The following is a 56,610-nucleotide window of genomic DNA, read 5'->3' as shown; positions in this document are numbered from 1 at the left end:
AAAGCAGGCCAAAAAACTCCTCGCAGCTCTGAGTAGTATAAGATGATGCTATTTAAGCAAGTGCTTTAATGGCTTCAAACAAAAGGATCTGATGGGTCGTCATGTTGATTTTGATAGAAAATACCGTTTGTTTGAACGCGGGTGATGCGGCGATCGCGCTGGCAATAATGCGGATCTTGCGACGCGCATTCGGTGAGAAAAGTGAATTTGTCGTTTTTGACAGTAACCCAGAGGTTGCAGCGCGATATTATCCTGACATCAGATTTCGACCGCTGACAACAACTCTGACAGCAACACCATCGATTTCGCTCCCATTCGTTGGGAAGCGCTTCGCGATACGGTTGCGCCGCAATATCGACCGTTTAAAAAAGCATGAGTTTCGGAGATTGCTGAGTTCGGCGCGAAATAATGGAAGCGTCGGCTGGAGTCCGCTTCTGAACAAGCAAGTTCGCGAAAATATCGAACTCTACGCCAAGGCAGACCTTATTGTATCCACAGGAGGGACATACCTCGTTGAGCACTACGATATTTCATCTCGCCTTGAAGAATTCGAAAAGGATTTAATGCTTGGAAAGCCGCTGGTATTGTTTACGCAGTCACTCGGCCCGTTCAACAAACGGGAAAACCAGAGCAGAATTAAATCTATCATCGATCAAGCCAGGTTTACCCTTTTGAGAGATGTAAAATCCGAAGGTAACTTGCGCGCTATCGGCGTGAAGCATGATCGTCTTAAAGTTGTGTCAGATAGCGTTTTCGCCTTTGCAGATATGGAACGTCTATCAGCGCGCCCGCAATCAGGGGGATCAAAAAAGCTCAAGGTCGCTATATCCGTCCGTGACTGGGCACATTTTGACGGACTTTCGCCACAGCAAGGTATGGCTCAATACAGAAATGCAATCTCTCAAGCAGTTGTAGCGCTGGTGAAGACAAAGAATGCAGAGGTCACGTTTCTGTCAACGTGCCAGGGCATTGCCGAGTACCACTATGATGACTCCATTGTCGCCCAGGGGATTGCTAACGAATTGGATGCAGAGACACAAAAATCGGTCTCCGTTGATTCAGGGTTTTATGGCCCCGATGCACTCCTCAAAAAAGTGGCCGATTTTGATTTCGTGATCTCCACACGCATGCACATGGCTATTTTATCATTGTGTGCCGGGGTGCCGGTGCTTCCAATCTCATATGAATTCAAGACCACAGAACTGTACAACGGTCTGTCTCAGAGCCAATGGGTAACAGACATATCGCACATCGAACCCGTGAGCTTTACCGAACGCGTACTCGAATTCACCGAGCATCTGGATGAATTCTTTCAAGCTGCCGCGCCAAAGATTCGTGAACAGTCTTTATCGGCTTGGTCGGCAGGCCCACTCATCCAGGCATCCTTGTCGTCGCAGTTGCATGACGCAAAAATTGACGCAAAATTTGTAGAGCAGGCATCATCATGACAAATGCACCCAAGCGGATAGGAGCGAAGACACTCCAAGCGTCGTTCTGGTTGATGACAGGTGTCTTCTATGGCCGCCTCGCAAATCTGGCGATGACGATAATCCTCGCACGTATCCTCGTGCCCGCAGATTTTGGTCTTGTGGCGCTGGGCACGACATTACTTATTATCCTGACATCAGTGACGGACTTGTCTCTGGCAAATGCCCTCATTCATCATCAGGATAACAAGGAGGCTGATTTCCATACTGCTTTTACGCTGAGTGCAATTCGCGGCTTTTTGCTGGCGATTGTTATGGTGATCAGTGGGTTTGTTATGGCTCACCTCTATAACGACCCTAGGCTTATTGGCGTTTGCACGGGCCTCGCAGTGCGCCCGCTTTTTAGCGGACTAGGAAGTCCCTACTACGTAACCTTCGCGAAGGAACTCGATTTCGGTACGGTCGCCAAAAACGAGGCGTTGAATTATACCGCGCAACTGGTCGTAGCCGTCGGTGTCGCCTGGTTTACCGAGAGTTACTGGGCAATCGTCGCAGGTGCGGTGGCCGCGTCCACTACCGGAATTGTCGCGACTTATATTAGGGCGCCTTATATTCCCCACTTCACATTGTCCTCGTGGCGAAAACTTACCAACTTTTCAGTTTGGGTTACGCTAAATCAATTCGTTACGATTATCGGGAATCGCTTCGATAACTTCCTTGCCGGCGGCCTGCTCGGAATTTCGAGCTTTGGCGCATATAATGTCGGCAACAATATCGCAGCTATGATTACGCAATCCGCGTTTCAGCCGCTGGAACGAGTCCTGTTTCCCAGTTTTGCAAAGTTGACTGGAGACAAGGCGAGATTAAATGAAGCTTTCCAGAAAAGTCAGGCTTCTCTTTTCGCGATCGGCTTTCCGATGGGTGTCGGCCTTGCGTTGGTGGCCGAGCCTTTCGTGTATCTGACGCTCGGACCCAAATGGTCTATTGCCGTCACTGTTATTCACTTTATCGCACCGGTACTTGGAATGCAGATCGTGTTCGGCCCCTCGAACGCTCTTGCCTATGCTCTGGGCGCCACCCGAACTCTTTTCAACAGAGGCATCGTACTCCTCATATTTAGAGTGCCGATCGTGCTGACTGGCCTCTATTTCTTTGGCCTCGTTGGTTTGCTCGTTGCTCGAGTGATATCCGGAGGCGTAGTGGTGTCGATTGTCAATTTCTATATCGTCAGATCCTTGACCGGGCTTAGTCCATGGCGGCAGTTGCTCGTGACCTGGCGGTCATGGGTCAGCGGCGGCGCCATGGTGTTAGCACTCCTGACGCTACGAGATTTTTCGGCGCCGATAGCGACCAATTTGGGCGCGGGCAAGATGCTTGTCGAAACCGTCCTGCTTGGGGGCGGCGTCTATTGCTGCGTTCACGCCTTGCTTTGGGTGATGAGTGGCCGATCGCAAGTTGGGATTGAGTCGGAGTTGGTCAAGATGGCTTCTGGTGTTTTAGGGCGTTTCAAGAAACTACACCGGCGATCGATATAAGGCGGCCCGCCAATGTAGATTCGAAAAGGAGTCCATGAGGCATGGCAGATCCTAAAATCAGTGTCGTCTTTTCATCTTATAATGGTGCAAGCCGCAGGTTGAAGCACACCTTGGAATCCCTCGTTCATCAGGATCTATCCCCTGATCAGTGGGAGTTGATTGCTGTCGATAACAACAGCGGAGACAACACAATGGATCTATTGGAGACGTATCGCGAGCGCCTGCCAATCTTGATCCTGAAACATTCGCAGCCGGGCAAATCAAGCGCGCTCAACGCCGCACTTGAGAAAGCCGGCGGGTCTCTTGTCGTATTTACCGACGATGATATACGCGCCGAACCTGATTGGCTTCGCGAAATTGCTGCTTGCGCGGATGCCAACCCGCACTATGGCATTTTTGGCGGCAGGATTGTTGCCGAATGGGAGCATCTTCCGACCGGAAATCCTCTGCTCGAATGGATTCCTATGGGATCGACCTTTGCGATTGTCGACGAGCAGATCAGCGGGCCCTGCGATCCGACGAAGGTGTGGGGACCGAACACTATCGTGCGACGGAGCGCTCTCGGTTCGGACGTTCGATATAGAGAAGATCTCGGACCCCTACCGGGAGGGTTGTTCGCAATGGGCGAAGACCAGGAGATTATCATGCGCCTCTCGGCGCGCGGGGTGCAAGCCTATCGTTGCGCCGAGGCCGTCGTCCATCACTGGATTCCCGCATCCAGCGTGAATGAACTTTGGGTTCAGAAGCGCGGTGAACGACTTGGATACGGCGTACCCGCGCTCTTTCCGCAGGATGTCCCAACTGGACCGCGGATCGCGGGTGTACCCGTGAAGACTTGGATCGAGAGCGCGCAATGGGCGTTGCGCGCCGCCCTGCTCTATCCCACGCCCTCTTCGAGGAAGCGGTTCTGGGCAATCTGGAAGAACTACTATATGCGCGGCTATAGAGCCGGCGTAAGGCGGTATGCACCGTCGATACCGGTTACGAATCGCTAGGGGATGGGCATGAAAATTTCCGTTCTGATCAACAACTACAACTACGCGACCTATCTACGCGCCTGCATCGATAGCGCACTCGAGCAGGATTATCCGGAGTTCGAAGTGGTGGTGGTCGACGACGGATCGACCGACGATTCCCGCCAGATCCTTGCCTCCTACGGGGAACGGATCCTGACGGTATTGAAGGAAAACGGTGGCCAGGCCTCGAGCTTCAACGCGGGTTTTGCGGCCGCAAGCGGCGATATCCTTTTTCTCCTCGATGCCGATGATGCGTTTCTACCCGGCAAACTTGCTCGTATCGCCGAGATCTACGATCGCAACGAGATCGACTGGTGCTTCGACCGGGTGACGACCGAGGAAAGCGACCAGCCTCCTGCAGCGCTGCAAGTGACACTGTTCGACAAGCGGGACACGCTTCGCAGGGGCGGCTTTCCCTCGCTTCCGGTTCCGACATCGGGTTTGAGCTTCCGCCGCCACCTGCTGTCCCAGATCCTGCCGATGTCCGTCGCGACAGACGTCGTCCTCAGTGACAATTATATCAAGTTTGCCGCTGCCTTTCTCGGCCGCGGCGCGATCGTCGAAACACCGCTGACGTTTCAGCGCATTCATGAGTCGAACCGCTACACGGGTACAAGCAGAGCAAAGACGCTGCGCCCGCGGATCATGATCGCGACTGGGCTGGAACTGGCACGCCGCTATGACGGGCTGCAAACACTCGGCAAGAGCCTGGTGGCCGGCGGCATTGCCGAAACGACATCGCTGCTGAAGCTCCGGGGCGAAGCTCGCAACACGGTAGCCGGCGGTCCGTTCGGCGATGCTGCCGCGACCGAAGTGGCCTTGATGGCGGCGCGCAAACGTTTGGGAAATATGCTGCGGAGAGGACAGTCATGAATCAGCAACAGACTTTTCCGCATTCATCCGTCGGCGCGGAAGCAGGCACCGCACCGTTGAATATCGCCGTCGGCGTATTGACCTATCGACGCCTCGACGGGATCGCCAAGCTGCTCGACGTGATGACCCGCCAGGTCAGGCATCCGGATCGCCCCTATCATCTCACTATGGTGATCGTGGATAATGATGCGGCCGGCAGCGCAAAGGCCACGGTGGAGGGTTTCGGCCAGACAGGTGCCTACGACCTGATCTACGTCATCGAACAAAACCAGGGCATACCCTTTGCGCGCAATCGCGCGCTGGATTCAGCACCCCTCGGCACCGACCTCTTCTGCTTTCTCGATGATGATGAATGGCCGGTCGACGGCTGGCTGGACGCGATGCTGGAGACAAGGAAGAAAAACCGCGCCGATTGCGTCTATGGTCCCGTCCAACCGGTCTATCCCGAAAACCCGCCGGAATATTTCATCAAGGCAAGGGTGTTCGAGCGCAAGAAGAACAAAGACGGCCAACGCATTTCTTATGCCGCCTCGAACAACGTCATGTTCGACTATCCCCTGATCCGCTCATGGAATCTGCGTTTTGAAGAGAAGATGCGCTTCACCGGGGGCACGGATTATCTGTTCTTCAATCAGGCCATTCGCCGTGGCATGCAGGTTTTCTGGGCTGATAAGGCGCTTGTCCATGATATCGTTCCTGCCAGCCGGATGACCTGGAAATGGGTATTGCAAAGACAATACCGGCTCGGCAATACCTTCGCAGTCAGCGAGGTCCTGCATGGCAACCTCAAGCGCCGGATCTATCGCGCGGCCTATGGCGCCACCAGAGTCGTGCTTGGACTGCTCATGCTGCCGGCGATCTTGATTTCGCCCTATTGGGGCATGCGAGCCCTCACCCATGTTCTGCGCGGTGCGGGCATGGTTAATGGAATTCTCGGACATGCATATCAGGAATACAAGCCCAATGCCGCTCTCTGATATTGTTTGCAAGAGCGCCCTTGGAAGAGTTCTGACCCTTATTATCTTGCAGATGAAAACTCATGAGTGATTGACTGTCCATGAACTTCAAGGCTTCAACCAACCGGACCAAAAATGCTACACTTCTACTGAACTATCGTGACACAGCCGCTATTCGAGTAGAATGGTTTTTCGCGCTTATCATCGGTCAAACATAGGAGACGCCTGTCTATGACTGAGAAAAAATTGAAGGTTCTCGCTGCCTCGTCAGGAGGCGGCCACTGGGAGCAGCTGATGGCGATGCGCGGTGCATTCGAGGGCTGCGATATCGTCTTTGCGACGACCATCCCAGGACTGCTTGCAAAATACGACATTCGGGACGGACTGGTCCTTCCCGATTGCAGCCGCGACTCGATTGCCATGTCGATCCGGTGCTTTTTCAGCGCCTTCTCCATCGTCATCAAGCAGAGGCCAGACGTCATTATCTCGACCGGTGCGGCGCCTGGGCTTTTTTGCCTGCTTGCCGGCAAATTGACGGGCAAGCGGACGATCTGGATCGATAGCGTCGCCAATGTCGAGAAGCTGTCCCTATCGGGTAAATTGGCCGGCCATATTGCGACGCTCTGGCTCACGCAATGGCAACATCTGTCGCGGCCGGATGGCCCCCATTACGCAGGAGCTGTCCTTTGATCCTTGTCACCGTCGGAACACAGCTGCCGTTTGATCGCCTCGTCAGGTCTGTCGACACCTTTGCAAAGGAACTGTCCAAACCGGTTCTGGCGCAGATCGGCAGAGGCAGTTACACGCCACAGAATATGAAATGGATCAAGAATATCGAGCCTAAGGACTTCGATAAGGTCTTTCGCGATGCAACGGTCATCGTCTCTCATGCGGGAATTGGTACAGTGCTCACGGCCAAGCGTTTTGGGAAGCCGATCATTCTCGTTCCCCGACAGGCGGCGCTCGGCGAGCACCGAAACGATCATCAGCTTGCCACGGTGGGTCAGCTCGCAGGCCGACCGGGTATCTACGTCGCACATACCGATGACGATCTCAGGAACTATCTGCTTGAAGAGCTGGATAGCCCGTCTCACGAAGATTCGTCGGAGGCCGGCCGGGCTTCGCTGGTCACCTACTTGAAAACCTATATTGCGGCCGTCTGACCTGGAAGCCGCCAAAATCTGTGACGGATTTGAGAAATCTTTTCACTCTCCGCAATTGTTGCCGGCGATACGTTTGACGAGTTCAGGCGCGATGATTTTGGAGGCCATGTCGGGCTGAGGATGCACGCCGTCGGGAATTGCCGTGGCCAGGTCATCCGGTGTAAGACGCTCCCAGTTGGGCCGGTGGTCGACAAACTCCAGACCACGTTTTTCCGCCTCCGCCTGATGTGCAGAGACATAGCTATTGACGAAGGGGCGGATCAGCCCACGCAATCCTGAAAACGGATTCATGGCCATGACAATGATCCGCGCTTGCGGCAGGCGCTGCTGGAGTTGGTCGAGAATGTCGCCGATATTCTTTCGGCTTTGCGCAAGCGACACGAATCGATGCAATGTTGCATCATTGGCGTAGAGTTCAATTAGGATGATATCCGGCTGCGCGGCAACCACGCGATCAACTTGGGTAAGGGCCCATAATGACGTCTCGCCGCTCTTTGCAACACTCTCGACTTTCACTGGCCTTTGCAGGCAGGCTGCAAGCCTTGTCTCAAGAGCGGGCTGCCATCCCCCGCGAGCCGTTAAGGATGTGCCGAAAGCCACTATTTTCAGCGGCTGAGCGCCATCGGCATGGCCGTTTTTGACCGCTGAAAACATTACCAGACACGCCAGAAACAGAACCAATCCATAAGCCGATCGCTTATCAGTCGGCGCCCCTCGCCAAGGCAGCAAACATATCATGGGGAGACCTTGCAGCAGGCTTGAGACAATTTCGTGAAATGGCCGCTTATGCCCCTTCGGGCAAGGCGAAACTATCCAACCTCAGCCTGGCGGATGATACCGGCTGCTTTGAGACGTTAAGGCTCCTAACGACCCGAAACAGCCGCCAATCACTCCTGGCGAAATACGTGTTGCATCTGATCGGTCAGCGGCTTCGTCAGATAGGATATCACGGTCCGGTCGCCGATCTTGATGAAGACCTCGGCCGGCATGCCGGGATAGAGCTTTATCGTCTTCAATTTGGCAATGCTTTCAGCTTTCGGCTTGACGCGCAGGGGATAGTAGCTAATGCCCGTGCGCTCATCCTTGACGATATCAGGGGCGATTGAGGTAATCTCACCGCTCACATCAGGTGTCGTGCGTTGATCGAAAGCGCTGAAACGCACATCGACTGACTGGCCGACGTGAACCTGGTCAATATCGCGGGTGGCGACTTTCGCCTCGACCGTAAGTTCGTTATTTTCGGGAACGACGAGCATCAACGTCTGTCCGGGATCGATAACACCATTGACGGTGTGAACCGAAAGTTCGTGAACTCGCCCAGTCAACGGTGCGGTAATGTCGAGACGATGCAGCTGATCGACTGCGGTTCCGCGGCGCTCTTCATATTCGGCGATCTGCGCCTCGACGTCGGTCAGGTCCTTTGCAATTTCCGAACGACGATCCTCATCCAACTGGATCGACTGGCGATCGATCTCGATTGCCTTACCTTCGGCCTCCGCCTTAGCTGCGATTTCCTGGCCGCTGTTGCCCTGGAGATCGGCGCGGGCGCGCTTGAGCGTATTCAAACGCTGAAGCGTGACGAGGCCTTTCTTGTAGAGCGTATCAATGCCTTCAAGCTCCTGTTCGATCAAGCCCAGGGAATCGTTGGTGGCGTTGATCTGAACGACCAACCCCTTTACCTGCTCGGCCAGTTGATCCTTGCGGGATGCCAGCTGGCTCTTCATTCCGATGAGCGCCGTCCTGCGACTGTCGAACAATTTCTGCTCGCCATCGAGAAGCTTCTGCGCGGAAGTGCTGGATGTCAGATCGCTGATGTTTTCCTCGACCTCGAACGATTCGGCGCCGATCCGTTCCGCCTTCAGACGGGCACGGCGCGCATAAAGCTGAGCGAGCGTGCTTTCGACAATCGAGAGGTTCGCTCTGGTCGTCGTTCCATCGAGCCGGATCAGGACCTGCCCTGCCGTCACATGGTCGTTTTCCGAGACCAGCAATTCCGACACGATACCACCTGTCAGGTGCTGGATCTTCTTTACATCGCCGTCGACGACGATTACGCCCTCGCCGATGACTGCGCTCGACAGCTCTGACGTCGCCGCCCAACCGCCAATGCCGCAAACGAGGGCTATCGACAACACACCGACGACGGCAACATGCCGATTGAGGGAGCGTTTCGATTCACTGATAACCTTGATCACAATCTTCCTTCTGGCCTATTCGGCCGCATTTATGCCGTCGACCACGACTTTAAGCTGAGCCACGCGCTCGGCAATCGGCGTACGCGCCGCTTCCGGCCGGCTGACCCTTGCCAGAACTTCCTCTTTGGGACCGAACGCGATCATACGGCCTTCCTGCATCATCAGCACGAAGTCGCAGACTGCCAGAACGCCTGACCGATGTGCGATGACAACGACAATGCCGCCGCGCGCCCGCACGCTCATGATCGCGGCACTCAGCGCCCGCTCGCCTTCTTCATCGAGATTGGAGTTCGGTTCGTCGAGCACGACGAGGAATGGTTCGCCGTAAAGCGCCCTTGCAAGCGCGATACGCTGCCTCTGGCCGGCCGAAAGCGCAGCACCGCCTTCGCCGATTTCGGTTTCGTAACCGTTCGGTAGACGAAGAATAAGATCGTGAACACGCGCCGCTCTCGCTGCGGCAACCACTGTCTCAGGCGACATCTCCTTCGCGAAACGGCAGATATTCTGCGCGACGGTCCCAGAGAAAAGCTCCACATCCTGCGGGAGATAACCGATATGCCGGCCAAGCGCGTCGCCATCCCACTGGTCGAGTGCTGCGCCATCGAGACGAATGGACCCTCTGACGGTCGGCCAGATGCCCATCATCGCCCGTGCCAGCGACGACTTACCCGAGGCGCTGTAACCAATGACACCAAGCGCGCTCCCTGCCCTTAAGCCGAAGCTGATATCGGAGATGACCAGGCGCTGACCCGCCGGCGGTCCACTCGCCAAGCCCTCGACCGTGACTTGCTTGGTAGGAGCCGCGAGCGCAAGGGGGGCTGGAATCTCAGGAATGGTTTTCAGCAGGCTCGAAAGCCGCGCCCAACTCTGCTGAGCAGAAACGAAACCACGCCAATTTCCAATCGCCGCTTCGACAGGCGCCAGGGCGCGCGAGGTCAATATCGAGCCCGCGATGATAATTCCCGAAGAGGCCTGCCCTTGAATGACCAGGATTGCGCCGGTCGCGAGCGTTCCCGATTGCAGAGCAATACGGAAAATCTTCGACAAGGTCGCATATCCGTTGCCGACATCCGATGCCTGCCGGGTGATCGTTCGATATTCACTGTTCTTGCGGTCCCAGATTTCGGCCATCGTGCCTGCCATGCCCATGGCGTGAATAACCTCGGAGTTGCGGATCGAGGTCTGCGCGAAGGCATTCCGCATATTGGCGGAGTCAGACTGCTTTTTGGAGAGCGTACGCGTTCCCTGATTGGTCATGAACGTCAGGATAGCGAGAACCAGCGATCCACCGATCGCGATATATCCGATCGCCGGATGAAAGAGGAAGCAGATCACGATATAGAACGGCAACCAGGGCAGATCGAACATCGCTGTCGGCCCCATACCGGACAGGAAGGTTCTGATCTGGTCGAAGTCGCGCAACGGCTGAAGCCCGTCGCCGCCGATTTTGACCTTCAACGGAGCCTTGATCAGCGCGCGGAACACACGTCCGTTCACCATCTCGTCAAGCGCACCGGCAACACGTACAAGCATCCTGCTTCGCAGAACCTCGAACGCTCCTTGAAAACAGTAAAGCATTAACGCAAGTATTGCCAGGACAACCAGCGATGGTATACTTTTACTAGGGATGACCCGGTCATACACCTCAAGCATAAAAAATGAACTTGTAAGGTATAGGATATTAATAAGCGCGCTTGCTATTCCGATGAAAACCAGCCCCCCCTTGCATTTCTTTAATGCTTTGGATGGCTCGCTGACATCAGCTGCTGAATTCTGAAACACGAAATAATCCCTCTCTTACCGCATCGCACGAAAGCAAATATGCCGGCGCAACTCCAGCTCCGGGTCCACGCCCGATCAATGACACGACTGCATTGGACCCCCGACACCGGCGCCGGACCCGCTTGCAAGCCCACGACCTATTACATGAATCCAACCAAAAAGTGGCCAAAAACTCCAATTTATAACGAGCGGTTTCAGGGATTCTGTCTTGACGCTACGCTAAATATACCAACCTAAGCAAGTGAAAATCGCAAATTGCCCAACAACGGCGCAGAGAGATGAACGTATCGCGCGCATATGTGCGACGATTACTCCGGCGTTAACTTTAAATTCAATCTATAGTTCATTTTTCCTTTGAACGGCGGAACTATTTTTTTATCCGCACCTTCGACCGCCGCGACACCCCTTCATCATCAAGCTTTCAGATGTTGAACAGCGGGCCGGCGCTCTTTTTGGCGTGATTCAAACCAGCAGGTGCGATGCTTGGCTGCTATGGAACGCGTCCACATCGATATAAACGCCGAGCGAGTCGGTATCGATGTGAGAAGCGCCGTCAGAAATCTTGTATTGGAAGGATTCGCTGACCTTTCCGCTGAGACCGGCGATTTTCACCGCATCGACCGTATACGTGTAATCACCATCGCTCTCCACATGGATGACTCCGTATTTCCCGGTCAGCGTCAGGCCATGCTTATCCACTGCACTGTCACCGAAGCGACGAAGCAGCACGGTTCCATTGATTGCGCTGTCGTTTTCGAGGAGGTTGCCATGATAGGCGCTGCCCGTATCCGTCGAGATTTTCAGGCTGTCATGGGCTGCGACGATCTTGGGAACGGCGACGGTGGGTGCGGTGGAAACCTGCGCTTCGGTCGCGGGCGCCGGAGTGCTTGTCTGCGTCGGTGTTGACGGTTCGACATGCGGCTCCACAACCGGCGTGGTAGGCGTCTCACTGTTGGACGGGGTGTTGCCAGTCGCAGCGTCGAGTTCGGCCTGCGCTTGCTCCAGCGTTTTATTATCGTTGATCAAAAAGGTGCTCTGGAGGGCAATTGCGACCGGCATTGTCAACGTCGACACCACGCTGTCGATGACATTATCATGAAAAGAGCCGGATGCAGGCCTGTCGACCTTCAGCGCTGAAGACGACAGGTCGTCAAAGACATTACCATGAATATCGATATCGATGCGTGTATAACTTGGGTAACCTGCAGCGCTGATCGACACGCCCCAGACGCCGTCATGAATATAGTTTCCACTGATATCGTAATTTGTCGCATTGCCCTGATCGCCAAGGCCGATACCGTAGGACCAACTATAGCCGCCGTATCCCGAGATGTCGTTGTTGTGGATGGCGATATTCGTGCCCGCGTTGGCACCTATCCCGAAACCGCCGCCGACCACGGTGTTGTCCTCGACCACTGCATTTACAGCCCGAACAAGCGCCAGAACGCCCTTTGCGCTATTGGTCTCCGTTTGCTCCAGATGGTTACCCTTGATCAGGATATTGCTGCTGTCGTTCAACTGAACGGCGTCCGCCGCAGCGCCTTGGCTGTTAACGACCAGGTTATTGACGATGGTAACGCCAATCACCCTATCCATCCAGATGCCGTCTCCATTCACCCCGGAAATCTTGCTGTTCTCGATGGTAATGTTCTGGCTGCTCTGGAAATTGACGGAACCGGGCTTGCCGGCAAGTCCGGTATTTTCGACCTCGACGTTGCGGACGATCCAGTTAGAGACATTTCCCGCATATATCGCCCCACCGCCGGTATCAGCAATCTTGATGTTCTCCACAATGATGTTTGACGCTTTCGATCCGTGGATGCCGTCATTGCTACTGTGAATGACCGGCGCATCGCCAACGCCGTAACTACCAATGGTAATCGGAGAGCTGACAGTGCCGGAGTATTTCAGGTCGAATTGTTCGTTAAACACGCTTCCGGCGGCAAGCAGCACGTTGTCTCCCGGCTTTAACCTCAAGGATTCGACTGCGGAAAGCGTCGCGAAAGCCGACTGCTCGCTCATCCCACTATTCTGATTGGATCCCGTTGCCGAATTTACATAGTAGATGGTCACGCCATGATCTCCCAAAGATACTGGAAAATCTTTTACCTGCGGACCCCTCTCTGCCTCCTGAAATGGAACACTAAAATGCGTTCTATCTCGCGATAATTCTTACATCCTCTACAAATTATCTTCGCTTCTCTCATATTTCGCATTGCAAAAAAAGTTGCGCTGCACAATTATGAATAAGTTGGCTGACATCAGCGGTGACATTAAGACTATCTTCCAGGACACGCATATTAATTTGCGAAACTTGCGCCTCGAAAGAAACGTTACCCGATAAACATATATGACAAGAGCACGACATCAGTCACTTCGCCGAAAATCATGAGATCGAGCGGGAAACGAAACAATACAGCGATGTCACGTCATAGCCCGTAGTGATTATATCAATATCTCATCTGCACACCTGAACCTCAGCGTCTTTTTTGTAAATTACCTTTGCATAAACATCCTTATCTCCTGAAGAAAAATGGATACGTATCTGTCATTCGACATTTTCTCTTATTTTAGACGTAACAATCCCCTGGCGTTTCATTGCCTTATGCGAGTTCAAGGTGTGTCATTATTGTACAATACACCCCAAAAACGTTCACTTGCTGTTAATTACACTCTTGACTCTCAGTATTAAGATATCCTTAATCGGGCGGCTCGCTAAAGGTCAGAATTGACCTAGCAAAGAACAATTCAAGGAGAGAACCGATGGCTGTTCACGCAACCGACGATAGTGCAACATTCCTGGAAACTGACGCCATTTCAGGAAATCTGCTTTCCAACGACTCATCCGATAACGGACATCTGTTCCTGCGCGCCTTCGACGGTGCGAGCGTTGGCGCCAAGAGCGGCAACAGCCAGGTCACAGAGATCCAGGGCGACTACGGCACCTTCTTCGTCAAGCCTGACGGTAGTTACACTTATGTCCTGAGCGACGCTGCCAAGATCGGCTTCACCAATGGTGAATTGATCCAAGAGAAGGTCTCGTACAAGATCTCCGACGGCAGCGGTCATACCGATTTTGGCCTGTTCACTCTGAACATTCAAGGCGTAACCCAGGTCAAGCCGATTGCGGTCGACGATCACTACAGCTTCAACGAAGGCGACGTCATTGGCGGCAACGCCCTGGACAACGATATTGCCGGCGACAATGGCAAGCTCTTCCTCCGTCAGTTCGATGGCAAGGCTGTAAACGGCGATCCGAGCGCAACGACCGACGTCACCGGCGCCTACGGTACGTTCCATGTGAAGGCAGATGGCTCATTCACCTATGATCTGGCAGCGGATATCGCTCCGGGCGATCACGTCACGGAAACCGTCCAGTATTACAAGATCTCGGACGGCGAAGGCCACACGGATGCCGGCATTCTGACGCTCAATATCACGGGCACGGATTTTGTTTCCGGCGCCAGCGTCTGATCGTCAACACCCAGTCAATAAACGATGCCCGCCGCGCAGACGGCGGGCATCGTTTATGCAAGTTGAGCTCCTCAAGAGAATAGGTGCTCAGCTGTCTGCGACCAGATAAATCGCATCGAGGCTTTCAGCAAGGCGCGAAACGACCACACCCAGAAAAGCACGAATTATGTTCCATCCGGGAATCGGATTATAGCGCCGCGCTTTGTTCCGGCATCCTACGCAGCGCTCCTATTCGGCTTATGTAAAGCGGCGTCGCGTCTGTCGGAAATACCCGATAAAATCGAGGCGGGTGTAAACAGCGCTCTGGTCCCGATCGCCTATCGGGCCTCATACTGCCGTGTTGTCCAGCAACACCAGGGGGTACCCGGCCGATGTGAAATGTTGACGCCATATCGGTCGTGTTCGGGAGGCCATACTTTCTTGACAATGATAAGCTAGGCAGGTTTAAGAGTCTCTCATTAGCGCGGGGACTTTGATGATCTACTCGCTTCAGTACCTAAGGGCGCTGGCCGCCACTGCCGTGGTCATTTTCCACATTGGACTAATCTTTGGCTGGAACTGGCGACCAATGGCCGCCGGCGTCGATCTGTTCTTCCTGATCAGCGGCTTCATAATGTGGTCCGTAACGGCTAACAAACAAACGAGGCCGGGCGAGTTTCTGGCGCGTCGCTTGATAAAGATCGTTCCTCTCTATTGGCTCTTCACTGCCGTGTTCGTTGTCGGGGTGACATTATCACCTGGACCGTTTAACAACCATACGTCGCAGCCACTACAGGTTGTTATGTCATTGTTCTTCATCCCCTATTACGATCAAAGCGGAAAAATAGTACCTGCCTTGGATGTCGGCTGGACACTCAACTATGAGATGTTCTTTTATTTGATTTTTTCGCTTTCCTTGCTGCTTCGTGAGCGCTACCGCCTACCGTGCATCACCCTGACCTTAGTGTCCCTCGTCCTGGCTGGAGCGCTCCCCTTCAAAAATGCGCCATTCGAGGTAGCCACGTCCCCTATGCTTGTGGAGTTTGCTGCAGGAATTTTGATAGCAGCTTGGCACCAGTCTGGCCGCTCTCTCACCAGAGGCGCGGATCTGCTTTTCATCGTTGCCGGCCTAATCGGCATCGCACTTTCGTTCATTATGCAGCCACTGGAAGGCACTGCCGGGCGTGTTTTGATGTGGGGCCTTCCGGCGGCGTTGATACTCTTTGGGGCGTTGTCCTACGAAAAGAACCACAGAGTGTGGCGGATCGAATGGCTAAAGATGCTCGGGGACGCCTCCTATGCCACTTATCTATCGCACCCGATCACAATCGCCGTCTGCAAATACTTGCTTTCCAAGGCTGGCCTTGAACGGCGGGATATAGCGCTGAGCCAGCAGTTGCTTCTTTTCACGCTGACATTCTTGGCGCTGATGGTAGTTGGCGTCGCCTGCTACTATCTCTTTGACAAGCCATCTCACGATTTTCTGCGCCGACGGATAAACAAATTTGGGAAAAGGCCGGCCGTCAGATCAAGCCCTCTTCAATAACGAAGCGCTTACGAACTTAGTTAGCCAGTCCCGTACGGATCGCGAGCGACGCGACACTTTCGAGCGCAGTTTCTATGTTTCGACCTGCCATGACCGCCGAAACTTGCAAACCAATACTTCATAATTCCCGTAAGATCGCCAATTCAGGGCGTTGGGTATTCTTTGCATGCGGCTAAAAAAACCGCATTGCGATTACTTGCTGCAACGCTGTCGGAATCGCGCCGTCGCAGCCTCTCCAACTCTCGTCCAGGTTTGATCGAAGATTGGACGAAGCTGTGGGCTGATCTCTTTTATCGTGGCGTTGACCCTGCAACGATCGCCCAGTTTCAGCATCGTCGTGAGATCGCTATCGAGCGCACGCTTTGCCGCGGCAAGCGTTGCATCGGTAAAATCGTTCCAGAAATAAAACCGCGTCAGAATCATCACCTGGTCGTAGGGCGCGAGCACGACCGAACGCTTCATAATCTCTGCGATCGCGACCGGCTCTTCCGCAATTGTCGACTCCACGGCCGCAAGGCGAAGCCAAAAATTGCTGTTCGTCGGCATGCATGAAAGCGCATACCGCAGATACTGGCGGGCACTCGACGCCGCAACGGCCCAGTCATCGTAGTTGACATTAACATTCTGCCGATCGAGTTGCGCCAGAACGAGGGTTACGCCAGCAGCCACGATGTCTGATCGACAATAATGTCCGTCAACGACGTCGACACTACGCAACGCATATTTGGTCACGACATCATCCGCGACGGTCTCCCCACGCTCGATCCTTTCGGCGACGATCGAGATGCTGGCCGTTCTTATCGAAGCGGAGAGCTCTCGACCGGCCAGCACTGCAAAGACGACGGTGACGATAACGAAAGCGATCCTGGTAACCGAAACGACCTGACCGCGGAACATCAGCTTTCGGTGTAGTATCGCGAATACCGCTTATAATAATACTCGCTCGAACCGAATGTCCGGTAAAGCTTCATCTGCGACGGGTCGACCTTGGTCAATATAGTGCCGACGCACTTCGCATAGAGCTCCGGCTCGGACAGCAGCGTCGACTGCACGACCTTGCGCGATGTCTTTCCCCACTCGATAACGAAAACCACCGCATCCAGTTTCGAATTGATGGCGCGTGCGTCCACAACCGGCGCCAAGGGCGGCAGGTCGACGATAATATAATCGAAGCTTTGACGTGCCGTTTGAAGAAGCTGATCCATACCGCGTGACGCAAGCAGCTCCGACGAATGCGGAACACGATACCGTGCCACCGTCGGCAAAAATGCGAGCTTTGTTTTGGGATCGAGAAGGATAAGATCCTTGAGCGGGCGGCTGTCGACGATCGCCTCGAGCAAGCCGGCCTCGGCATGGCGGCCGATCGCCCGGGTAGCACCAGGATTGCGCATGTCGCCGTCAATAAGCAGGCAACGCGCACCCTGCATTGCCAGGAGCTTGGCAAAGTTGATGGATGTCGTCGACTTCCCCTCACCGGGCAAGCTCGACACGACACCGATGACCTTGCAGCGCTGGTCGGCAGCACTGAGGTCGATGGCAATCTTCGCGCTTCGAAGCGTCTCGGCAAATGCCGAGAGCGGATGCTCCTCGACATAGGTCGTGGTCTTCCCGCCCCTGGCGATGCTTCGCGGATTGCCGGGATCAACGAGCGTCGGATCGTCGACGCTATTTTCAATCAGTGGCATGACACCGAGAGACTCGACATCGAGCACGTCCCTGACATCATCGCCGGTGCGGAAAAACCGATCCCGGAATTCGCGGAAGGCGGCTATACCACTTCCAAATGCACATCCCACGAACATTGCGAAAGCCACGACGAGAGCTCTCTTCGGAGCGCTCGGCTTCGTCGGCGTCTCCGCTGTCGTGATGATGCGCGCAGCGGTAATCGGAAAGCTCTGCTGTTGAATTGCTTCCTGATAGCGCGTCAAGAAGCTCTGATAGAGATTCTTATAGGTATCGCGCGTGCGCTCCAGCTCGCGAAGCTGCACCTGCGTTTCGCCCGCCGTTGCGGCAACGCCCGTCGCCTGTGTCACACTGTCGCGCAGAGAAGTTTCCCGCGATTTCGCGACCTGCAGCTCGCTTTGGTAGCTTTCGGCGATGCGATTCAACTCATCGAACATGAGCCTCTTATATTCTTCCATTTCCGCACGAAGCCGAACCGCCTGGACGTGATCGGGCCCGAGCCGCGCCTCAATTTCGGTCTCGAGCTTGGAAGCTTCCAGATATTTCTTGCGCAGGTCGTTCGAAATGGAGCTGTCGAGCACGTCCGTGACGATCGCATCGGTCTGCTTGGCGTCGATGATCGACTTGACGCGGGCATATCGTGCCTCGGCCTTCGCTGTCTCGGCCTGCGCATTGATCAATTGGGTGTTGATCTCGGAAAGCTGCTGCTCGCTAATCAGCGTACCGGATCCGGCCTCGACAAGACCATGCTCGCCGCGGAATTTTTGAACCGCAAGGTCGGTGTCCAGCGCCTGCTGCCGGAGCTCTTCGATACGCTCCTGCAGCCATTGGCCGGCCCGGCGTGTCGCCTCGTATTTCGAATTGAGCTTGTCGACCAGATAGACGTCGGCGATCCCAGCCGCGATATCACGCGCTAGGCCGGGCGACTGCGCGGTATAACTGACGTCAAGGACGTAGGAGCGGCCGACGCGTTCGACATCGATATTGCCTGCGACAGTTTCCGCAGCGCCTCGCCGCCTCATTTCCGGATCGGGGGCGACGACTGCATCATCGGCAAACCACGACCGAAAATTCATGAAGGATTTCAACGTTGACACGGAAAAGAGCGAGGTTTTCGGTGCCATGAACTCCGGATTGTCGACGAGTTTCAGCTTGTCGACGACAGCATAGGCGATGGTGTCGGACTTCAACAGTTCGACCTGACTGAGGACAGTACCTTCGTCATCGTCCATCTGGCCGAAAGCCGCCAGCTGATTGATCACTTGACTATCGCTGCGGTCGATCAGCACACTTGTGTCGGCGGTGTAAACAGGCACCGACGTCAGGACATACACAATGCCGAGAATGGCGAAGGCGAAACCGCACGCCGCAACCATCCGCCACTGTCGGCGGGCGATTGCGATGAGCTTGTCGAAATCGATGAAGTCAGCTTCGTTTCCAGTATCGCGGGAGGGGTCGATACGCGGCGTAAGTTTATCTGGCGATAGCAATTTCGATCTCCAACAAAAGCGTCAAGCGCTAAGATCTACGGGCAATTCCAGCTATTGTATGACCGGGACACTCTGACTCGTCGACTGCGTCGGATCGGTGGACGACTGCCCAGCCGCTCCGATGCTGACGATCGTCGTCGTTGAAGTCGACGATGAATCATCTGCGCCGGCATTCGAAACCTTCAGCGTACCCGCAGTTGTGACCGCGCCGTCGAACGGCGTACCATCGTCCGCTCCAGGCCCGGTTTGTCCAACTTGCCCGTCATTGCCGATGCCGGATGCGGCAGCTGCAGCACTTCCACCCGGACCGAGCGCCGCGGTGCCGCCTTCAGCCAGAACCTTCGCAAAGGCGGCAAGGAGCGGCGCAAGATTCGGATCGGTGCTCGCCGCCTCGGCGACGGCCTTTTCGATGGCTAGCTTGAATAGTGGATCCGTTACCTGGCAGCTGTTTGCGGCCCGCCCAAGACCGGAACCGATAGCGGCCATCTGTGCGGCATCGGCTTTTTTGGCCTGCTCGATCACCAGCGACAGCGCGTCATTGCTGCTCCCAACCAGTGCGCGGACGCTCGATGACAAAACCAGCGGATCGGACATATCAAGCAGAGCGGTGGGGTTGGCCGTAAATCGATTGATATCGACGAAAGTCACGCTTGAAAGCTTGACGCAAGCTGCTGCAAAAGCGCTTGAATTCATGCTGGCAAATATTGCGACGACAATTCCGCTGTACGCAAGCTTACGATAAACACCTGAACTTGCCATAACCACAGTCCTTCATCAAATCCGCAATATAGGCCGCCGGCACTGATCATTCGCGATCGATGCCGGCGACCTATTTCAATCAATTTCCAAGATCCTGTACCGCGTTGCGGGTATCCCTCGTATCGTCGGCCACTCCGGAAACAGTGGATGATACCGAGTTCACGATGTCAAGGAACTTGACCAGTTCAACAGAGTCCGAATTGGAAATATAGATAATATCCTTGTCTTCCATCTTGAACTGCTGAACAGCAAACAAAGTTGCCGGGTCGCGCATATTCGCGCGGATGATCACCGGAACCATTTCACCCGTAAACCTCGTCGCGTCCACGTGCATCGCTGCAACCGTTTTCTTGGGGACAAGGCGGTAGAGCAGGACCTGAGCCGGATCGGCGCGGTCGTCGCGCAAGCCGCCCGCCTTGGCGATTGCCTCTCCAAGTGTCAGATCAGACTCTTCGAAATCGAAGCGGCCACTGACGCCCGCGGCGCCGAGCGCGAGATATGTGCGACGCTCATGATCGATCGAGATCGTGTCATCGGGCGCAACATAGATATTTTCGGCCGGGTTCTTCAACAGCGTCGTGTAGGCGACGGTTGCCGTCTTGCCACGACGCTGCAGCGTCACATTCGTTTCGATATTGTTGGTCGTCAAACCGCCCGCCGCGGAAATGACATCCAGAACGCGCTCGCCGGCCGGGCTGATCTCGACGCGCTGGGGATTGTTGACGTCACCGAGCACGGCAACCTGACTGGAGCGGCTTGTGGTTGTCGTAATAACCACCTGCGGCTCGATCGCGCGGCTTGCGAGGCGATCCTCGACGTCCTGCTCTACGGTCTCCTTCAGGCGACCGGCAGCCGGAACCCGACCCGCATAGGGAATTGTGATCGTCCCATTTCTATCGATGGTCTGCTCCGGCAGCGAGATGTAATTGCCGGGTCGGCTACCTGCGTCCGATGGGATGAAGAGACCGCCGGACTGAGCTTCGAAGATGGCGACCTGGACGACGTCGCCGTAACCGAGCGGAATTTCAGGCGCCCCGCCTCGACCACCACCAAACCCTTTGAACGAGGTCGGCTGGGGAGCGGTAAAATACGACAAGACGTTTTTGCTGAGATCAATCAGAGCGTAGTCGATACCGACGCGACGCTCCTTGGTTGTCACTTTCACGGCTGCATCGCGATCAACATCTTTGTGATCGGGACCGGATCTTGGCAACGATGTGCAGCTTGCCAATATAGTCGTTAGCGCTACAACAATGGCGACGCGTGTACTACCGATACGAGAACAACCCATAGAATACCCTGCGTTTACGCCCCTGAAGCTACTGCCCCGCAATCTGACAAAATACAAGACAATCCCCGATCAATAACACTGAAAGCCGATTAACATTCCCCTAACTGTGGCAGGCTGGCAACGCCGAGCCCCTTAGGAAGCGAAAAACGACTTCGGTCCGACTTTTTTTGCGTCGCAACAATCCGAAGGCTGTACCCGCTATAAAATTTCTAGGGTTTCAGAGTCAACCGTTCGCACCTGCACAATCGATCTTTTCCGAAAATCTTATTAAAATCCATCCGTTTAAACTTTACGTGGTTAACGGGTGCTCATATGCCATGTCCGCTTCTCCGTTGCTGCGTCCCAGACATATCGCGACAACTGCACTCAGGAAGGCGGAGTAAAACACCGCAAAACCCGGTATCTGCAGCGAAAAATCGACCGCCGCATGAAGGGCGACCAAAACGCTCGCCGCCAGGCCAAGAAGAACATAATGCCTGAGGCGCCGTCTTTGGGCGAACCCGCGCCGGAACACTCTGGCAAGCACCGAGAAGGCAAGGACTGCCGCAATGGGGAACAATATTCCGAGGCCCAGAAATCCTTCGAGATAGAAATTATGCGCGCGGTCGAAGACCCCGAAAATTCCGCAAGCCGGATCGCGGTAGGCGGAAAACACTGTCCGGAAGGTTCCGAGCCCCGTTCCCGTCAACCAATGATCCGAAATGGCACGCCATATGCCCGGCAGAATGCAAAACCGATCATCATCTTCGAGCCGCCGCTCCTGCGCGCGCAAAATCGCCTGGCCTGCAAACATCGTCAGTAACACCACGACGAAACCAATCGCTGAGAGGAGTATCAGCAACGAACGCCATCTTGGCGCCGGCCTCAAATGGCGCCTCGAGCCGTTCCAATTGAGGACAAGCCATGGAAAATAGACGAGAGCGGCAACAAAGGTCGCAAATATCCCGGCGCGCGAGCGGCTCAGCATCAACGCGGTGAAGCATGCGCACAAGAGCAGGATGTAGATCCACGATCTCAAAAGAAGCGCGTTTCGGCCCGGTTCGGCGGGCGGATAGTTTGAATAGGCACGCGCTATGTCCCTGACCAGGGTCAGCATCAGCAGCGTTCCAAGCCCGAGGAAGGTCGCGGCGGTATTGCGGTTGACGAAGACTGCAGTCAGGCTGTCGAGGTAGGCGCGTTTCTCCACGACGATCAGGACGTTGGGAAACAGCAAAAACTGCAGCAGGCCGAAAACAGCGATAATGCCTGCCGTAAGCCCAAGCCCCGTCAGCACTTTCCGCGCGCGCTGATCGGTATCGCACAAGAGCAGCCCGGTCAGAAATGTGACGAAAGGCAAGGCGATCCACAGGATCGACGCAAGCGTGTCGGCCGGTTCGACCGAGATCGCTGCGTACCGGACACTTGCCAGATCACGCGCAGCACTCCAGGCAGGATTGGCCAACCAATTGGAAGGCAGCTCGATGGTCTGGACGAACGTCCAGCCTGTCAGCACGACGAGCAGAAACAAAGCGATGCTGAAAACCGATCTGGTCTGCCTCGGCTCCCCGAACAACAGCGCGGAAATAATCGCCAGCACAAACATTCCGATAGCAGCGAAGGCGAAGGGAAAGGGCGTGACGCTTCCGAACGGAATAAGAGTCAATATCACCAGGCAAATGAAGACAACGAGGATCACCTCCCGCATGATCTGCCTGTTGATGAGGTTGGATAACATTTGAATCGCTCACCGGCAGCAGCGGGAATGAGGGGCCTACAGCCAATACGATCAATATTCCCGTACTAACATAAGTTGCATATCAAGCGCCTGCGTGTTAAAGTGCAACAGAATTCCACATCATTTAAAATTGTCGCGAAACGTTTAAATCAATCGAGACAACCTCTGGCTATGCTCCTTGAAGCAGCAGGAACGGGACAGACGTTCTGCGGCCTACTTGGCAGATCACTAAGTCGCCATGCCATTGACTGAGACCAAAGGCAAGCCTGATCTCAATCGGTTGCCCGTAACGGGGATTTAAGAGATGAAGAAAACAGTCGTTACACTTCTGGCGCTGGCCTTTACAGCAGGCAATGCATGCTCGGCATTTGCCGCCGGTCCCGCAGGTTTTGCCCGCGGTATGACCGGTAATTCGGCAGCCAGTTATATCTCTGAAAGAGGTAAGATCATTCCACCTTTCGCCCAGGTGCTGTTCTGCGCCCAGAACCCGACCGAATGCCGCGACAACAATGGTTTGGCGGTCGTTGCACTGTCGGACACGCAAATGCTGCAACTGAAGGACGTCAACTCTGCCGTCAATCGTACGATGATCGGCCGGAACGACCCCCGCAACGAATTGAATGGCGACGTCTGGAAGGTGAATGTGCGCAGCGGCGACTGCGAAGATTTCGCATTGACCAAGCGCAGCCGGCTGATAGCGATGGGCTGGTCGTCGCGCGCTTTGCGGATCGCGACGGCATATACGCCCTCCGGTGAAGGGCACGCGGTCCTCGTCGTCAGAACCGACAAGGGCGATCTCGTGCTCGACAACAGGAAGAGCAGCATCAAGAACTGGCGCGATACCGATCTGCGCTGGGACAAGATTCAATCGGGAACAGACCCCTATGTCTGGTACCAGCTATAACGGCCGAGGCAGCGACATAGATTGATTGATCCTGTTTCCGGATTGAAGTCGAGCCTGCTCTGACGAGCCGCTCGACTTGTCATATCGCTCACGTAAACCTATGTTTTGGCTGTCGACGGGCTAACCGGCAGCGAACTGTGGTGCCCGGAGTTCGATTTTCGATGTGGGTATCAAGCGATCTTCGATATTGTCTTTTCGCCCAGATTGAGTATGACGAACGTCATGCTGCGACGCAGCATGACGTTCTACTCTAATGATTTGAGGGAAATATGCGCATCACGATGATTGGATCAGGCTATGTCGGCCTCGTTTCAGGCGTTTGCTTTGCGGATTTCGGCCACGACGTCATCTGCGTCGACAAGGATCTGAGTAAGATCGAAGCCCTTCGCGAAGGCCGCATTCCGATCTACGAGCCGGGTCTGGAGCAACTGGTCGCCGAAAATACCAGCACCGGCCGGCTGTCCTTTTCGACCGATGTCGGCGAAAGTGTCCGCAGCGCCGACGTCGTGTTCATCGCTGTCGGCACGCCGTCCAGGCGCGGCGACGGCCACGCAGACCTTTCCTATGTCTACGCCGCTGCACGCGAGATTGCCACCTATGTGGAAGGCTTCACCGTTATCGTCACCAAGTCGACGGTGCCGGTCGGCACGGGTGACGAGGTCGAGCGGATCATGCGCGAAACCAATCCCGCGGCAGATGTCGCCGTCGTTTCCAATCCGGAATTCCTGCGCGAAGGTGCGGCGATCGAAGACTTCAAGCGTCCCGACCGTATCGTCGTCGGCCTGAACGACGACCGGGCGCGCGAAACCATGACCGAGGTCTACCGCCCGCTCTATCTCAACCAGGCCCCCCTGGTCTTCACCACCCGCCGCACCTCCGAACTGATCAAATATGCGGCCAATGCATTTCTCGCGATGAAGATTACCTTCATCAACGAGATCGCCGATCTCTGCGAGCGGGTCGACGCAAACGTCCAGGACGTTTCGCGTGGAATCGGTCTCGACGGCCGTATCGGCTCCAAGTTCCTGCATGCCGGCCCGGGTTACGGCGGCTCGTGCTTCCCCAAGGATACGCTTGCTCTTGCCAAGACGGCGCAGGATTACGACGCGCCGATGCGTCTCATCGAGACGACGATCTCGATCAACGACAACCGCAAGCGGGCGATGGGACGCAAAGTCATTTCGGCCGTCGGCGGAGACATTCGCGGCAAGAAGATCGCGATCCTTGGCCTGACCTTCAAGCCGAATACCGACGACATGCGCGACAGCCCGGCGATCGCGGTCATCCAGACCCTGCAGGACAACGGCGCGCAAGTGGTCGGCTACGATCCCGAGGGTATGGAAAACGCCCGCAAGGTGATCGAGAACATCGAATATGCGAGCGGACCCTATGAAGCGGCCGCTGGTGCGGATGCGATTGTCATCGTCACCGAATGGAACCAGTTCCGCGCGCTCGATTTCAATCGCCTGAAGCAGTCGATGCGCGCTCCGATCCTGGTTGATCTGCGCAATATCTACCGCAGCGACGAGGTCCGTAAACACGGCTTTACCTATACCGGTATCGGCACCAACCTTTATCAGGAAGCGACCGGCGCCTGAGATAGCTCCGTGAACTTTTATTGTCCTGACGCCGCGGAGCATAATCCGCGGCGTTTGGTTTTGAGCATGACGCCGAAAAGTGTAGGCGTTTTCGGACGACCTCATGTTCGCCGATTTAAAGGATGCCGACTCGCGTCCCCTTTATCGTCAGCACCGTCAGCCGGCCCGTCGCCGAAACCGCAGTGTCGATACCAATGCGTTGCGGCCCGAATGTCGGGATTCGTGCCGGCGTATGCCCGTGGATCACGAGGACAGGAAGCTGCGGCCCTTCATCCAGGAAGGGCTGACGGATCCACATGAGGTCGCTGTCTTTCTGCTTTTTGAGGTCGATGCCCGGTTTGATGCCCGCATGAACAAAGACGACCCTTCCTATCCGCAGCATGATCGGCAGCGATTCCAGGAATTTGATATGCCGCTCGGGTATCATGGTGCGGATGACGCGGGCAATTGTTTCGCTTCCGGCCGCCGACTCCAGCAGATGCTCGATGTCGATACCGTATGAGTGCAGCGTCTCCGTTCCGGCAAAGCCGAGCCATTCGAGAATGCGTGCCGGCTTGCGGTAGAGTTTGACCAGTTCCGCGTCGTGATTGCCGCACAGGACGAAGCGCTGAAATCCCGGCGGCGGGGTCTTGCTCAGGAACTCCAGCACCGCACTCGAATCAGGTCCGCGATCGACATAGTCGCCGAGCATGACGATGAGTTTCGGTCCCGGGATGCGCGCGGCATCCTCGACGATGCGGCGATGCACCTCGACGAGTTCGTTATAACATCCGTGAACATCGCTCATCGCGTAGACCGCAGCGAATTCGCCTTCGGCAAACGTCAGCCGAGCGCGTCTTTTACGGTTGCCGGCCAGTATCGGTATGTGTTGTCGCCACGGCGCTAGATAGTTAAACATGGAACCCATTTATGAGACCCGACCGAATGGCGGGTTGCGGAAATAATCCATCTCTTATCCATCGCTGAAACGGCATGAGGCTCACTGTTCATAAGAATTTGGCCTGATCGCGGCCCCACCGAAGTTGTAACCCGAACCAATTGCCACATTCAGAGTGACATAGTTCTTCGCCGTTTGCTGCACCGCCTGCGCCAGGTTGGCCTGACTGGTCGCGGCTGAACGCTGCGCATCCAGCACATCAAGCAAGGATGATTGTCCATCCTTGTAGCTCCCGATTGAAAGCGCAAGAGTCTCCTGCGTGGTCTTCACCTGCGCCCGCAGCGCCTGAATGGTTTGCGCGTCGCGGTGAACGGACGATAGAGCGCGCTCAACCTCTTCGAGGGCGGCCAGAACAATCTGCTTCCACGCAAGAGACTGCACCTTCGCATTGGATCTCGTCATCTCCACATTCGGGCGCAGCCGATCACCACCGAAAATTGGCGGGTTGAGAGCCGGCCTGAACAACCAGGTGGTCAGGCCACCGGGAGCGCTACCCGCTTGTTTTATGGATGACGGCGAGATCGAACCATTGAGAGTGATGCTCGGATAAAGCTGCGACTCGGCAGCGCCGATATTGACCGTTGCAGCGGCGAGGTCACGCTCCGCCTTGCGGATGTAGTCATTCATGCTTGGGAGGGTGCTGCGGTTAATAATACGCTATAGTTTGCTATATGATAATTAATCCGGCGTTAAGCCGGCGATTATTGCGTTTCTCGCGACATTATCGGCTAATATTCCTCAAATGGAGGAGCCACAGGCATCGGATTTCCACAGGGGTGACCTTCGAGAAGCTGCAAAAATCAACTATAACGAGAGGCCGCGGGAAAAAATGAACGTTAAAGCAGATCGCGCTTGACGCCCTTGCGGCGCAGCATAATGATGGCGCGTTGCGAGCGTGAATGACATTCTTGGTCAGGAATCTCAGATCCAAAACTGCGGGGTGCAAAGTGGAAACTGCGGTTGATTCGAAGCTTATCGAGGCGATCACCTACGACGAAGACAGCCGGCATCTAAGGGTCTATCTGACCAACGGTCAGAGGCGAGAATATGAAGGCGTTCCCAAGGGCGTCGTCGTCGGTTTGACGATGGCGGCATCGCCAGGAAATTTTTATATGAAGGCAATCCGGGGCAAATATCCTCCCCGTCCCTAATGCCTTGTCGAGAACGGATGATAGTATTATCGTTCCAGCAAAGATGCGGGACCGGCATTCGCCGGTCCCGCAAATCAGTTTCCCGCCAGCACTTGCATAATTCCTTAAATCGGGATCGATTGAGGGACAAATTATGCCGCACTTCAAGATGCTACGGCGTCGTTTGCGTGTCTAAAAAGACGCGGCGCGCGGTCAATAATTGCCGAGGAAATCGCGAACCGCATTGATCTCGAGCGGCGCAATTTCGTGACCGCCGGGGTGCCAGACCACCCTGACCTCCGCCTCTCGGTCTTTCAGATGCTCGGACAGCGCCTCGGTCATGGAGACGGGAGCGATCGGATCCCGTCGTCCCGCCGTCACCAGCACCTTTCTTCCCACAAGCGTTACTTGGGCTTCGGGTTGAAACGGAATGAGCGGGTGCATCAGAACCGCGGCATCGAAGATACCCTTCTCGATCAGCACGTTGGCAAGAATATTTGCGCCGTTCGAGAATCCCAGGCCGAGAATCTCGGAAGCCCGGTACTCGTCAGCGAATGCCTTGACGTAGGCAGCCATCTTCTCGGTCGCGCGCGAAAGGTCGGGCATGTCGTAGACCCCTTCCCCGGTGCGGCGAAAGAACCGCGCCGCGCCGTGTTCGGAAACATCGCCGCGCGGGGAGAGAATCGTCGCGTCCGGCAGCAGGCGCCGACCAAAGTCGAAAAACTGGTTTTCGTCGCCACCGGTGCCGTGCAGCACCAGCAGGATAGGTTTATCAGGTGCGCCGGCATGCAGCCGGTGCACATATCCAGTTTCGGTCATATCGCCTCTCCTTACGCTTCGAGCGGCTGCAGGTGCTGCTCGAGCAGCGCGCGAAGATGGGCGTGCTGCTGCGGCAGTTTCAAGGCTTCGCCGAGATGGGCCGTGTCCTCGTCGTGGTCGAAACCTGGCTCATTGGTCGCGACCTCGAACAGCACGCCGCCCGGCGTGCGAAAATAGATCGCCCAGAAGTAGTCGCGGTCGATCACCGGCGTGACCTGATAACCCGTGTCCATCAGCGACTTGCGCACTTCGAGCTGCTTCTCGCGGTTTTCGACGGCGAAGGCGACGTGATGAACCGAGCCGGCGCCGGGAAGCGCGCGGGCGATGTTCGGCATGGTCTCGAGATCGATGAGATGCGCGCCATTGCCGGAGGGCTTGATCAGCCGCTTGACGCCGTCCCTTTCTTCAGCGACCTGGTAGCCCATGAACTTCAGGAGCTCGGCCGTGGCGCCCTCGTCCCGCAGCCGCATGGCAACGGAATGGAAGCCGCGAATAGCGTGATCCTCACTGATGCCGCTATGCGTCCAGGGCTGGCGGTTATCGTCCTCGACTTCAACAAGTGCGAAACCGTCACCGTCGGGACCGGAAAAATTCAGGCGTTTCTCGCCGAAACTTTCCTCAGCCTTCAGGCCGCCGACACCAAGCGCGGCAAAGTGATCGCTCCAGAAGCCGATCGAGCCTTGCGGAACGGAAAACACCGTCGTGCCGACCTCGCCTGTGCCGGGACGGCCCTGCGCCATCTTCGGGAACGGGAAATAGGTCATTACGCTGCCGGGTGTGCCGGTCTCGTCACCGTAATAGAGGTGATAAACGTCAGGCGCGTCGAAATTGACAGTCTTCTTGACGCGACGCAGACCGAGCGCATTGGTGAAAAACTGGTTGTTGGTGCGGGCGTCCTGCGCCATCGACGTGACGTGGTGCAGACCCTTGATCTGATCGAGCATTTGTGACCCCTTTCATGCCCGCCGTTGCGGGCTTTCGATGAGGCTAAGATGCGCGCTGAAACTCTCACGGAACAGACCCGCAGACCAAAACGCATTGTCTTCTTTTAGTGAACGAACATCAGATTGCGTTCACACCTATGCCCCATGGGGATCGGCCGGCAATTGCCAGTCGATCGGCGCGCGCCCGCGCGACTGCAGGAAGGCATTTGCCTTTGAAAAATGCCCGCAGCCGAAAAAACCGTTATGGGCCGAAAGCGGCGAGGGATGCGGCGCCCTGAGCACGAGATGCCGCGTCGTATCGACGAAAGCGGCCTTGCGCTGTGCATAGGAACCCCAGAGCATGAAGACGACGGATTCACATTCATCGTTGACCTTGCGGATAACGGCGTCGGTGAAGCGCTCCCACCCCTTGCCCTGATGGGCCGCTGCCTGCCCCTCCTCGACGGTCAACACGCTGTTCAGCAGGAGCACACCCTGTCTTGCCCAATGTTCGAGAAAACCGTGCCGTGCCGGCGCTATGCCGAGATCCGTCTCCATCTCCTTATAGATGTTGACGAGCGAGGGTGGTATGCGCACGCCCGGCCGGACACTGAAGCACAGCCCATGGGCTTGCCCAAGTCCATGATAGGGATCCTGGCCGAGGATGACGGCCTTGACGTTGGAGATCGGCGTCAGATCAAGGGCGCGGAAATATTCGCTGCCCTTGGGGAATATCCGCTTGCCGACCTGCTTCTGCGCGACGAGGAAAGACTTGAGCTGCTGCATGTACGGGCTTGAAAACTCCCCCGCCAGCGCGGCCTTCCAGCTCTCTTCGAGGCTGACAGATGGATCGCTCATCCCGGAAACCCTTCGCATATGACGAAACAACGGTCACACGGTTCTAGCAAAATCGATCTACGCTGCAATGCCTGTCGGCTCGGCAATGGGTCTACACCTTCGGAATTCGGAGAGAGAGGATTTGCGAGAGGCTGGCCGGGGCACCGTCGTCCGTGTTTAACTATATGATAGCTTCGGTATTTACGCCGGCAGGCGGCCTGAGTAGAACCTTGATTGTGAAATCGGAGCCATGTCTTCCTATGAAATTCGGCACGAGCGGCCTTCGCGGACTTTCAGTCGACCTCAAGGGACGCGCCTCTGCCCTCTACGCCACCGCGTTCGGCAAATATCTGCTGCAGACCGGTAAGGCGCGGACCGGCGACGTCATTCTGATCGGCCGCGATTTTCGCGATTCAAGCCCTGAAATCTCGGGAAATTGTGCCGGTGCGCTTGCCGCGCTCGGCTTTCGGATATTCGACTGCGGCAATGTCCCCACACCCGCCCTTGCCCTTTATGGTCTCGAAAGCAACGCCGCATGTCTGATGGTGACGGGCTCGCATATTCCGGCCGACCGCAATGGAATCAAATTCTATCGCCCGGATGGCGAGATCGACAAGGCGGACGAGGCAGCGATCACCAGTTTGGCAGCCGAGATCGAACGAACCGGCGAAACGGTGGTGCAAGCACGGGCCGAGACGGAAGACCACGAAGCCGCTTGCCTGCAACTCTTTTTCGAACGCAATGCGGCTCTGCTGCCGCAAGGCGCGCTTGCCGGCCTGAAGATCGGCGTCTACCAGCACAGCACCGTCGCCCGCGACCTGCTGGTGGACGTTCTCGCCCATTACGGCGCCGAGATCACCGCTCTCGGACGTTCGGAGAGTTTCATTCCCGTCGACACCGAAGCCGTTTCCGACGAGACGATCGCGTTGATGAGGCGTTGGGTGTCCGAGCACAAGTTCGATGCGATCGTCTCGACCGATGGCGACGGCGATCGTCCGCTGGTCGCAGACGAAACAGGCACGCCGCTGCGCGGTGACCTTCTCGGCCTTGTGGCAGCCAATTTCCTCGGCGCTGGCACGGTGGTGACACCGGTTACCTCCAATTCGGGCATCGAGGCCGCGGGCTCTTTCGCCGTCCGACGCACCCGCGTCGGCTCACCCTTCGTCATATCAGGCATGGAAGAGGCCGTGACGGCCGGCAAGGATCATGTCATGGGCTTTGAAGCCAATGGCGGACTTCTGACCGCAACCGCCTTTGATATCAACGGCAGGAACGTGCGTGCCTTGCCGACACGCGATTGTTTTATCCCGATGCTCGCGATCCTGTCGCTCGCCGCCATTCGCAGGCAGCCGCTTTCGGCCGTTGCCGCCTCTTATCATCTGCCATTTGCAGCCGCCGACCGCCTGGAGAGTTTTCCGGTCGAGACGAGCGCAGCGCTGATGCAGTATCTGCGTGCCTCTGATGAAAATCTTTCGGCCTTCCTGCAGCCGATCGGCGAGGTGGCTGCGAAGTCCGACATCGATGGACTTCGCCTGACGCTGAGGGACGGCAGGATTATCCATTTCCGCCCGTCCGGCAATGCGCCGGAAATGCGCTGTTACGTGGAAGCCGAGAGCGAAACCGCAGCCCTGGATCTTCTGACCGCCGGGCTGACCCGTATACGAGACTGGGCGGAGATACCCGCTAAACATGCGACGAACACGTTTTTTTCAAGGAACCCGCCTATGACGCAGAAAATTGTTCCCGTGATCATGGCCGGCGGCAAAGGCACCCGGCTCTGGCCGCTTTCCCGTGCCACCGCACCGAAACAGTTCATCCAGTTCGTCGGTGACAAGACGCTGTTTCAGGAGACCCTCGACCGGGTTTCCAATCCGGATCTCTATGAAGCCGCGATCGTCGTCACCAATGAGGAATTCCGCTTCCTGGTTGCCGAGCAGGCCCGCGAACTCGCCATCCCGCTCGCCGCCGTCCTGCTGGAACCGGTTGCCCGCAACACCGCGGCAGCGGTGGCCGCCGCCGCTAACCTTGCCGGCGAGCTCTTCGGCAAGAACACGATCATCCAGATGCTCGCCTCGGATCACGAGATCCTGGCCGATGAGACCTATTTCGATTGCATCCGCATCGCCCGCGATGCCGCAGGCGACGGCAAGCTCGTGACTTTCGGCATCAGTCCGACGGAGCCGGCGACGGGTTACGGTTATATCGAGATCGGCGATGCGCTCAAAAACGGTGCGCATAAGGTCAAGCGCTTCGTCGAAAAGCCGGCACTTGAGAAGGCCGAGCAGATGCTCGCCGCAGGCGGCTTCTACTGGAACTCCGGCATCTTCATGTTCCCGGTTGCGGAACTTATCGCCGAACTGCAGGAATATGCGCCTGACGTGCTGAAGGCTGCAAGCAAGGCCGTTTCGAAAGCAAGCCGCGACCTCGATTTCACTCGCCTCGACCCCGACCATTTCGCCAAGAGCCCCGACATCTCCATCGACTACGCGATCATGGAAAGGACCTCCAAGGCCGCCGTTGTCCCCTCGCCCTTCAAATGGTCTGATATGGGAAGCTGGGATGCCGTCTGGAAATCAGGCGCACGCGACGGTAACGGCAATGTCGCCGCCGCAAACACCACCGTGGTCAATACCCGCAACTCGCTCGTCATGACGCATGGCGTGCATCTTGCCGTTCAGGGCATGGATGATGTCGCCGTCATCGCCAGCGAAGACGCCGTCTATGTCGGGCCGCTCAGAGACAGCCAGAACGTCGGGCAATTGGTCAAGATGCTGGCGTCCACGTCCGCCACCGCGAAATTCACCGAAACCCATCCGACATCCTATCGCCCCTGGGGCGGCTATACCTCGATCTTCAACGGTGATCGCTTCCAGGTGAAGCGCATCTTCGTTACACCGGGCAAGAAGCTTTCGCTGCAAAAACACCACCACCGCTCCGAACACTGGATCGTCGTCAAGGGAACGGCCGAGGTGACGGTCGGTGAGACCGTGCGGATGCTGCGTGAGAACGAGAGCGTCTATATTCCGCTCGGCGAAGTCCACCGCCTCGCCAACCCTGGAAAGATCCTTCTCGAGCTCATCGAGGTGCAGACGGGTTCCTATCTCGGCGAGGACGACATCATCCGTATCGTCGATGAGTTCGGCAGAACGTAAAATCGCAACCGGAGCGATGGTCGGGTGTTTTCCGGCGCGACCATCCTCGCTGTTGAATTTCCTCTTGGGGTTCTCGTAGAATGGATGTACCGACAGACATGACCGGAGATATCCCCCTGATGCGTACGTTGCCCGTCCTCGCCGGATTTCTTGCAATCATGATGCCGGGAATGGCGTTTGCCGAAACGGCAAGCATGCGAACCGCAAGCGAGTCCGAAATTCGCCAGCACCTGCCCGGTACGTCCGAACTGAAAGAAGGCAAGAATGGCTACGAATATCGCGACGGCAATAAGAATGGCTACAAGATAAACAATGGCCAGGTGTGCGTCCTGTTCCCCAGCAAGAAGACCGATTGCGTCAACGTGAAGACCGACGGCAAGACCTTTCAGATGATCGACAAAAAAGGCGGCCGAACCAGATTCTGATTTGTGGCCCGGCAATTTCCTTGCCCGGGCTTGTCTTGCCCCAGGCAAAATCATTTTGCGGGTGAAGTTTCACTGTCCTTGTCGAGAACGAAGTCGGCGACCAGGCCCGAATGGTTCGAGCCGAGACTATCATCGAGACGTTTCAGCGATGTCAGATGAAGCGGCGCGCGCGCAAATATGTGATCGATGGCGATCCCGAGCCGGCCGGCGCCGACCGGCCATGTTGCCGGTTCTGGCGTGATCGTCTTCAGCTTCTGTTCGCGCAGGAAAGCTTGGATGCTCGGAGCGATCACCGAGGAGTTGAAATCGCCTGACACCACCAGAGGGCCGTCGATTGAGTCGAGCGCTTTGGCGAGATCTTCCAATTCAGCCATCTGAAAATCGTCGAAGTATGGTTTAGTCAGGTGCGCTGAAACCAGATTGATGGTCTCGCCGCCGAAATCGACGCTTGCTATCACCAGCCTATTTTTTCGCAAACTGCCCATGCTTGCGACCTGCCGGCTGACGAACGGGCGTTTGGAGAGCACAAGCGTATCGCATGTATCCTTCCCGGTATCGCAGCCGATATGGTAGGGATAGGCCTTGAACAATTGCTGCAGGTGAAACGTCAACGGCTTTGCTTCGAGCAGATTGACGACGTCGGCATTCGACGCGATCACCATGTTGGTGATCTCAGTCGAGTTTTTCCAGTTGTCGATCGCGATGTTGAACGACATCAGACGGAAAAGCGGCGGGGTGTCGGTGCTTCTGTCGCCCTCCGCGAATTCGCGCAGCATGATGATGCCGTGAGCGATGAGAAGAAGCGAGGCAAGCAGAAGGATAAAGCCGTAGATCTGTCTCTTGATGGCCAGAATGATGATGCTGGCGGCGACGAACACGACGCCGAGGTGAAGCTGAAAGCTGTAGACGAAGGACAGAAGCCAGAAGTTCGTGACATAGCGTAACGATACGATCGCGATGGCAACGGTCAGAAACGCGCAGAGAATCCAATAAATTATATCTCTCATCGATCCTGACCTGCTTGCAGACGGCCGTCCGGCCATAACATGCGATCAGTTATGGTGCAATGCAGCATAACAGCCGGGAGCCGGCGTCCGGCAAAACAGCGGCGGATAGACCGACGGCAGCGGGGACGGTGCTGTGGCCTTCTCTTTCAAAGACCTATCGACTCGGCCTCTTCTTATCTTGTAAGTGGGGTCACTTGATACGGAATCGGCTCTTTGCCGTCGGCAGGGAGCCGAGAAAAGGTGGGAATGCGCTACTTCATTACAGGGACTGCCGGCTTTATCGGTTTTCATCTGGCCAGGCGCCTGCTGCAGGAAGGGCACGACGTCACAGGCTTCGACGGCCTGACTCCGTATTATAACGTCAAGCTCAAGGAGATGCGCCATGCGGCACTCTCCCAGTTTCCGGCTTTCAAACCTGTCATCGCTATGCTTGAGGACCGCCCAGCGCTGGAAGCCGCCGTTCTGGAGGCCAAGCCCGACATTTTGATCCACCTCGCCGCACAGGCTGGCGTCCGCTACAGCCTGGAAAATCCCGAGGCCTATCTTCGTTCGAACGTCGAAGGCTCGTGGAACATCATGGAAATCGCGCGGCGCGTCGAAATCCGTCACCTGATGCTGGCCTCGACATCCTCGATCTATGGCGCCAATCCGACCGTCCCCTTTCACGAGACCGATCGCGCCGACGAGCCGCTGACCATTTATGCCGCGACGAAGAAATCAATGGAACTGATGGCGCATAGTTATGCCCATCTTCACAAGATTCCGACCACGGCTTTTCGCTTCTTTACGGTTTATGGCCCATGGGGCCGCCCGGACATGGCGCTGTTCAAATTCACCAAGAACATGCTCGAAGGCCAGCCGATCGAGATTTACGGCGAAGGCAATATGAGCCGTGACTTCACCTATATCGACGATCTCATTGAAGCGATCGTCAGGCTGTCGGCAATCGCTCCGAGCGAGGAAAATCGTCTTGACAACGTAGCTGTCGAAACGCTTTCGCGCCAGGCGCCCTTCCGCGTCGTCAATATCGGCGGGGGCAAGCCGGTCAGCCTGATGGATTTCGTCGAAACGGTGGAGAAAGCGCTCGGCCGTCCTGCCATCCGCAAGATGCTGGCGATGCAGAAGGGTGACGTGCCGCGCACCTTCGCAGCCCCCGATCTGCTCGTCGCGCTGACGGGATACAGGCCGGATACGACATTGGATATCGGCGTCAAGGCCTTCGTCGACTGGTATCTCGACGTGCGCGGCGAACTCGACGCTTAGAACAGGGTGTCGTCCGAAAACCCCTCACACTTTTCGGTATCATGCGCTAGGTGTCGCAGAGGATGCGACAGGCCGAAGCCGGCCCAATGTTTCAGCGGAGAAACGTGACGGCGTCGACGGCAGCGACCGCCGTCGCGAACACGTAACCGACGACAACGGTCAGGCTCTGCGAATAGGTCTTGAGCCGGTAGCCCTCGCCCTCGACCGTAGCAGGGCCGCGCAGGACGAAAGGAACGCCTGGGCGCATGAAACCGGCGCGTGTCGTCAACGGAACCTCGGGCGAATGGCCGATGGCTGAGGTGTACATCAGGTCGCGGGCAAGGCTGGCTGGGCCGATGGCGAAGGCCGGCTCGGCGGCGGCGGTGATCGTCAGGGTCAAGGCGATGGTGGCAAGAGTTCTGTGCATGTCGAAGTCCCCGTTTGCGGATCGGCGGGCTTCATTTTGCCCGGCTCCAAACGATCGACGCGTCTGTCCACGCTTCGGTCGCTTTCATGAGACCACTCTACACATCAGTATTTTCAGGGTTTTTAAGCAGATCGGTCAAATTTTAAGAAATTTGATTTTCCGGTCGCACCGGTTCGGAATCCACGGAAAAAACGCGGAAATGCCGATGGCCTCGACGCTGCATCGCAGTCTACAGGACACGATCCAGCTTCTTGTTGATGTGCAGGTTCGGCATCAATCCCGCACTTTGCGCAGCATGATAGGATTCTCGCGCCGCATCGAACGAGATCGACCACATGATGGCGCTGAGCAGCAGAGCGATAATATAGATCTGAATACGCATCGAACTGCCGATACGGAAAGAGCAAGGCAGTTTTGTGTCAAAACATAGTCACAGGGATCACGAAAAAGTGGCGCGTTCTTTGTTTTGCAGCCGGCTGGCACCAGACATATTAGTGTCGTGAAAATTAGTGATACTGCACTGCTACCTGTTAGCAGCCGACTCCGAGACTTGGTTCCTCTTCCCACCCCGAGAACCCTGAGAGGTCCGTTCCCACGGGCCTCTTTGCTTTCTTTCCAAGCGTTTTTCCAGAACAGTGAGATCGCCTGATCCGAATTGACGTTGGACCGCTGAACGGCATATCTCGATTCCAAACCAGACCACACGTCCCACGAGCAATGTCATCTTCTTGTCTTGGCAAGTATATCAATCGATTGACTTACTTTTCGACTAATGTTACAAATTGCCATGACCCGAGAAGCTAACAGCCAGCCACCGGCCTCCGCCCGCGCCCAGATCGCGCGCCAGAAGATGCTGGACGCTGCCCTCGACGTCTTCGGCCGCTATGGCTTCGATGGCGCCTCGACGCGCCAGCTCGCGGATGCCGCCGGCGTCAACCTGCAGGCGATCCCCTATTATTTCGGCAGCAAAGAAGGTCTCTACATCGCCACGGCCGAATATCTGATGATGCGGATCAATACGCATGTCGGTGACATGAGGGCGCGCGTCGGTGCGCATCTGCTGGCGCTCGACGCTGCGGGCAAACCGCTTGGGGAAGCGGAGGCCCGCCATTTCTTGATCGAGATTTTGCAGACCATGGTGACGCTGTTCGTCGGCGGGGAATCCGAATCCTGGGCGCGTTTCCTGATCCGCGAGCAGATGGAGCCGACCGAAGCCTTCACACGGGTCTATCAGGGCCTCATGCGGCCGATGATCGAGGTGGGCCGGCGGCTGATCGGAGCCATCCTTCACGAGGATCCGGCCTCGGAACATGTGCGCCTTCGCACCTTCACCCTTCTCGGCAGCATTCTCGTCTTCCGTGTCGCCCACGCGGCCGTGCTCGCCCAGATGGAGTGGGACGGAGTCGGCCCGGAACAGGTGGAAACGGTGCGCGGCCTTGCCGCAGAGTTGGTCGATTGCATCGGCTCGCCGAAAGGAAGTGCAGCATGAAACGCATCCTTCCCCTCGCCATCCTTCTTCTCGTCGCGGCAGGTGCCGCCGGCTGGTGGCACGGCCTGCCTCAAAAGCTCGGCTGGTTGCCTGAGCCCAGCCGCGAGTTCGTCCTTTACGGCAATATCGATATCCGCCAGGTCTCGCTCGGCTTCCGCGTCAGTGGCCGCCTCTCCGAACTCCTTGCCGACGAAGGTGACGTCATCAAGAGCGGAACGGTCATGGCGAAGCTCGACGCAACCCCCTATGACTTCGCGGTCCGCTCCGGCGAGGCCAATGTCGCAGCCCTTCGGGCGACGCTCGACAAGCTGAAAGCCGGTCCGCGGCCGACCGAGATCGCCCAGGCACGCGCCGCCTATGACGAAAGTATCGCCGATCTCCGCAATGCCAACCTCGCCTATGACCGCGCCCGCCAGTTGCGACCGCAGGGCACGATTTCCGAGGCGAGCCTTGATCAGGCAACCGCTGCAAGGGCCATGGCCGCCGCACGCTCCGATTCCGCCAACGAGGCGCTGAAACTGCTGCTGGAAGGCTCCCGTGTCGAGGATATTGCCGCTGCCGACGCCCAATTGAAGGCGGCACAGGCAACACTCGCTTCCGCCCGCACTTCGCTAGATGACACCGAACTGCGCGCGCCGAACGACGGCGTCGTGCTCTCCCGCGTCCGGGAAAATGGCGCGATTGTTTCCCCCGCCGACACCGTCTTCGTGTTGTCGCTGACAGAACCCGTCTGGGTTCGCACCTATGTCGCCGAACCCGATCTCGGCCGCATCCATCCCGGCATGAAGGTTTCGGTCACCTCCGATACGGCGTCCAACAAACCCTATGAAGGTACGATCGGCTTCATCTCGCCGGTTGCCGAATTCACGCCGAAATCGGTGGAGACGCCGGAGCTCAGGACCGACCTCGTCTATCGCCTGCGGATTGTCATCGATAAGCCCGGCCCGGATCTGCGCCAGGGCATGCCAGTCACCATGCGTTTTCCAACGCCGACGGCGGACGGGCGATGACCGCCGCCGAGACCGGCCGGGGCGACAAGCCGCTTGTCCGGATCGACGGCGTCACCAAGCGCTTCGGCGATGCGCCGGCCGCCCTTGACGCCGTCTCCGGCGTCATCGGTGGCGGCGCGATCACCGGTCTCGTCGGCCCTGACGGCGCCGGCAAGACGACGCTGATCCGCCTGATGACCGGCCTGATGCTGCCCGACACGGGAGCTATGGAGGTTCTCGGCTTCGATACCCGGAAGAATGCCGCCGGCATCCAGGCGGCGATCGGCTACATGCCGCAGCGCTTCGGTCTCTATGAGGACCTTTCGGTACAGGAAAACCTCGACCTTTACGCCGATCTGCGTGGCCTGCCGAAGAGCGAACGTGCGAGCGCCTTCGACGAACTGCTCACCTTTACCGATCTCAAGCGTTTCACCGGCAGGCTCGCTGGAAAGCTTTCCGGCGGCATGAAGCAAAAGCTCGGTCTTGCCTGCGCGCTTCTGAAGAAGCCGCGCCTGCTGCTGCTCGACGAGCCGGGCGTCGGCGTCGATCCAATCTCGCGCCGCGACCTCTGGAAGATGGTTGAGAACCTGACGAAGGAAGGCATCGGCGTCCTTTGGTCGACCGCCTATCTCGACGAGGCCGAAGCCTGCGATCATGTGCTGCTCTTGAACCAGGGCAAGCTGCTCTTTTCGGGGAAACCGGCTGACATGACCGGCCGCGTCAGCGACCGGGTTTTCCGCGTCTCGGGCTTGACAGGGCGCCGCCGGCAGGTGCTCGCCGGACTTCTGCAGGCTGATGGCGTCATCGATGGCGTGATCCAGGGCGAGGCGATCCGCCTCGTCGCCGCCAAGGACAGGAAACCGGATATAGGCTCGGCCGGCGATGGCGCGACACTCACCCCTGCCCCGCCGCGCTTCGAAGATGCCTTTATCGACATGCTGGGTGGTGGTCCTGGCGGCCGCTCGAGATTGGCCGAGGCGCAAGAGCCGACGAAAGGCGAGGATGACCGGCCGGTGATCGAGGCCAAGGCGCTGACCAAGCGCTTCGGCGATTTCACCGCTGCCGACAATATCAGCTTCGATATCCGCCGCGGCGAGATCTTCGGCCTGCTCGGCCCAAACGGCGCCGGCAAATCCACCACCTTCAAGATGCTCTGCGGCTTGCTGAAGCCGACAAGCGGCGAAGGCCGCGTCGCCGGTTTCGACCTTCGCCGCGATGCCGCCGAGGCCCGCAACCAGCTCGGCTACATGGCGCAGAAATTCTCGCTCTATGGCGATCTGACTGTCATGCAAAATCTCGAATTCTTCTCTGGCGTCTATGGCCTTCGCGGGCCGCACAGGCGCGAACGCATCGAGCTGATGGCCAGCATCTTCGATTTCGGCCGCCATGCCAGCCAGCCGGCGAAAGATCTACCGCTCGGCCTGAAGCAGCGCCTGGCGCTTGCCTGCGCTGTCATGCACGAGCCGCGCGCCCTGTTCCTTGACGAACCGACCTCCGGCGTCGATCCGATCACCCGGCGAGAATTCTGGACGCATATCAATGCGCTGGTCGAAAAGGGCGTGACCGTGCTCGTCACTACCCATTTCATGGACGAGGCGGAATATTGCGACCGCATCTCGCTGATTTATCGCGGACGTTCGATCGCGCTCGGTTCGCCCGATGAATTGAAAGCCCGGGTTGCAACCAAGGAGCAGCCGGACCCGACGATGGAGGACGCCTTCATCGCCCTGGTGCAGCAATCCGAGAAGGAGGATGCCGCATGAGCACCTCCTCCGGCCGGATGCGGCGTCTCTTGGCCCTCGTGCGCAAGGAAAGCTTTCAGGCGATTCGCGATCCGAGCAGCATCCTCATCGCCTTTGTGCTGCCGCTGATCCTGCTCTTTCTCTTCGGCTACGGCGTCTCGCTCGATACCACCCGCACCCGCATCGGCCTCGTGACCGAGGAGATGACGCCGCTGACACAGGATCTGTCGGCGAGTTTCCAAGCCTCGCGCTATTTCGAGGTCGCCGTCAGCCGCGACCGGCGCCTGTTCAAGGACGATCTTGTGCTCGGCAAGGTACGCGGCATTGTCGTCATTCCCGCCGATTTCACCACACGCTACACCGCCGGCAACCGTCCCAATATTCAGGTGATTGTCGACGGCTCGGATCCGAACACGGCGAATTTCGTACAGAATTATGCGCAGGGCACCATTGCCAACTGGGAGCGGCAGAGGCAAGCGGACGTCGCCTCCCATAGTCCTGCCATCTCGGTCGAGCAGCGCTTCTGGTTCAACCCTGAACTGACCAGCCGCAATTTCCTAGTGCCCGGCTCCATAGCCATCGTCATGACGCTGGTCGGCACGCTTCTGACCTCGCTTGTCGTCGCCCGCGAATGGGAGCGGGGCACGATGGAGGCGATGATGGCAACGCCGGTAACAGCGGTCGAGCTGCTCGCAGGCAAGATCCTGCCTTATTTTCTGCTCGGCCTCACCTCGATGACGCTCTGCGTGCTGCTTGCGGTCTTTCTCTTCGGCGTGCCGTTCCGCGGCTCCGTCGCTGCCCTCTATGCCCTGTCGGCCGCCTTCCTGATCCCGGCGCTCGGCCAGGGCCTGTTGATCTCTACGGCAACGAAGAATCAGTTCCTCGCCTCGCAGTTGGCGCTGATCTCGGCCTTTCTGCCGGCATTCCTGCTGTCGGGCTTTCTCTTCGAGATCAATTCCATGCCGACCGTGATCCAGTGGGTCACCTTCATCGTGCCGGCGCGTTACCTGATCCCCAGCCTGCAGACGGTGTTCCTCGCCGGCGATATCTGGCCGATGTTCCTGCAGGCGATCGGCGTGATGCTGACGATCGGCGTCATCATGTTCGTGCTTGCGGCGCGCAGCACCAGAAAGAGGATCGGCTGAGATGGGTTGGACAAGGCTTTACGCCCTGATCGTCAAGGAGCTGCTCGCCGTCCTGCGTGATCCGAAGGGCCGCGCCATCCTGATCGGCCCGCCGATCGTCCAGCTTCTCGTCTTCTCCTATGCCGCGACGCTCGAAGTGCGCAATGTCGATGTGATGATCCTCAACCGCGACAGCGGTCACTGGGGCCAGGAACTGATCGAGCGCATCGACGGCTCGCCGACTTTCAGGAAGATCGAGATTGCAGAAAGTCAGGCGGAGGTCCGGGTGGCGATCGACAATCAGACGGCCATTGCCGCCGTTGAGATCGGCCCAGACTTTTCCCGCAATATCGAGGCCGGGACGCCAGCCGACCTGCAAATGGTGCTTGATGGCCGTCGCTCCAACGCCTCGCAGATCGTCGCGGGCTATCTCTCGCAAATCGGCGCCGCCCTTGCCGCCGAGACACCGGCCGGCAAACGTGCCGGCGCCGACATCGTCTCGACACTGCCGCGCAACTGGTTCAACCCGAACCTCACCTATCAATGGTTCATGGTGCCGAACCTGATCGCCAGCATCGCGCTCCTCATCGGCCTGATCGTCACGGCGCTGTCGATTGCTCGCGAGCGCGAGCTCGGCACCTTCGACCAGCTGATGGTCTCGCCGCTGCGTATGCACGAGATTCTGATCGGCAAGCTGATTCCACCGATGATGATCGGCCTCTTCCACATCACCGTCTATATCCTGGCCGCCGTCTTCCTTTTCGAGGTGCCGCTGCGCGGCTCGCTCTTCCTGCTTTACGGCAGCGCGATCTTCTATCTCGGTTCGGTCGCCGGCCTCGGCCTCTTCATCTCGGCGCTGTCGATGACGCAGCAGCAGGCGATCCTCGGCGCCTTCCTTTTCATGGTCCCGGCTATGCTGCTCTCCGGCTTTGCGACGCCGATCGAGAACATGCCGGGATGGTTGCAGCCGGTGACCCTGATCAATCCGCTGCGCTATTTCCTGGTCGTCGTCAAAGGCGTCTTCCTCAAGGATATTCCTTTGAGCGAGGTGGTGAACCAGACGATCCCACTGGCGCTGATCGCCACTGTTACGCTCAGTGCCGCCGCCTGGCTTTTCCGCCGGCGGCTGGAATAACGCATTCCGACCCGGACTTTAGCGGCCTCACATAATGTGAACCGGCCGTCCAAAGCGTGACACTCTCCTGCCGGAACCTCGGATTGGCGCGGTCGTTACCCCAGTGCAATCCCCAGAAAAGGAGAAGCAAAATGTACAAGATTCTCGTTGTTTCCAGCGCCCTTGCGCTGTCGTCATTTGCAACCAATGCGCTCGCTGATGGAGCCGTGACCGGTGCAGCCGGCGGCGCCATCACCGGCGCAATCGTCGGCGGCCCTGTGGGTGCTGCCATTGGCGGTGTGGCCGGCGGTGTCGCCGGTGCCGTTGTCGATCCGCCGCCGCGCGAGGTCGTCACTTATGTCCAGCAGCAGCCAGCCCCGACCGCCTCCGTGGTGGTCCAGGAACCGATCGTCGTCGGCAAGCCGCTTCCGGCAGACGTCGTAGTGACGCCGGTACCTGACAATCCGAAATATGCCTATACGGTCATCAACAATCAACGCGTGATTGTCGAACCCCGCACCCACCGTGTGGTGCAGGTCATCGAATAATCAGGCAACCGAAGCCGCCCGTTGTGGTTCGGCAACTTCTGGCTCCGCTTCGGCGGAGCCTTTTTTCGTGCGCTCGCGCCACCTGCCGATCAGCGAGAACAGGACGACAGCGTACTCTGGCAACTCGAACCCCCGCGGCAGCGCCTCTATCGGAATTTGGTCGCCGTAAAGCTTGCCCTGCCTGAGCGATAGAATATGCACGGTGGAAAGCATGAGCCGATCCTCCATCGATTGACGGGATCAGCATCGCCGAAACGTCCGCTTTGGGTCCTTAAGAGACCGATTAAGGGCTACTAAAACTTCCAAGAGCTTTCAGCGCGGTCGCATTCCGGCCCGCGCCAGTCCTTCCAGAACCGGAACAAAGCGCCGCGGGTCCCTGGCCGGTTGACCGGCTTGAATTTTCTCAAGGGTCGCGCCGGGTGCGATCGCCTCAAGCGCATGCAGGTACTGCCGCGCCTCGGCCATGTTGCCGAGATGCGCATGTGCTGCGATCAGCATCCAGTAGGTCGGGTCGAAATGGGCATTGAGCGCCAGCGAGCGAGCGCCGAAAGAGACCGCCGCCTCGTAATTGCCGCGGAAGATCTCGGCCATCGCGATGCCCGTCAGCGAAAAACGCGCGTCCGGATCTCGCGGCCCCAGCCTCAAGGCGCGGTGCAGACGCTCGAGCGCGTCATCGATACCGCCGCAGTGCAGGGCCGCGATGCCGGAGCATGCCGCGACGCGAAGATCATTGGGATTGGCGGCAGCGGCAGCCTCCAGCACGGCCATGCCGCCTTCGTAATCCTTGCCCGTCTGCAGCAGCGCCATACCGCAATGGACCATCACCCGGGGATCGCCGGCCGAATGCTGGAGGCCGCGGCGTGCAAGCCTGAGGCATTCCGCCTTGTCGTCTTCTCCGAGCGGCGGCCAGCCCATGGTCGTGCGATGTTCGAGCGCCCAAGCGGCAAGCGACAGGATCAACGCATTTTCCGGCTCGATGGCCAGGGCCTCGCGCAGCAGCGCATAGGCAACGGCATTGCTTTCGATCGACTCGTCGGTGATGGCAGCAAGCGCACGCAGATAAAGATCGTAGACCGCCGGGCTGTTCGGCCGGTCTCGCCGCGATCTCCGGATTTCGGCGATCTCGATCGCCGGCTCGACGATCGTGGCGACGCGCTCGGTGATACGATCCTGGAAGGCGAAGATGTGGCTGATGCCGTCTTCGAAATGATCGGCCCAGAGATTGGCCGCCGAAAGGCCGTCGACCAGTTGCACGTTGATGCGCACCTGCGCGCCCTCTCGTCGGATACTGCCTTCGAGCACGTAGCGCACGCCGAATTCCCTGGCCACCTCTCGCACATCGACGCTGCGTCCCTTGTAGACGAAGGCGGAGTTCTGCGAGACGACCGAAAAGGAACGGAAGCGCGAAAGTGCGGTGATGATCTCCGCCACCACGCCGTCGGCGAAATAATCCTGGTCGGCGTCACCGCCGAGATTGACGAAGGGAAGAACGGCAACCGACGGCGCCTGCGGCGCCACGGGCGCCATCCCGGCATTGTCCTGGCGCGGCAGGCGATAACCAACCCTGGGAACGGTGACGATCCACTCCGTGCCGTCCGGGTTTGCGCCGAGAAGCTTCCTGAGCGTGGCAATCTGGACCGTCAGGTTGCCTTCTTCTACGGCAAGTCCCGGCCAGGCCCGCTCCATCAGATCCGCCTTGGTGACGACGCGGCCCTCAGCCTCCAGCAGCAAGCCGAGCAGCGCTACGGGCCGTGGTCCCGCCGCAACGGACTTTCCGTCCCGCCACAGGCTTCCTGTCACGGGATCGTAAAGGAACGGACCAAACGAAAGCCTTGAGCTGCTCATTGCCAGAGCATAGCGCGAAAATATTGCGGACTGAAAGCCGATGGTGCGCCGATGCGCTGGATAAGCCACCGTCGGATGAACGGCAGCTTATCCAGCGGACAGGGTCAAACCTTCAACTCGCGTCGCTCGCGCTCGGTCACCATCGCAAGGTCGAGCACCTTCTGCAGGTTGGCGGCGTGGCGGAAGTTCGGGTCCGGCTGGATGCCGCTTGCCACGGCCTCGGCAAAACGCTCGTAGTTGGTCGCCACCGGTTCAACCTCGATCTTCGTCCAGGTCGCGGTTTCGACATCCTCGCCGAGGCAACCATGCAGCTCGGAACCGCTGGGACGATGGATGACCTCAAGGCTGCCCCTCTCGCCATAAATGCGCAACTTCAACTCGTTCAGATGCCCTGTCGCCCAGCGGCTGGCATGGATGACGCCGAGCGCGCCGTTGGCGAAATCGACAGACATGGTGAAGCTGTCATTGGCATCGAGCAGATATTCGCCGATCTGGCCGCCCGGCGCCTTGTTGAAGGTCTTCAGCCGCGCAAAGACGTGATCGATGTCGGTCGCCGCGCCATAGGCGGCGAAATCGAGAATATGGATGCCGACGTCGCCGAGCACGCCGTTCGAACCATGGCCGGTGGAAAGCCGCCACAGCCAGGTCGATTCCGTGCGCCAGTCGCCCCAGGCGCGCGACACCAGCCAGCTCTGGAGATAGGAGGCTTCCACATGTCTGATCGTGCCGAGCTCGCCAGCAAGCACCATCTCACGGGCGCGCTGCAGCGGCGCGACGTTGCGATAGGTGAGGTTGACCATGTTGATGACGCCGGCCTTTTCGGCGGCCTCCGTCATCTCCAGCGCCTTTGCATAGTTCTCCGCCAGCGGCTTTTCGCAGAAAACGTGTTTGCCCGCAGCAATCAGCGCCATCGTCGTCGGGTGATGGATGCGGTCGGGCGTGACATTTGTCGCCGCATCGAATTCACCCCAGGCGATCGCCTCCTCCAGCGAAAGAAACCGCTTTTCGATGTTGAATTTGTCGGCGAAGGCCGAAAGCCGTTCGGAATCGGTGTCGACGGCGCCGACCACCGTCACGCCGTCGATGAGGGGGAAGCGGGCGAGCTGGTTTTTCGCCATCACCCCCGTGCCAAGAACGAGTAGTCGCATGGATGCTCCTCAGCGGTAACCGGCTTCGCCGGCCTGGTGCAGTCTCGGGCCGCGTTCGACGATCGGCTCCAGTGCTTTTTCTACCGGCACATTTGGAGCGTCGGTGATACCAGTCAACGCCCCCTCAGGGCTATAGGCCCACTTCACGCCGTTGATCAGCACCTTCTGCACATTGACGTCGTGATAGGTCGGATAGGTCTCGTGGCCTGGGCGGAAATAGAAGACGTTGCCGGCGCCACGACGCCAGGTCAGGCCCGAGCGGAACACTTCCCCGCCCTGGAACCAGGAGATGAACACCGTTTCAAGCGGTTCCGGCACCGAGAACTGCTCGCCGTACATTTCCTCGTTCTCGAGTTCGAAATGCTCGCCGATGCCGGCGGCGATCGGATGACGCTGGTTGATCGTCCACAGACGCTCGCGCTCGCCAGCCTCGCGCCATTTCAGCGCGCAGGGCGTGCCCATCAGCCGCTTGAAGATCTTGGAGAAATGGCCGGAATGCAGCACGAGCAGGCCCATGCCTTCCCAGACGCGCTTGGCAACCCGCTCGACGACGACGTCGGCGACCGCGCCGTGATCCTTGTGGCCCCACCAGGTCAAGACGTCGGTATCGGCAAGGCGGGCTTCGCTGAGGCCGTGCTCCGGCTCCTGCAGCGTCGCTGTCGTCGCCGAGATACTCGGATCGGTGTTCAGTGCGTTGGCGATCGTCGTGTGCATGCCCTCAGGATAAATACTCCGGACGACGGCATTGGTATTCTCGTGGATATTCTCTCCCCAGACGACGGTGCGAATGGCCATGATGTGCTCCTGTAGAACCTGGAAGTATCGATAGGCGGGAAGTCAGGATTCAAAGCGCTTTGGAAAACGGCGCCGACTGCGCCTCGTCTCCTCCACGTCCAAGGAACACATAGACCTTTGTCAGTATTTTGACAAAGGGGAAAATTTATCAGCTAGAGGCGGAGAATCCGCCTACCAATATCATAGCAATATCAATGCGAAACGGATTTCGAGAACAGATTGACGACGATAACGCCCGATATGATCAGCCCAAGCCCGACGATTGCCGGAAGGTCGAGGCGCTGCTTGAAGAACACCAGACCGACCGAGGAAATCAGCACGATTCCCAAAGCGCTCCAAATCGCATAGGCGATACCGACGGGGATGCTCTTCAGGGTCAACGATAGGCAATAGAAGGCAGCCGCATAACAGGCGAGGACGAGTGCCGTCGGCCCGATGCGGGTGAACTGCTGCGACAGTTGCAGCGCGGTCGTGCCGATGACTTCGAGCACGATGGCTGCAAACAGCAGCCCGTAGACGGCGGCCTGGCTCATGGCGAATTCCTTTTCGAATTACTTGCCGGTCAGTTCGACAAGGCGATCGATGAGATCCCGCCTCAGAACGCCGCTGATATCATGGCTTTCCAACGTATCTGCGAACCAAAGTCCGTCGGCGGCGAAACGCACGACTTGTGCGTCGAGGGAGGAGTCGGTGCCGATATATTCCTCCGCCCGCGCCTGCACCCATTGGCGCCACCGAAGACGCAGCCGGGGTTCGGCAAGAAGCGCGATCGTCACCTGCGTCCAACTCCGGGAATCGTCGGGACGATCCTTGAGACCGGATACCGCCCTGAGATAGGCGCGGGTGAAGCGGCCCTGCGGCAGCGGATCGCCGCGCATCAATTCCTCTATATCGGCGTCGAACTTTTCGAGCAGGCTTTCAAACAGGGCATCGAGCAGCGCATTCTTCGTCGGAAAGTGATGCAGCAGCCCGCCCTTGCTGACGCTGGACGCAGCGGAAACCGCATCGAGCGTGACGGCGGCCATGCCTTCGCTGGCAGCAAGGCGCGCGGCGACATCCAGCAACTGCTGGCGCACGAGGGCGGGCTGCTTCTTGCGATGATGAGCGTTCGACATGCAAATTAAAAGATACCGTCCGGACGGTTTTGTCAAGCAGAATCGGCGACTACCCTGCTGCTTCGGCATTATGCGCGAAATGCCGCGGCACCTTGATGACAGTTGCGATCATTTTCCGCCCGGTGCATGAAGAGGCCGGGGTTGGTCCAGACAGTGGGGATGGTTTCGTGACGGAGAAGGTCACCACCTTATATCAGGCGATCGGCGGCGATCCGGTCGTGCGGGCGCTGACGCACCGCTTCTACGAGCTGATGGACACGCTGCCGGAGGCGAGCAACGTGCGCGCCGTGCATCCGCCGAGCCTTACGGGCAGTGAAGTGAAATTCTACGAATATATGAGCGGTTATCTCGGCGGCCCGCCGCTCTATACCGATAAGCGCGGCCATCCGCGTCTGCGCAGCCGCCATTTCGTCGCCGAGATCGGCCCTATCGAGCGTGACGAATGGCTGCTCTGCTTTCGCCGCGCCCTGGACGAGACGATATCGAGCCAGGCGTTGCGCGATCTTATCTGGGCGCCGGTGGAACGTCTCGCCTATCACATGCAGAACAAGGAATAGCCGATGCGCCTCAATGACCGTTTCGTGCCGCTGTTTTACTTGTTGTCGGGCCTGTTCGGCTTTGCCGGCGTGGCGCTTGCGGCAGCGGCTGCGCATGGCGGTGGCGATGCCCACCTGCTCGCCTCGGCCTCGGCAATGTGCCTGGCGCATGCGCCTGCCTTGCTGGCATTGGCGCTCGCCGCCGACAGAATCAATACCGCCTGGCTGGCCGGTTTGCTGATTGGCATCGGCACGCTGCTCTTTTCAGGCGATCTCGTTTCGCTGCGTTTTGCCGGTTCCGGCCTATTCCCGATGGCCGCCCCGACCGGCGGTTTCGCTATGATGTTCGGCTGGCTGGCCGTTGCCGCCGGAGCGGTTTTTCGCGTCCGGGCCTAGGATTGTCGGTTCGGCATAGCGCTCTGCCGATATTGCTCAGGGGCTTAATGAAGGTTCACAGAGTAGATATACCATCGTAGATACCATCCCGAGGAATGGCTGGAGCCCGCGGCTTGCTCCCTCTTCTCCCCTCGGGGAGAAGGTGGCCCGAAGGGTCGGATGCAAGGGGGCCGCACGGCACGCCATCCATTATTGCCCTTCGCTTACTCTCAGTGCATTCGCGGCTTAGCCGCTCACCCTCTCATCGCCTCGCTATCGCTCCGGCACTTCTCCCCGCTGGGGAGAAGAGACCTGTGGCAGCGCCTCAGGCTCCTTTCTCCGCCGGAGTTGAGAGAGAGCAAAAAATCAAGATTTTAGCGAAGAGCCAAGTCGCTCTTAATCAACCGCAATTATATCCCGTCGACCACGTTGAAGCCTTCGAAAACAGGCGGTCCCTTGTAGATCGCCTTGTGATCGCCGGCACTGCGGTGCGCTGCGCGAAAACTCTCGGACTTCGTCCAGTTCTGAAAATCCGCTTCGCTTTTCCAGACCGTGTGCGAAGAATAGAGCGTATAGCCTTCCTCTTCGTTGACCTTACCGCGCAGCAGGCGGAATTCGACGAAACCGGGCACCTCGGGCAGGCTGGAATCACGATTGCGCCAGACCGTCTCGAAATCGCCTTCGCTCCCGGTTGCAACCTTGAAGCGGTTCATTGCGATATACATGAAATCTCCTAAAGCATGTCGCGCAAAAGTGTATAGCGGTTTTACGACAACGACATGCGTAAAAACAAAGACCTAAAGCGCGATAAGCAAATCTGAAGGATTGCGACGCGCTTTAGACCTTCCTTTGGCCCGCTCTTGCCACACGCGAGGGAAAGGCGAGAACATTATCACCGCTTGCCGCCGCCGGGCCAAGCGGTCTTGTTGCCGCCTCTCCGGGCATGCGCGCTTCCCAGGTCGGGAACAGCGTCACGTTCTGGTAGATCTGCTGGCGTTCGGCATGCTGCTGGAAAAGTTCGTAGAGTTCGGGCACGAGGCCCTCGCCTGTCTGCGCGGCAAGTTTGTGCAGGCCGATCATGGTGAAGCCGTCGGGGCGCTGGTCGTTCATCGGGAATTGTCTCGTTCGTTCATCGTATGCAACGCACGCTCCAGGCTGGACTTGCTGCCGTTTCGAAGTGGGATGAAGGCCTTGCCGAACTTCTTGCAGCCGGTCTTCACGCGCAGGCAGGCATCGTGGCTGATACAGTCGATCGGGCAGAACACGCAGTCGACCGAGGGAAGGACGGTATCGATGCGGGAAACCGCTTCACGCAGCCCGCCGTCGTGATGAATGAGCTCGGCACCGAAATTGCTGCAGATCTGGCGAAGATGCGCCACCTGGCAGTCGCGGCCGCCGACATAGAGGAAACTGCGGCCATCCAGTTTGGATCGCCCGGAGGACGCCTGACCGGCGTCTTCGCCCGCGCCGTCGCGAACCTCCCGGTTCGAACCCTTCTTGCCCTTGCGAGCCATATGCCACCCGTTCGCTCGTTGATCGTCACACGATTTCCTGCGTGTGCGAGCGGACCTTATTAAACTTGATTTTTAGAGTAAAGTATAAAGTTGATGATTTTTATCATATTTATTGGACCGTAATTGGCAAGGAGGTAAAGCTCCTTCCACCTCCACCGGGTGTAGGCCCAAACGGTGCTGCGCGGCGGACAGCATCGATGGCGAGCTGATCGATTTCGGGAACACCAGATCCACTTACCACGCGAACCGACGTCAGGCCGCCGCTGCCATTCACCGAAAAAGTGACGACCACAGTGCCCTCGACACCACGAGGTGTTCTGATCGCACGGCGAATACGGCTGCGGACCTTGCCGTCGTAATTGGCATTGGCCGCGGTTCCGACCCCATCATTGTTGCCAACGGCACGCGAATTGCGATCCGATTGAGCCGACGGATCACCCTCGGCCATACCCTGCTTCGCGTCCTGCTGCGCCTCCCCCTGCGAACCGGCGACCTTTTTCGGCGGGCGCTTCTTCTCGACCGGTTTTGGCTTTTCCTGCGTCACCACCTTTGGTTTCGGCATTGGCGTCACGATCTCTTGCGGCACCTCGGGTTCTGGCTGAACCTCCACTGTTTCAACCGGCTTTACCTTCCGAGGCATCTCTGCCGTGACAGGCTGCACTTCGGATGGTTGAACTTCCGGAGGAACCTCATCGGCTGGCTTCTGCTCTTCCGGGGTGACGGTCGACATCGGCTGCGCGACTGCCGTTTCAGCCGGCACCTCGGAAACCAGAATCTCTGGCTCCACTGCGGTCACGGATTCCGGCGATACGCGCGTCACCTCCTGAGCCGGAGCCGGCCGAACCGGATCCTGCGTCTCTACAGGCGACACCTCGGACGGCTGCAAGGTTTCGGGTTGAGGTTCGGCCATTTCCGTAGGCTGGATCGTGTCAGGCTGAACAGCTTCTGGAATAATTTCTTCCTGCACTGTCACTTCGGTCTCGCCGGCGGCAGCCTGATCAATGTCCGAATTGCCATACATGACGACGCTCACCGCATCGCCTGCTTCCTCGATCGCCTCCTCCTGCGCCTTGGGGAAGGCAATGATCAATACAGCGGCCAGCGTCGCGTGGAAAATCAGCGAACCAACGCAGGCAAGCGCCACCCGTCGCCGTACCGGCTTCTTCTCGCCCTCCTGCTTTTCCACCGCCACATCCATCGGCGGCGCAGGAACGGAGGCTATCGGCTCGGCTTCCGGATGATCGGGAAAGGAGGGTATCTGCGCGAAACGCGCATAGTAGACCACGGCCTCGCCGGCCGGCTGCCGCTGCACGTTGCGCAGGTCGGAAAGCTCATGGCCGGGATGCATGTTATTGTCGTTCAGACCGCCGTCAGCGTCCGGCTCCCCGATGAGCACCTGTCTCGATCTGGTCTTCGCTGAAATTGCCATTTGTATGCCTCGGACAGCCTGAAACATGTCGGCCGGGGTTCATCCCCGGCGTATCCTCAAAGCGATTCCAGGAAAGGTGTGAAGCGGCTTTCCGTCCGGAATTGCGTAAAAAAACGAATGGAGCGGTTCAGCGCTTCCGTGAAAAGCTGAACCGCTCTAGCCCTCGAAAGGAACGGAAATCTGCGAACGGGTGACGAGACCCTTCATGCATTCACCCGCCGCCGGGCCATCGCAGACCGGCGTGTCGTTGATGATGATACGCGTGACCGTCTCGCACTTCACATTCGGCATATCGAACTGGCGCACGCGCTTCTTGCCCTGCGGCAGATCGCGGAAGTCGAGCACGGTGATGCGGTCGACGGCATTCTTGTCGTTGAAGAAGGCGAGCTCGAAGGAGATCTTGTTGATCGGCGCCTGAAGATTGTTCTCGGCGATGAAGGTCATCATGCAGCCCTTTTGCGACGGCGCCAGAGCGTTGAGTTCGATATCGAGCTTGGCGGTTGCCGCATCCTGCGCCTGGCATACGCTTGAAACCGCCATCATCATGCCGGCCGCAACAGCCACAAACCTAACCGTCATCATCTTCTCCGCCATTGTCGCGAACCGCCGCCAGGCGGCTTCATATCAGCAATCTCAAAAACTTGACTGTATTAGTCTCCTATTGCATCTTTAAAAAACCATGAGTAAGAAAGTCAAGATAATTGTCATCACAACCGGGGATCCCGATCACCGGCCTCACGGAATTGCCAACCGAAATGATGGTTGAAAAGCCAGATAACTTTAAGCATGTGCCGCTGCAGAGCGAACCTGCAGCGCAGTACCGGATCGTCGAAAGCGCGGACCTTTTCCGCGGTACCAACGAGATCATGATAAGACACGACGGCTTGGTCTACCGCCTGAAGATCACCCGTCAGGGCAAGCTCATTCTCAACAAGTAGGGTAGGACATGACCGAACAGACAAGACCGGCGCCAGCCGAAATCCGCGCGTTTCGCGCTGACAATGCGAAGATGCGCGAGCGCGATATCGCCGCCCAGCTGAAGATTTCCGAGGCAGCCCTCGTCGCCGCCGAAACCGGCATCAGCGTGACCCGCATCGATGGCAGCGCGCTGAAGCTTCTCGAGCGCGTCGCCGGGCTCGGTGAAGTGATGGCGCTGTCGCGCAACGAAAGTGCCGTGCACGAGAAGATCGGCGTCTTCGAAAACATCAAGAGCGGCGCGCAGGCCGCGATCGTTCTCGGCGAGAACATCGACCTGCGCATCTTCCCGAGCCGCTGGGAGCATGGTTTCGCCGTATCCAAGAAGGATGGCGATCAGGAGCGCCTCAGCCTGCAATATTTCGACAAGGCCGGCAACGCCGTGCACAAGGTGCACCTGCGCGCGAACTCGAATGTCGAGGCCTATCACGCGATCGTCGCCGAGTTGACGTTGCAAGACCAGTCGCAGGAATTCGTCGAGGCTGAAACCTCGAACGCCGCAGATGAGACCGCCGACATCAGCCGTGACGAACTGCGCGACAACTGGAGCAAGCTCACCGATACGCATCAGTTCTTCGGCATGCTGAAGCGCCTGAAGATCGGCCGCCAGGCGGCCGTGCGCACTGTCGGCGACGACTATGCCTGGAAGCTCGACATCAGCGCCACGGCAGAGATGATGCATGCCTCTGTGAAATCTGGCCTGCCGATCATGTGCTTCGTCGCCAATGACGGCATCGTCCAGATCCATTCCGGCCCGATCTTCAACGTGCAGGCCATGGGTCCGTGGATCAATATCATGGACCCGAGCTTCCACCTGCATCTGCGCCAGGATCATATCGCCGAGACCTGGGCCGTGCGCAAGCCGACCACGGACGGCCACGTCACCTCGCTGGAGGCCTACAACGCCGAAGGCGAGATGATCATCCAGTTCTTCGGCAAGCGGCGGGAAGGTTCCGACGAACGCGCCGCATGGCGCGAGATCATGGAAAACCTGCCGCGGGCAGCAAGCGTGGCAGCATAAGGATCGCAACGATGACGATGCGTAACAATCTGCGCCGGATCCGTGCTTGGGAACTGGCCCTGACGGCGGCCGTCATGGCGCTGCCGCTGATCCCGATGGCGCCGACGGTCGAAGGCTTGGCCTTCATCCGCGCCGCCCATGCTGACGAAAAGAAGCTCGACACGTCGCGCCTGGTTTCGGTCGGCGGCGACATTACCGAGATCGTCTATGCGCTCGGAGAGGAAAGCCGGCTGATCGCCCGTGACACGACGAGCATGTATCCGGAGGCGGCGCTGAAGCTGCCCAACGTCGGCTACATGCGCGCGCTCTCGCCGGAAGGCATCCTCGCCATGAACCCGACGGCGATCATCGCCGTCGAAGGTTCAGGCCCGCAGGAGGCGCTGACCGTGCTGAAGAATGCCAGCGTGCCCTTCGAGACCGTGCCGAGCGCCTTTACCCGCGACGGCATCATCGCCAAGATCGACCGTGTCGGCACGCTGCTTGGCGTGCCCGACAAGGCCAAGGCGCTAGAAGAAAAGGTCGCAGCCGATCTCGACGCGATGATCGCCGACGCCGAAAAGCGCCCGAAGGCCGAGCGCAAGCGCGTTCTCTTCATCCTCAGCGCCCAGAACGGCCGGATCATGGCATCAGGCACCGGCACGGCCGCCGATGGCATCGTCAAGCTCGCCGGCGCCATCAACGCCGTTGGCGCATTCCCGGGTTACAAGCCGCTGACGGACGAGGCGCTTATCGAAGCCAAGCCCGACATCATCCTGATGATGAACCGCGGCGATGGCGCCGGCACCAAGAGCGAAGACCTGGCTCAGCCGGCGATCGCGCTGACGCCGGCAGGCGAGAAGAAAGCGATCATCCGAATGGATGGCGTCTACCTGCTCGGCTTCGGCCCGCGCACTGCAGCCGCCGCGCGTGAGCTCAACACGGCGATCTACGGGGGTTGATCATGGCCCTGCCGCTAGCAATGACGGGACGAAGGCGACCATTCCCTATGCCGGACATCCGCGAAATCAGGCAGGCGGGCGACAGGACGCGGCTGGCCTTGCTGGTGATCGCGCTGCTCGTCGCCGGCTCGGTCTTCTCGATGCTGTTTTCGGTGGCGACAGGCGCCTCGGATGCCTCGATCCTCGACGCCATCAGCAACATGGCCGGCTCCGAGATGGCGCTTAGTACGCGTGACCGGATCATCATCTTCGATATCCGCCTGCCAAGGGCGATCCTCGGCTTCTTGATCGGCGCCTCGCTTGCCGTCTCCGGTACGGTGATGCAGGGCCTGTTCCGCAATCCGCTGGCCGATCCCGGCCTCGTCGGCGTTTCCTCCGGTGCAAGCCTCGGCGCAGTCGCGATGATCGTACTCGGCAGCGGCATCGCTGCTCCGCTCCAGGTGCTTCTCGGCATCTACGCTCTGCCAGCGGCCGCCTTTGGCGGCGGCCTCGTCACGACGCTACTGCTCTACAGGATCACCACCCATCGTGGCCAGACCTCGGTGGCGACGATGCTGCTTGCGGGCATCGCGCTCGGCGCACTCGCCCTCGCCATCACCGGGCTGCTGATCTACATGGCCAACGACCAGCAGCTGCGCGACCTGACCTTCTGGAGCATGGGTTCGCTTGCCGGCGCCACGTGGACGAAGATCGCCGCCGCCAGCCCGATCATCCTGTTGTCCTTCACCACCCTGCCCTTCATGGCCCGCGGCCTCAATGCCATCACGCTCGGCGAGGCGGCCGCCTTTCATATGGGCGTGCCGGTGCAGCGGCTGAAGAATGTCGCGATCGTCGGCGTCGCCGCGGCGACCGGCGCGTCCGTCGCCGTCAGCGGCGGCATCGGCTTCGTCGGGATCGTCGTGCCGCATATCCTGCGCATGGCGATCGGCCCCGACCATCGTTTCCTGCTGCCGGCCGCAGCTCTTCTCGGCGGCTCCCTGCTGATCTTCGCGGACGTCCTGGCGCGCACCCTGGTCGCCCCGGCCGAGCTGCCGATCGGTATCATCACCGCGGCGGTCGGCGGGCCGTTCTTCCTGTGGATCCTGCTGAGGCAGCGTTCGCGCCTTGCCCTGTGAGTGACCCCCGTGAGTGACCCCCGTGAGTGATATTGAGATGATCGAAATTTCCGGCGTCTCCGTGCGCCTTTCCAGCAAGACCATCATCAGCGACGTCACTTTCACGGCAAGAGCCGGCGAGCTGACGGCGATTGCCGGGCCGAACGGCTCCGGCAAGACGACGACGATGAAAGCCATCTCCGGCGAACTTGCCTATGGCGGCTCGGTGCGCATCGGCGGCGACGAGGTGAGGGCTCTGAAGCCCTGGCAGCTTGCTGCCGTTCGCGGTGTCCTGCCGCAGGCAAGCACGATCTCCTTTCCGTTCACCGTGCGCGAGATCGTCCGCATGGGCCTGACTTCGGGCCTCGACCTGCATCCCGACAAGGCCGAGCAGACGGCCGCCGCAGCACTTGCCTCCGTCGACTTGAGCCGCTTCGAAGGCCGTTTCTATCAGGAGCTCTCCGGCGGCGAGCAGCAGCGTGTGCAGCTTGCCCGCGTGCTCTGCCAGATCGCCGAACCCGTCGTCGACGGCAAG

56 protein-coding genes and 2 pseudogenes (2 of these 58 cut by a window edge) are annotated in these 56,610 nt (G+C 58.1%); 30 read left to right on the top strand and 28 right to left on the bottom strand.

Annotated features, from left to right (window positions below; translation table 11 throughout):
- From ACIPSK_RS23630 to ACIPSK_RS23595, 8 genes are all read left to right on the top strand, one after another.
- On the top strand, nt 1-46 hold the 3' portion of the coding sequence (locus ACIPSK_RS23630; RefSeq protein WP_162118015.1) for a glycosyltransferase. 1,214 nt of this gene lie to the left of the window's left edge; only the last 46 of its 1,260 coding nucleotides appear in the window; its start codon lies beyond the left edge, outside the window; its stop codon occupies nt 44-46.
- A gap of 55 nt (nt 47-101) precedes the next feature.
- A complete protein-coding gene (locus tag ACIPSK_RS23625; protein WP_017965737.1) occupies nt 102-1,448 on the top strand; it encodes a polysaccharide pyruvyl transferase family protein in 1,347 nt (448 codons plus the stop codon).
- Nucleotides 1,445-2,962 carry a lipopolysaccharide biosynthesis protein gene (locus ACIPSK_RS23620; protein ID WP_017965738.1) on the top strand — a complete coding sequence of 506 codons (1,518 nt, stop codon included), beginning with the start codon at nt 1,445-1,447 and terminating at the stop codon, nt 2,960-2,962. The genes ACIPSK_RS23625 and ACIPSK_RS23620 overlap by 4 nt, the downstream gene beginning before the upstream one ends.
- A 41-nt stretch (nt 2,963-3,003) precedes the next feature.
- Nucleotides 3,004-3,957, top strand: coding sequence for a glycosyltransferase (locus tag ACIPSK_RS23615; protein ID WP_017965739.1), 954 nt, complete (start codon nt 3,004-3,006; stop codon nt 3,955-3,957).
- A gap of 9 nt (nt 3,958-3,966) precedes the next feature.
- Nucleotides 3,967-4,851, top strand: a complete 885-nt coding sequence (locus ACIPSK_RS23610) for a glycosyltransferase family 2 protein (RefSeq protein WP_162118014.1) — start codon at nt 3,967-3,969, stop codon at nt 4,849-4,851.
- Nucleotides 4,848-5,828 carry a glycosyltransferase family A protein gene (locus tag ACIPSK_RS23605; RefSeq protein ID WP_162118013.1) on the top strand — a complete coding sequence of 327 codons (981 nt, stop codon included), beginning with the start codon at nt 4,848-4,850 and terminating at the stop codon, nt 5,826-5,828. The genes ACIPSK_RS23610 and ACIPSK_RS23605 overlap by 4 nt, the downstream gene beginning before the upstream one ends.
- A 210-nt stretch (nt 5,829-6,038) precedes the next feature.
- Nucleotides 6,039-6,497: a glucuronosyltransferase gene (locus tag ACIPSK_RS23600; RefSeq protein ID WP_162118012.1), complete on the top strand. Its 459-nt coding sequence runs from the start codon at nt 6,039-6,041 to the stop codon at nt 6,495-6,497.
- Nucleotides 6,494-6,970 carry a glycosyltransferase gene (locus ACIPSK_RS23595; RefSeq protein ID WP_017965743.1) on the top strand — a complete coding sequence of 159 codons (477 nt, stop codon included), beginning with the start codon at nt 6,494-6,496 and terminating at the stop codon, nt 6,968-6,970. The genes ACIPSK_RS23600 and ACIPSK_RS23595 overlap by 4 nt, the downstream gene beginning before the upstream one ends.
- 42 nt (nt 6,971-7,012) lie before the next feature.
- Here the strand turns inward: ACIPSK_RS23595 and ACIPSK_RS23590 are convergent, their stop codons facing one another.
- From ACIPSK_RS23590 to ACIPSK_RS23575, 4 genes are all read right to left on the bottom strand, one after another.
- Nucleotides 7,013-7,708 (bottom strand): SGNH/GDSL hydrolase family protein, encoded by a 696-nt coding sequence (locus ACIPSK_RS23590; protein WP_162118011.1) that lies wholly within the window; start codon nt 7,706-7,708, stop codon nt 7,013-7,015.
- A 149-nt stretch (nt 7,709-7,857) separates the two neighbouring features.
- The gene (locus ACIPSK_RS23585; RefSeq protein WP_017965745.1) at nt 7,858-9,165 is read right to left on the bottom strand and encodes an HlyD family type I secretion periplasmic adaptor subunit; all 1,308 of its coding nucleotides are present in this window, start codon (nt 9,163-9,165) and stop codon (nt 7,858-7,860) included.
- A 15-nt stretch (nt 9,166-9,180) separates the two neighbouring features.
- Complete coding sequence (locus ACIPSK_RS23580) at nt 9,181-10,947, bottom strand: type I secretion system permease/ATPase (RefSeq protein ID WP_017965746.1); 1,767 nt, start codon at nt 10,945-10,947, stop codon at nt 9,181-9,183.
- Between the two features lie 462 nt (nt 10,948-11,409).
- Complete coding sequence (locus ACIPSK_RS23575) at nt 11,410-13,020, bottom strand: right-handed parallel beta-helix repeat-containing protein (protein WP_162118010.1); 1,611 nt, start codon at nt 13,018-13,020, stop codon at nt 11,410-11,412.
- 690 nt (nt 13,021-13,710) lie between these two features.
- Here ACIPSK_RS23575 and ACIPSK_RS23570 point away from each other — a divergent pair.
- Nucleotides 13,711-14,421 (top strand): Ig-like domain-containing protein, encoded by a 711-nt coding sequence (locus ACIPSK_RS23570; RefSeq protein WP_017965748.1) that lies wholly within the window; start codon nt 13,711-13,713, stop codon nt 14,419-14,421.
- A 475-nt stretch (nt 14,422-14,896) separates the two neighbouring features.
- Complete coding sequence (locus tag ACIPSK_RS23565; protein WP_162118009.1) at nt 14,897-15,946, top strand: acyltransferase family protein; 1,050 nt, start codon at nt 14,897-14,899, stop codon at nt 15,944-15,946.
- Between the two features lie 192 nt (nt 15,947-16,138).
- Here ACIPSK_RS23565 and ACIPSK_RS23560 read toward each other — a convergent pair whose 3' ends face one another.
- The 5 genes from ACIPSK_RS23560 to ACIPSK_RS23540 form a co-directional block, all read right to left on the bottom strand.
- A complete protein-coding gene (locus ACIPSK_RS23560) occupies nt 16,139-16,843 on the bottom strand; it encodes a hypothetical protein (protein ID WP_162118008.1) in 705 nt (234 codons plus the stop codon).
- Nucleotides 16,843-19,119, bottom strand: coding sequence for a polysaccharide biosynthesis tyrosine autokinase (locus tag ACIPSK_RS23555; protein WP_162118007.1), 2,277 nt, complete (start codon nt 19,117-19,119; stop codon nt 16,843-16,845). Before ACIPSK_RS23555 ends, ACIPSK_RS23560 begins: the two co-directional genes overlap by 1 nt.
- Nucleotides 19,120-19,170: 51 nt before the next feature.
- A complete protein-coding gene (locus ACIPSK_RS23550) occupies nt 19,171-19,878 on the bottom strand; it encodes a hypothetical protein (RefSeq protein ID WP_017965752.1) in 708 nt (235 codons plus the stop codon).
- Nucleotides 19,879-19,957: 79 nt separating this feature from the next.
- Entirely contained in the window at nt 19,958-21,169 is a 1,212-nt protein-coding gene (locus ACIPSK_RS23545) for a polysaccharide biosynthesis/export family protein (protein WP_162118006.1), read from the bottom strand.
- 289 nt (nt 21,170-21,458) lie between these two features.
- Complete coding sequence (locus ACIPSK_RS23540; protein WP_446532972.1) at nt 21,459-22,883, bottom strand: O-antigen ligase family protein; 1,425 nt, start codon at nt 22,881-22,883, stop codon at nt 21,459-21,461.
- A 304-nt stretch (nt 22,884-23,187) separates the two neighbouring features.
- Here ACIPSK_RS23540 and ACIPSK_RS23535 point away from each other — a divergent pair, with 304 nt between their 5' ends.
- Together ACIPSK_RS23535 and ACIPSK_RS23530 are read left to right on the top strand one after the other, a co-directional pair.
- On the top strand, nt 23,188-23,787 hold the full coding sequence (locus ACIPSK_RS23535; protein WP_026154310.1) for a transglutaminase-like cysteine peptidase: 600 nt from the start codon (nt 23,188-23,190) through the stop codon (nt 23,785-23,787).
- A gap of 269 nt (nt 23,788-24,056) precedes the next feature.
- Entirely contained in the window at nt 24,057-25,385 is a 1,329-nt protein-coding gene (locus ACIPSK_RS23530) for a UDP-glucose dehydrogenase family protein (protein ID WP_017965755.1), read from the top strand.
- Nucleotides 25,386-25,500: 115 nt separating this feature from the next.
- Here the strand turns inward: ACIPSK_RS23530 and ACIPSK_RS23525 are convergent, their stop codons facing one another.
- Entirely contained in the window at nt 25,501-26,292 is a 792-nt protein-coding gene (locus ACIPSK_RS23525) for a metallophosphoesterase family protein (RefSeq protein WP_162118004.1), read from the bottom strand.
- 72 nt (nt 26,293-26,364) lie between these two features.
- A pseudogene (locus ACIPSK_RS23520) lies at nt 26,365-26,937 on the bottom strand (TolC family protein); the annotation flags it as partial.
- Nucleotides 26,938-27,221: 284 nt separating this feature from the next.
- Here ACIPSK_RS23520 and ACIPSK_RS23515 point away from each other — a divergent pair.
- Nucleotides 27,222-27,473, top strand: a complete 252-nt coding sequence (locus tag ACIPSK_RS23515; protein WP_162118002.1) for a KTSC domain-containing protein — start codon at nt 27,222-27,224, stop codon at nt 27,471-27,473.
- Nucleotides 27,474-27,665: 192 nt separating this feature from the next.
- Here ACIPSK_RS23515 and ACIPSK_RS23510 read toward each other — a convergent pair whose 3' ends face one another.
- From ACIPSK_RS23510 to ung, 3 genes are all read right to left on the bottom strand, one after another.
- On the bottom strand, nt 27,666-28,271 hold the full coding sequence (locus tag ACIPSK_RS23510; RefSeq protein WP_162118001.1) for an alpha/beta hydrolase: 606 nt from the start codon (nt 28,269-28,271) through the stop codon (nt 27,666-27,668).
- Nucleotides 28,272-28,282: 11 nt separating this feature from the next.
- The gene (locus tag ACIPSK_RS23505; protein WP_162118000.1) at nt 28,283-29,215 is read right to left on the bottom strand and encodes a VOC family protein; all 933 of its coding nucleotides are present in this window, start codon (nt 29,213-29,215) and stop codon (nt 28,283-28,285) included.
- A gap of 135 nt (nt 29,216-29,350) precedes the next feature.
- Nucleotides 29,351-30,052, bottom strand: a complete 702-nt coding sequence (ung, locus tag ACIPSK_RS23500) for a uracil-DNA glycosylase (protein ID WP_162117999.1) — start codon at nt 30,050-30,052, stop codon at nt 29,351-29,353.
- Between the two features lie 239 nt (nt 30,053-30,291).
- On the opposite strand from ung, the pseudogene ACIPSK_RS23495 reads away from it, so the two are divergent.
- The 3 genes and pseudogenes from ACIPSK_RS23495 to ACIPSK_RS23485 form a co-directional block, all read left to right on the top strand.
- Nucleotides 30,292-31,704: pseudogene (locus ACIPSK_RS23495) on the top strand (phosphomannomutase); the annotation flags it as partial.
- 51 nt (nt 31,705-31,755) lie between these two features.
- Entirely contained in the window at nt 31,756-33,183 is a 1,428-nt protein-coding gene (locus ACIPSK_RS23490) for a mannose-1-phosphate guanylyltransferase/mannose-6-phosphate isomerase (RefSeq protein WP_210254204.1), read from the top strand.
- A 119-nt stretch (nt 33,184-33,302) separates the two neighbouring features.
- Nucleotides 33,303-33,608 (top strand): hypothetical protein, encoded by a 306-nt coding sequence (locus ACIPSK_RS23485; RefSeq protein WP_162118044.1) that lies wholly within the window; start codon nt 33,303-33,305, stop codon nt 33,606-33,608.
- Between the two features lie 50 nt (nt 33,609-33,658).
- Here the strand turns inward: ACIPSK_RS23485 and ACIPSK_RS23480 are convergent, their stop codons facing one another.
- A complete protein-coding gene (locus ACIPSK_RS23480; RefSeq protein ID WP_162117997.1) occupies nt 33,659-34,615 on the bottom strand; it encodes an endonuclease/exonuclease/phosphatase family protein in 957 nt (318 codons plus the stop codon).
- A 246-nt stretch (nt 34,616-34,861) separates the two neighbouring features.
- Here ACIPSK_RS23480 and ACIPSK_RS23475 point away from each other — a divergent pair, with 246 nt between their 5' ends.
- A complete protein-coding gene (locus tag ACIPSK_RS23475) occupies nt 34,862-35,878 on the top strand; it encodes an NAD-dependent epimerase/dehydratase family protein (RefSeq protein WP_162117996.1) in 1,017 nt (338 codons plus the stop codon).
- A 91-nt stretch (nt 35,879-35,969) separates the two neighbouring features.
- Here the strand turns inward: ACIPSK_RS23475 and ACIPSK_RS23470 are convergent, their stop codons facing one another.
- Both ACIPSK_RS23470 and ACIPSK_RS23465 read right to left on the bottom strand, forming a co-directional pair.
- The gene (locus tag ACIPSK_RS23470; protein ID WP_162117995.1) at nt 35,970-36,284 is read right to left on the bottom strand and encodes a hypothetical protein; all 315 of its coding nucleotides are present in this window, start codon (nt 36,282-36,284) and stop codon (nt 35,970-35,972) included.
- 229 nt (nt 36,285-36,513) lie between these two features.
- Complete coding sequence (locus ACIPSK_RS23465) at nt 36,514-36,666, bottom strand: hypothetical protein (RefSeq protein WP_003581757.1); 153 nt, start codon at nt 36,664-36,666, stop codon at nt 36,514-36,516.
- Nucleotides 36,667-37,071: 405 nt separating this feature from the next.
- Between ACIPSK_RS23465 and ACIPSK_RS23460 the strand changes: the two genes are divergently transcribed.
- From ACIPSK_RS23460 to ACIPSK_RS23435, 6 genes are all read left to right on the top strand, one after another.
- Nucleotides 37,072-37,773, top strand: a complete 702-nt coding sequence (locus ACIPSK_RS23460) for a CerR family C-terminal domain-containing protein (RefSeq protein WP_162117994.1) — start codon at nt 37,072-37,074, stop codon at nt 37,771-37,773.
- Nucleotides 37,770-38,783, top strand: coding sequence for a secretion protein HlyD (gene hlyD, locus ACIPSK_RS23455; protein WP_162117993.1), 1,014 nt, complete (start codon nt 37,770-37,772; stop codon nt 38,781-38,783). The genes ACIPSK_RS23460 and hlyD overlap by 4 nt, the downstream gene beginning before the upstream one ends.
- Nucleotides 38,780-40,525 (top strand): ATP-binding cassette domain-containing protein, encoded by a 1,746-nt coding sequence (locus tag ACIPSK_RS23450; protein ID WP_162117992.1) that lies wholly within the window; start codon nt 38,780-38,782, stop codon nt 40,523-40,525. Before hlyD ends, ACIPSK_RS23450 begins: the two co-directional genes overlap by 4 nt.
- Entirely contained in the window at nt 40,522-41,649 is a 1,128-nt protein-coding gene (locus tag ACIPSK_RS23445; protein ID WP_162117991.1) for an ABC transporter permease, read from the top strand. Before ACIPSK_RS23450 ends, ACIPSK_RS23445 begins: the two co-directional genes overlap by 4 nt.
- Nucleotide 41,650: 1 nt before the next feature.
- The gene (locus ACIPSK_RS23440; protein WP_162117990.1) at nt 41,651-42,763 is read left to right on the top strand and encodes an ABC transporter permease; all 1,113 of its coding nucleotides are present in this window, start codon (nt 41,651-41,653) and stop codon (nt 42,761-42,763) included.
- A gap of 131 nt (nt 42,764-42,894) precedes the next feature.
- Nucleotides 42,895-43,290 (top strand): DUF1236 domain-containing protein, encoded by a 396-nt coding sequence (locus tag ACIPSK_RS23435; RefSeq protein ID WP_162117989.1) that lies wholly within the window; start codon nt 42,895-42,897, stop codon nt 43,288-43,290.
- Here the strand turns inward: ACIPSK_RS23435 and ACIPSK_RS23430 are convergent, their stop codons facing one another.
- The 6 genes from ACIPSK_RS23430 to ACIPSK_RS23405 all read right to left on the bottom strand — a co-directional run bounded on the left by ACIPSK_RS23430 (nt 43,291) and on the right by ACIPSK_RS23405 (nt 48,193).
- Complete coding sequence (locus ACIPSK_RS23430; protein ID WP_017965772.1) at nt 43,291-43,503, bottom strand: hypothetical protein; 213 nt, start codon at nt 43,501-43,503, stop codon at nt 43,291-43,293.
- 99 nt (nt 43,504-43,602) lie between these two features.
- Nucleotides 43,603-45,135, bottom strand: a complete 1,533-nt coding sequence (locus tag ACIPSK_RS23425) for a winged helix-turn-helix domain-containing tetratricopeptide repeat protein (RefSeq protein ID WP_162117988.1) — start codon at nt 45,133-45,135, stop codon at nt 43,603-43,605.
- Between the two features lie 104 nt (nt 45,136-45,239).
- Nucleotides 45,240-46,283 carry a Gfo/Idh/MocA family protein gene (locus ACIPSK_RS23420; RefSeq protein ID WP_017965774.1) on the bottom strand — a complete coding sequence of 348 codons (1,044 nt, stop codon included), beginning with the start codon at nt 46,281-46,283 and terminating at the stop codon, nt 45,240-45,242.
- A 9-nt stretch (nt 46,284-46,292) separates the two neighbouring features.
- Entirely contained in the window at nt 46,293-47,078 is a 786-nt protein-coding gene (locus ACIPSK_RS23415) for a ThuA domain-containing protein (protein ID WP_017965775.1), read from the bottom strand.
- A 191-nt stretch (nt 47,079-47,269) separates the two neighbouring features.
- Nucleotides 47,270-47,611 (bottom strand): DMT family transporter, encoded by a 342-nt coding sequence (locus ACIPSK_RS23410; protein ID WP_017965776.1) that lies wholly within the window; start codon nt 47,609-47,611, stop codon nt 47,270-47,272.
- A gap of 18 nt (nt 47,612-47,629) precedes the next feature.
- Complete coding sequence (locus ACIPSK_RS23405; RefSeq protein WP_017965777.1) at nt 47,630-48,193, bottom strand: TetR/AcrR family transcriptional regulator; 564 nt, start codon at nt 48,191-48,193, stop codon at nt 47,630-47,632.
- A 167-nt stretch (nt 48,194-48,360) separates the two neighbouring features.
- Here ACIPSK_RS23405 and ACIPSK_RS23400 point away from each other — a divergent pair, with 167 nt between their 5' ends.
- Nucleotides 48,361-48,750: a group II truncated hemoglobin gene (locus ACIPSK_RS23400; RefSeq protein ID WP_162118043.1), complete on the top strand. Its 390-nt coding sequence runs from the start codon at nt 48,361-48,363 to the stop codon at nt 48,748-48,750.
- 3 nt (nt 48,751-48,753) lie between these two features.
- Nucleotides 48,754-49,125 carry a DUF423 domain-containing protein gene (locus tag ACIPSK_RS23395; RefSeq protein WP_017965779.1) on the top strand — a complete coding sequence of 124 codons (372 nt, stop codon included), beginning with the start codon at nt 48,754-48,756 and terminating at the stop codon, nt 49,123-49,125.
- A gap of 389 nt (nt 49,126-49,514) precedes the next feature.
- Here ACIPSK_RS23395 and ACIPSK_RS23390 read toward each other — a convergent pair whose 3' ends face one another.
- The 5 genes from ACIPSK_RS23390 to ACIPSK_RS23370 form a co-directional block, all read right to left on the bottom strand.
- Nucleotides 49,515-49,829, bottom strand: a complete 315-nt coding sequence (locus tag ACIPSK_RS23390) for an antibiotic biosynthesis monooxygenase family protein (protein ID WP_162117987.1) — start codon at nt 49,827-49,829, stop codon at nt 49,515-49,517.
- Between the two features lie 112 nt (nt 49,830-49,941).
- Nucleotides 49,942-50,214: a hypothetical protein gene (locus ACIPSK_RS23385; RefSeq protein WP_162117986.1), complete on the bottom strand. Its 273-nt coding sequence runs from the start codon at nt 50,212-50,214 to the stop codon at nt 49,942-49,944.
- A complete protein-coding gene (locus ACIPSK_RS23380) occupies nt 50,211-50,618 on the bottom strand; it encodes a DUF2325 domain-containing protein (protein ID WP_162117985.1) in 408 nt (135 codons plus the stop codon). The genes ACIPSK_RS23385 and ACIPSK_RS23380 overlap by 4 nt, the downstream gene beginning before the upstream one ends.
- A gap of 109 nt (nt 50,619-50,727) precedes the next feature.
- Nucleotides 50,728-52,047 (bottom strand): energy transducer TonB family protein, encoded by a 1,320-nt coding sequence (locus ACIPSK_RS23375; RefSeq protein WP_162117984.1) that lies wholly within the window; start codon nt 52,045-52,047, stop codon nt 50,728-50,730.
- A 156-nt stretch (nt 52,048-52,203) separates the two neighbouring features.
- Nucleotides 52,204-52,626, bottom strand: coding sequence for a hypothetical protein (locus ACIPSK_RS23370; RefSeq protein ID WP_162117983.1), 423 nt, complete (start codon nt 52,624-52,626; stop codon nt 52,204-52,206).
- A gap of 176 nt (nt 52,627-52,802) precedes the next feature.
- Here ACIPSK_RS23370 and hemP point away from each other — a divergent pair, with 176 nt between their 5' ends.
- The 5 genes in view from hemP to ACIPSK_RS23345 are tightly spaced (at most 37 nt apart) and all read left to right on the top strand, a layout consistent with a single transcriptional unit that may run on beyond the window.
- Entirely contained in the window at nt 52,803-52,985 is a 183-nt protein-coding gene (hemP, locus tag ACIPSK_RS23365; RefSeq protein WP_162118042.1) for a hemin uptake protein HemP, read from the top strand.
- An 8-nt stretch (nt 52,986-52,993) separates the two neighbouring features.
- Entirely contained in the window at nt 52,994-54,043 is a 1,050-nt protein-coding gene (locus ACIPSK_RS23360) for a hemin-degrading factor (protein ID WP_162117982.1), read from the top strand.
- A gap of 11 nt (nt 54,044-54,054) precedes the next feature.
- Nucleotides 54,055-54,981, top strand: coding sequence for a heme/hemin ABC transporter substrate-binding protein (locus ACIPSK_RS23355; protein WP_162117981.1), 927 nt, complete (start codon nt 54,055-54,057; stop codon nt 54,979-54,981).
- A gap of 2 nt (nt 54,982-54,983) precedes the next feature.
- Complete coding sequence (locus ACIPSK_RS23350; protein ID WP_162117980.1) at nt 54,984-56,096, top strand: FecCD family ABC transporter permease; 1,113 nt, start codon at nt 54,984-54,986, stop codon at nt 56,094-56,096.
- Nucleotides 56,097-56,133: 37 nt separating this feature from the next.
- Nucleotides 56,134-56,610: the 5' portion of a heme ABC transporter ATP-binding protein gene (locus tag ACIPSK_RS23345; protein ID WP_017965787.1), read on the top strand. The gene runs 318 nt beyond the window's last position; only the first 477 of its 795 coding nucleotides appear in the window; its start codon is at nt 56,134-56,136; its stop codon lies off the right edge, out of view.

Source organism: Rhizobium sp. LARHSG275, from assembly GCF_052871115.1.
This window is presented reverse-complemented; position numbering and strand designations above follow the sequence as displayed.

Coding starts and splice junctions, on each gene's coding strand:
- ACIPSK_RS23350 (WP_162117980.1), top strand. CDS start 54,984: ATGGCCCTGCCGCTAGCAATGACGGGACGAAGGCGACCATTCCCTATG.
- ACIPSK_RS23505 (WP_162118000.1), bottom strand. CDS start 29,215: ATGCTCGATCAGATCAAGGGTCTGCACCACGTCACGTCGATGGCGCAG.
- hemP (WP_162118042.1), top strand. CDS start 52,803: ATGATGGTTGAAAAGCCAGATAACTTTAAGCATGTGCCGCTGCAGAGC.
- ACIPSK_RS23375 (WP_162117984.1), bottom strand. CDS start 52,047: ATGGCAATTTCAGCGAAGACCAGATCGAGACAGGTGCTCATCGGGGAG.
- ACIPSK_RS23535 (WP_026154310.1), top strand. CDS start 23,188: ATGAAGAAAACAGTCGTTACACTTCTGGCGCTGGCCTTTACAGCAGGC.
- ACIPSK_RS23450 (WP_162117992.1), top strand. CDS start 38,780: ATGACCGCCGCCGAGACCGGCCGGGGCGACAAGCCGCTTGTCCGGATC.
- ACIPSK_RS23600 (WP_162118012.1), top strand. CDS start 6,039: ATGACTGAGAAAAAATTGAAGGTTCTCGCTGCCTCGTCAGGAGGCGGC.
- ACIPSK_RS23620 (WP_017965738.1), top strand. CDS start 1,445: ATGACAAATGCACCCAAGCGGATAGGAGCGAAGACACTCCAAGCGTCG.
- ACIPSK_RS23515 (WP_162118002.1), top strand. CDS start 27,222: ATGACATTCTTGGTCAGGAATCTCAGATCCAAAACTGCGGGGTGCAAA.
- ACIPSK_RS23440 (WP_162117990.1), top strand. CDS start 41,651: ATGGGTTGGACAAGGCTTTACGCCCTGATCGTCAAGGAGCTGCTCGCC.
- ACIPSK_RS23570 (WP_017965748.1), top strand. CDS start 13,711: ATGGCTGTTCACGCAACCGACGATAGTGCAACATTCCTGGAAACTGAC.
- ACIPSK_RS23565 (WP_162118009.1), top strand. CDS start 14,897: ATGATCTACTCGCTTCAGTACCTAAGGGCGCTGGCCGCCACTGCCGTG.
- hlyD (WP_162117993.1), top strand. CDS start 37,770: ATGAAACGCATCCTTCCCCTCGCCATCCTTCTTCTCGTCGCGGCAGGT.
- ACIPSK_RS23625 (WP_017965737.1), top strand. CDS start 102: ATGTTGATTTTGATAGAAAATACCGTTTGTTTGAACGCGGGTGATGCG.
- ACIPSK_RS23510 (WP_162118001.1), bottom strand. CDS start 28,271: ATGACCGAAACTGGATATGTGCACCGGCTGCATGCCGGCGCACCTGAT.
- ACIPSK_RS23560 (WP_162118008.1), bottom strand. CDS start 16,843: ATGTTCCGCGGTCAGGTCGTTTCGGTTACCAGGATCGCTTTCGTTATC.
- ACIPSK_RS23610 (WP_162118014.1), top strand. CDS start 3,967: ATGAAAATTTCCGTTCTGATCAACAACTACAACTACGCGACCTATCTA.
- ACIPSK_RS23480 (WP_162117997.1), bottom strand. CDS start 34,615: ATGAGAGATATAATTTATTGGATTCTCTGCGCGTTTCTGACCGTTGCC.
- ACIPSK_RS23545 (WP_162118006.1), bottom strand. CDS start 21,169: ATGGGTTGTTCTCGTATCGGTAGTACACGCGTCGCCATTGTTGTAGCG.
- ACIPSK_RS23390 (WP_162117987.1), bottom strand. CDS start 49,829: ATGTATATCGCAATGAACCGCTTCAAGGTTGCAACCGGGAGCGAAGGC.
- ACIPSK_RS23385 (WP_162117986.1), bottom strand. CDS start 50,214: ATGAACGACCAGCGCCCCGACGGCTTCACCATGATCGGCCTGCACAAA.
- ACIPSK_RS23605 (WP_162118013.1), top strand. CDS start 4,848: ATGAATCAGCAACAGACTTTTCCGCATTCATCCGTCGGCGCGGAAGCA.
- ACIPSK_RS23395 (WP_017965779.1), top strand. CDS start 48,754: ATGCGCCTCAATGACCGTTTCGTGCCGCTGTTTTACTTGTTGTCGGGC.
- ACIPSK_RS23425 (WP_162117988.1), bottom strand. CDS start 45,135: ATGAGCAGCTCAAGGCTTTCGTTTGGTCCGTTCCTTTACGATCCCGTG.
- ACIPSK_RS23465 (WP_003581757.1), bottom strand. CDS start 36,666: ATGCGTATTCAGATCTATATTATCGCTCTGCTGCTCAGCGCCATCATG.
- ACIPSK_RS23430 (WP_017965772.1), bottom strand. CDS start 43,503: ATGCTTTCCACCGTGCATATTCTATCGCTCAGGCAGGGCAAGCTTTAC.
- ACIPSK_RS23540 (WP_446532972.1), bottom strand. CDS start 22,883: ATGTTATCCAACCTCATCAACAGGCAGATCATGCGGGAGGTGATCCTC.
- ACIPSK_RS23485 (WP_162118044.1), top strand. CDS start 33,303: ATGCGTACGTTGCCCGTCCTCGCCGGATTTCTTGCAATCATGATGCCG.
- ACIPSK_RS23380 (WP_162117985.1), bottom strand. CDS start 50,618: ATGGCTCGCAAGGGCAAGAAGGGTTCGAACCGGGAGGTTCGCGACGGC.
- ACIPSK_RS23415 (WP_017965775.1), bottom strand. CDS start 47,078: ATGGCCATTCGCACCGTCGTCTGGGGAGAGAATATCCACGAGAATACC.
- ACIPSK_RS23410 (WP_017965776.1), bottom strand. CDS start 47,611: ATGAGCCAGGCCGCCGTCTACGGGCTGCTGTTTGCAGCCATCGTGCTC.
- ACIPSK_RS23420 (WP_017965774.1), bottom strand. CDS start 46,283: ATGCGACTACTCGTTCTTGGCACGGGGGTGATGGCGAAAAACCAGCTC.
- ACIPSK_RS23370 (WP_162117983.1), bottom strand. CDS start 52,626: ATGACGGTTAGGTTTGTGGCTGTTGCGGCCGGCATGATGATGGCGGTT.
- ACIPSK_RS23525 (WP_162118004.1), bottom strand. CDS start 26,292: ATGGGTTCCATGTTTAACTATCTAGCGCCGTGGCGACAACACATACCG.
- ACIPSK_RS23360 (WP_162117982.1), top strand. CDS start 52,994: ATGACCGAACAGACAAGACCGGCGCCAGCCGAAATCCGCGCGTTTCGC.
- ACIPSK_RS23475 (WP_162117996.1), top strand. CDS start 34,862: ATGCGCTACTTCATTACAGGGACTGCCGGCTTTATCGGTTTTCATCTG.
- ACIPSK_RS23470 (WP_162117995.1), bottom strand. CDS start 36,284: ATGCACAGAACTCTTGCCACCATCGCCTTGACCCTGACGATCACCGCC.
- ACIPSK_RS23460 (WP_162117994.1), top strand. CDS start 37,072: ATGACCCGAGAAGCTAACAGCCAGCCACCGGCCTCCGCCCGCGCCCAG.
- ACIPSK_RS23590 (WP_162118011.1), bottom strand. CDS start 7,708: ATGATATGTTTGCTGCCTTGGCGAGGGGCGCCGACTGATAAGCGATCG.
- ung (WP_162117999.1), bottom strand. CDS start 30,052: ATGAGCGATCCATCTGTCAGCCTCGAAGAGAGCTGGAAGGCCGCGCTG.
- ACIPSK_RS23405 (WP_017965777.1), bottom strand. CDS start 48,193: ATGTCGAACGCTCATCATCGCAAGAAGCAGCCCGCCCTCGTGCGCCAG.
- ACIPSK_RS23490 (WP_210254204.1), top strand. CDS start 31,756: ATGACGCAGAAAATTGTTCCCGTGATCATGGCCGGCGGCAAAGGCACC.
- ACIPSK_RS23435 (WP_162117989.1), top strand. CDS start 42,895: ATGTACAAGATTCTCGTTGTTTCCAGCGCCCTTGCGCTGTCGTCATTT.
- ACIPSK_RS23615 (WP_017965739.1), top strand. CDS start 3,004: ATGGCAGATCCTAAAATCAGTGTCGTCTTTTCATCTTATAATGGTGCA.
- ACIPSK_RS23355 (WP_162117981.1), top strand. CDS start 54,055: ATGACGATGCGTAACAATCTGCGCCGGATCCGTGCTTGGGAACTGGCC.
- ACIPSK_RS23550 (WP_017965752.1), bottom strand. CDS start 19,878: ATGGCAAGTTCAGGTGTTTATCGTAAGCTTGCGTACAGCGGAATTGTC.
- ACIPSK_RS23445 (WP_162117991.1), top strand. CDS start 40,522: ATGAGCACCTCCTCCGGCCGGATGCGGCGTCTCTTGGCCCTCGTGCGC.
- ACIPSK_RS23530 (WP_017965755.1), top strand. CDS start 24,057: ATGCGCATCACGATGATTGGATCAGGCTATGTCGGCCTCGTTTCAGGC.